Origin of the sequence: Nocardioides okcheonensis, assembly GCF_020991065.1 — a bacterium.
GTDB classification, from domain to species: domain Bacteria; phylum Actinomycetota; class Actinomycetes; order Propionibacteriales; family Nocardioidaceae; genus Nocardioides; species Nocardioides okcheonensis.
The window spans coordinates 1,811,846-1,869,516 of the sequence record NZ_CP087710.1 but is presented as its reverse complement, the minus strand read 5'-3'; the positions used below and the strand labels follow the sequence as shown (position 1 = coordinate 1,869,516).

Annotated in this window: 42 protein-coding genes, 1 pseudogene and 1 riboswitch (2 of these 44 running past the window's edge); of the genes and pseudogenes, 18 read left to right on the top strand and 25 right to left on the bottom strand. The window is 73.3% G+C overall.

What is annotated here, in order from left to right; genetic code table 11:
- Positions 1 to 775 carry the 5' portion of a flavin-containing monooxygenase gene (locus tag LN652_RS09015; RefSeq protein ID WP_230444330.1) on the bottom strand. 695 nt of this gene lie to the left of the window's left edge, so 775 of the gene's 1,470 nt are visible here — the first part of the coding sequence; the start codon lies at positions 773 to 775; its stop codon lies beyond the left edge, outside the window.
- 75 nt (positions 776 to 850) lie between these two features.
- On the bottom strand, positions 851 to 1,489 hold the full coding sequence (locus LN652_RS09010) for a TetR/AcrR family transcriptional regulator (RefSeq protein WP_230444329.1): 639 nt from the start codon (positions 1,487 to 1,489) through the stop codon (positions 851 to 853).
- A 63-nt stretch (positions 1,490 to 1,552) separates the two neighbouring features.
- Here LN652_RS09010 and glmU point away from each other — a divergent pair, with 63 nt between their 5' ends.
- A complete protein-coding gene (gene glmU / locus LN652_RS09005; protein WP_230444328.1) occupies positions 1,553 to 2,998 on the top strand; it encodes a bifunctional UDP-N-acetylglucosamine diphosphorylase/glucosamine-1-phosphate N-acetyltransferase GlmU in 1,446 nt (481 codons plus the stop codon).
- A gap of 121 nt (positions 2,999 to 3,119) precedes the next feature.
- Positions 3,120 to 4,091 carry a ribose-phosphate diphosphokinase gene (locus LN652_RS09000; RefSeq protein WP_230444327.1) on the top strand — a complete coding sequence of 324 codons (972 nt, stop codon included), beginning with the start codon at positions 3,120 to 3,122 and terminating at the stop codon, positions 4,089 to 4,091.
- A gap of 216 nt (positions 4,092 to 4,307) precedes the next feature.
- Here the strand turns inward: LN652_RS09000 and pepN are convergent, their stop codons facing one another.
- Positions 4,308 to 6,716 carry an aminopeptidase N gene (pepN, locus tag LN652_RS08995; RefSeq protein WP_230444326.1) on the bottom strand — a complete coding sequence of 803 codons (2,409 nt, stop codon included), beginning with the start codon at positions 6,714 to 6,716 and terminating at the stop codon, positions 4,308 to 4,310.
- A gap of 276 nt (positions 6,717 to 6,992) precedes the next feature.
- On the opposite strand from pepN, the gene LN652_RS08990 reads away from it, so the two are divergent.
- Together LN652_RS08990 and pth are read left to right on the top strand one after the other, a co-directional pair.
- Entirely contained in the window at positions 6,993 to 7,685 is a 693-nt protein-coding gene (locus tag LN652_RS08990) for a 50S ribosomal protein L25/general stress protein Ctc (RefSeq protein ID WP_230444325.1), read from the top strand.
- Between the two features lie 138 nt (positions 7,686 to 7,823).
- On the top strand, positions 7,824 to 8,426 hold the full coding sequence (gene pth / locus LN652_RS08985; protein ID WP_230444324.1) for an aminoacyl-tRNA hydrolase: 603 nt from the start codon (positions 7,824 to 7,826) through the stop codon (positions 8,424 to 8,426).
- Positions 8,427 to 8,483: 57 nt separating this feature from the next.
- On the opposite strand, the gene LN652_RS08980 is transcribed toward pth, so the two are convergent.
- From LN652_RS08980 to LN652_RS08970, 3 genes are all read right to left on the bottom strand, one after another.
- Positions 8,484 to 10,424, bottom strand: coding sequence for an RCC1 domain-containing protein (locus LN652_RS08980; RefSeq protein ID WP_230444323.1), 1,941 nt, complete (start codon positions 10,422 to 10,424; stop codon positions 8,484 to 8,486).
- A gap of 141 nt (positions 10,425 to 10,565) precedes the next feature.
- Positions 10,566 to 15,383 (bottom strand): PKD domain-containing protein, encoded by a 4,818-nt coding sequence (locus tag LN652_RS08975; protein WP_230444322.1) that lies wholly within the window; start codon positions 15,381 to 15,383, stop codon positions 10,566 to 10,568.
- Positions 15,384 to 15,500: 117 nt separating this feature from the next.
- Complete coding sequence (locus LN652_RS08970) at positions 15,501 to 16,532, bottom strand: sulfite exporter TauE/SafE family protein (RefSeq protein WP_230444321.1); 1,032 nt, start codon at positions 16,530 to 16,532, stop codon at positions 15,501 to 15,503.
- Between the two features lie 368 nt (positions 16,533 to 16,900).
- Between LN652_RS08970 and LN652_RS08965 the strand changes: the two genes are divergently transcribed.
- The 3 genes from LN652_RS08965 (at position 16,901) to LN652_RS08955 (ending at position 24,925) form a co-directional block, all read left to right on the top strand.
- Positions 16,901 to 22,330, top strand: coding sequence for a PKD domain-containing protein (locus LN652_RS08965; RefSeq protein ID WP_230444320.1), 5,430 nt, complete (start codon positions 16,901 to 16,903; stop codon positions 22,328 to 22,330).
- A gap of 359 nt (positions 22,331 to 22,689) precedes the next feature.
- On the top strand, positions 22,690 to 23,637 hold the full coding sequence (locus tag LN652_RS08960) for a hypothetical protein (protein WP_230444319.1): 948 nt from the start codon (positions 22,690 to 22,692) through the stop codon (positions 23,635 to 23,637).
- 358 nt (positions 23,638 to 23,995) lie between these two features.
- A complete protein-coding gene (locus LN652_RS08955) occupies positions 23,996 to 24,925 on the top strand; it encodes a hypothetical protein (protein WP_230444318.1) in 930 nt (309 codons plus the stop codon).
- 62 nt (positions 24,926 to 24,987) lie between these two features.
- Here LN652_RS08955 and LN652_RS08950 read toward each other — a convergent pair whose 3' ends face one another.
- The 9 genes from LN652_RS08950 to LN652_RS08910 form a co-directional block, all read right to left on the bottom strand.
- On the bottom strand, positions 24,988 to 26,124 hold the full coding sequence (locus LN652_RS08950; RefSeq protein ID WP_230444317.1) for a hypothetical protein: 1,137 nt from the start codon (positions 26,122 to 26,124) through the stop codon (positions 24,988 to 24,990).
- Positions 26,125 to 26,310: 186 nt separating this feature from the next.
- On the bottom strand, positions 26,311 to 29,376 hold the full coding sequence (locus LN652_RS08945; protein WP_230444316.1) for a lamin tail domain-containing protein: 3,066 nt from the start codon (positions 29,374 to 29,376) through the stop codon (positions 26,311 to 26,313).
- A 124-nt stretch (positions 29,377 to 29,500) separates the two neighbouring features.
- Positions 29,501 to 31,057 carry an oligosaccharide flippase family protein gene (locus tag LN652_RS08940; protein ID WP_230444315.1) on the bottom strand — a complete coding sequence of 519 codons (1,557 nt, stop codon included), beginning with the start codon at positions 31,055 to 31,057 and terminating at the stop codon, positions 29,501 to 29,503.
- 11 nt (positions 31,058 to 31,068) lie between these two features.
- Positions 31,069 to 32,658 carry a Wzz/FepE/Etk N-terminal domain-containing protein gene (locus LN652_RS08935; protein WP_230444314.1) on the bottom strand — a complete coding sequence of 530 codons (1,590 nt, stop codon included), beginning with the start codon at positions 32,656 to 32,658 and terminating at the stop codon, positions 31,069 to 31,071.
- Complete coding sequence (locus tag LN652_RS08930) at positions 32,645 to 33,454, bottom strand: GumC domain-containing protein (protein WP_230444313.1); 810 nt, start codon at positions 33,452 to 33,454, stop codon at positions 32,645 to 32,647. The genes LN652_RS08935 and LN652_RS08930 overlap by 14 nt, the downstream gene beginning before the upstream one ends.
- Positions 33,442 to 34,311: a sulfotransferase family protein gene (locus LN652_RS08925; RefSeq protein ID WP_230444312.1), complete on the bottom strand. Its 870-nt coding sequence runs from the start codon at positions 34,309 to 34,311 to the stop codon at positions 33,442 to 33,444. The genes LN652_RS08930 and LN652_RS08925 overlap by 13 nt, the downstream gene beginning before the upstream one ends.
- Positions 34,308 to 35,558, bottom strand: a complete 1,251-nt coding sequence (locus LN652_RS08920) for a protein kinase family protein (RefSeq protein ID WP_230444311.1) — start codon at positions 35,556 to 35,558, stop codon at positions 34,308 to 34,310. The genes LN652_RS08925 and LN652_RS08920 overlap by 4 nt, the downstream gene beginning before the upstream one ends.
- Positions 35,555 to 36,922 carry a hypothetical protein gene (locus LN652_RS08915; protein ID WP_230444310.1) on the bottom strand — a complete coding sequence of 456 codons (1,368 nt, stop codon included), beginning with the start codon at positions 36,920 to 36,922 and terminating at the stop codon, positions 35,555 to 35,557. Before LN652_RS08915 ends, LN652_RS08920 begins: the two co-directional genes overlap by 4 nt.
- Entirely contained in the window at positions 36,919 to 37,875 is a 957-nt protein-coding gene (locus LN652_RS08910; RefSeq protein WP_230444309.1) for a sulfotransferase family protein, read from the bottom strand. The genes LN652_RS08915 and LN652_RS08910 overlap by 4 nt, the downstream gene beginning before the upstream one ends.
- A 171-nt stretch (positions 37,876 to 38,046) precedes the next feature.
- Here LN652_RS08910 and LN652_RS08905 point away from each other — a divergent pair, with 171 nt between their 5' ends.
- Positions 38,047 to 38,832, top strand: a complete 786-nt coding sequence (locus LN652_RS08905; RefSeq protein WP_230444308.1) for a LamG-like jellyroll fold domain-containing protein — start codon at positions 38,047 to 38,049, stop codon at positions 38,830 to 38,832.
- Between the two features lie 13 nt (positions 38,833 to 38,845).
- Here LN652_RS08905 and LN652_RS08900 read toward each other — a convergent pair whose 3' ends face one another.
- On the bottom strand, positions 38,846 to 39,844 hold the full coding sequence (locus LN652_RS08900; protein WP_230444307.1) for a hypothetical protein: 999 nt from the start codon (positions 39,842 to 39,844) through the stop codon (positions 38,846 to 38,848).
- A gap of 130 nt (positions 39,845 to 39,974) precedes the next feature.
- On the opposite strand from LN652_RS08900, the gene LN652_RS08895 reads away from it, so the two are divergent.
- From LN652_RS08895 to LN652_RS08875, 5 genes are read left to right on the top strand one after another with little or no spacing between them, the layout of a single operon-like run.
- Positions 39,975 to 40,463, top strand: coding sequence for a glycosyltransferase family protein (locus tag LN652_RS08895; protein ID WP_230444306.1), 489 nt, complete (start codon positions 39,975 to 39,977; stop codon positions 40,461 to 40,463).
- A complete protein-coding gene (locus LN652_RS08890) occupies positions 40,460 to 41,026 on the top strand; it encodes a glycosyltransferase (protein ID WP_230444305.1) in 567 nt (188 codons plus the stop codon). Before LN652_RS08895 ends, LN652_RS08890 begins: the two co-directional genes overlap by 4 nt.
- Before the next feature lie 14 nt (positions 41,027 to 41,040).
- Positions 41,041 to 42,069 (top strand): sulfotransferase, encoded by a 1,029-nt coding sequence (locus LN652_RS08885; RefSeq protein WP_230444304.1) that lies wholly within the window; start codon positions 41,041 to 41,043, stop codon positions 42,067 to 42,069.
- Entirely contained in the window at positions 42,066 to 42,986 is a 921-nt protein-coding gene (locus LN652_RS08880; RefSeq protein WP_230444303.1) for a glycosyltransferase family 2 protein, read from the top strand. The genes LN652_RS08885 and LN652_RS08880 overlap by 4 nt, the downstream gene beginning before the upstream one ends.
- A gap of 31 nt (positions 42,987 to 43,017) precedes the next feature.
- Complete coding sequence (locus tag LN652_RS08875; RefSeq protein WP_230444302.1) at positions 43,018 to 43,851, top strand: sulfotransferase family protein; 834 nt, start codon at positions 43,018 to 43,020, stop codon at positions 43,849 to 43,851.
- 627 nt (positions 43,852 to 44,478) lie between these two features.
- On the opposite strand, the gene LN652_RS08870 is transcribed toward LN652_RS08875, so the two are convergent.
- From LN652_RS08870 to LN652_RS08860, 3 genes are all read right to left on the bottom strand, one after another.
- Positions 44,479 to 45,018 (bottom strand): GrpB family protein, encoded by a 540-nt coding sequence (locus LN652_RS08870; protein WP_230444301.1) that lies wholly within the window; start codon positions 45,016 to 45,018, stop codon positions 44,479 to 44,481.
- 96 nt (positions 45,019 to 45,114) lie between these two features.
- On the bottom strand, positions 45,115 to 45,468 hold the full coding sequence (locus LN652_RS08865) for a hypothetical protein (RefSeq protein WP_230444300.1): 354 nt from the start codon (positions 45,466 to 45,468) through the stop codon (positions 45,115 to 45,117).
- A gap of 298 nt (positions 45,469 to 45,766) precedes the next feature.
- Positions 45,767 to 47,275, bottom strand: a complete 1,509-nt coding sequence (locus LN652_RS08860; protein WP_230444299.1) for a sugar transferase — start codon at positions 47,273 to 47,275, stop codon at positions 45,767 to 45,769.
- Positions 47,276 to 47,688: 413 nt separating this feature from the next.
- Here LN652_RS08860 and LN652_RS22135 point away from each other — a divergent pair.
- Positions 47,689 to 48,369, top strand: a pseudogene (locus tag LN652_RS22135) (alpha/beta fold hydrolase); the annotation flags it as partial.
- A 143-nt stretch (positions 48,370 to 48,512) separates the two neighbouring features.
- Here LN652_RS22135 and asnB read toward each other — a convergent pair.
- Genes asnB through LN652_RS08845 form a run of 3 tightly spaced genes read right to left on the bottom strand, consistent with a single transcriptional unit; the run spans position 48,513 to position 52,415 of the window.
- On the bottom strand, positions 48,513 to 50,318 hold the full coding sequence (gene asnB / locus LN652_RS08855; RefSeq protein WP_230444298.1) for an asparagine synthase (glutamine-hydrolyzing): 1,806 nt from the start codon (positions 50,316 to 50,318) through the stop codon (positions 48,513 to 48,515).
- Positions 50,315 to 50,998: a response regulator transcription factor gene (locus LN652_RS08850; RefSeq protein ID WP_230444297.1), complete on the bottom strand. Its 684-nt coding sequence runs from the start codon at positions 50,996 to 50,998 to the stop codon at positions 50,315 to 50,317. The genes asnB and LN652_RS08850 overlap by 4 nt, the downstream gene beginning before the upstream one ends.
- Positions 50,976 to 52,415, bottom strand: a complete 1,440-nt coding sequence (locus LN652_RS08845; RefSeq protein ID WP_230444296.1) for a sensor histidine kinase — start codon at positions 52,413 to 52,415, stop codon at positions 50,976 to 50,978. Before LN652_RS08845 ends, LN652_RS08850 begins: the two co-directional genes overlap by 23 nt.
- 495 nt (positions 52,416 to 52,910) lie before the next feature.
- Between LN652_RS08845 and LN652_RS08840 the strand changes: the two genes are divergently transcribed.
- Entirely contained in the window at positions 52,911 to 53,708 is a 798-nt protein-coding gene (locus tag LN652_RS08840; protein ID WP_230444295.1) for a helix-turn-helix transcriptional regulator, read from the top strand.
- Complete coding sequence (locus LN652_RS08835; protein ID WP_230444294.1) at positions 53,705 to 54,475, top strand: 3'(2'),5'-bisphosphate nucleotidase CysQ; 771 nt, start codon at positions 53,705 to 53,707, stop codon at positions 54,473 to 54,475. The genes LN652_RS08840 and LN652_RS08835 overlap by 4 nt, the downstream gene beginning before the upstream one ends.
- A gap of 31 nt (positions 54,476 to 54,506) precedes the next feature.
- On the opposite strand, the gene LN652_RS08830 is transcribed toward LN652_RS08835, so the two are convergent.
- Complete coding sequence (locus LN652_RS08830; RefSeq protein WP_230444293.1) at positions 54,507 to 54,821, bottom strand: DMT family transporter; 315 nt, start codon at positions 54,819 to 54,821, stop codon at positions 54,507 to 54,509.
- 12 nt (positions 54,822 to 54,833) lie between these two features.
- Positions 54,834 to 54,899, bottom strand: a riboswitch (guanidine-III (ykkC-III) riboswitch).
- 82 nt (positions 54,900 to 54,981) lie between these two features.
- Between LN652_RS08830 and LN652_RS08825 the strand changes: the two genes are divergently transcribed.
- On the top strand, positions 54,982 to 55,389 hold the full coding sequence (locus tag LN652_RS08825; protein WP_230444292.1) for a VOC family protein: 408 nt from the start codon (positions 54,982 to 54,984) through the stop codon (positions 55,387 to 55,389).
- Positions 55,390 to 55,396: 7 nt separating this feature from the next.
- On the opposite strand, the gene LN652_RS08820 is transcribed toward LN652_RS08825, so the two are convergent.
- Both LN652_RS08820 and LN652_RS08815 read right to left on the bottom strand, forming a co-directional pair.
- On the bottom strand, positions 55,397 to 56,092 hold the full coding sequence (locus tag LN652_RS08820) for a hypothetical protein (RefSeq protein ID WP_230444291.1): 696 nt from the start codon (positions 56,090 to 56,092) through the stop codon (positions 55,397 to 55,399).
- A 96-nt stretch (positions 56,093 to 56,188) separates the two neighbouring features.
- A complete protein-coding gene (locus LN652_RS08815; protein WP_230444290.1) occupies positions 56,189 to 56,893 on the bottom strand; it encodes a hypothetical protein in 705 nt (234 codons plus the stop codon).
- Between the two features lie 204 nt (positions 56,894 to 57,097).
- Here LN652_RS08815 and mfd point away from each other — a divergent pair, with 204 nt between their 5' ends.
- Positions 57,098 to 57,671, top strand: partial view of a transcription-repair coupling factor gene (gene mfd, locus LN652_RS08810; RefSeq protein ID WP_230444289.1) — the 5' end (the start) only. Its footprint extends 3,011 nt past the window's final position; 574 of the gene's 3,585 nt are visible here — the first part of the coding sequence; it begins with the start codon at positions 57,098 to 57,100; its stop codon lies beyond the right edge, outside the window.

The window sequence follows — 57,671 nt, the reverse complement described above, 5'->3', positions numbered from 1 at the left end:
TGTGCCGCAGCGCGGCGCGCTGTGCGACCCGTCGCAGCAGCCAGCGGCTGTGCTTGAAGCCGATCACGCGGGTCTCGAGGCGCCAGTAGATGGCGGTCCGCAGCGCCCGCTGCAGGGGGCGCAGCCTCAGCAGCCGGCGCTGCCACGGCGTGAACACGTGGTCGTGGCGGGGGAGCACCCAGTGGGGCGTGCGCTGGAAGACGTGGAGCGCACCCACCTGTGGCTGGATCGCCGGGACGACCTGCGCGGCGCTCGCCCCCGACCCGACCACGGCGACCCGTGCGCCCGCGAGGTCGACGCCGTGGTCCCAGCCGTTGGTGTGGAAGGCGGCGCCCGCGAAGTCGGCGAGACCTGGGAAGTCGGGGACGACCGGGCTGCTGAGCGGCCCGGTCGCGTTGACGAGGAAGCGGGCGCGGTGCTCGGCGCCGTCGCGGGTCCGCACGCACCACTGCTCGCCGTCCCACTCCGCTGCCACGACCTCGGCTCCGAGGACGGTGCGCTCGCGGAGCCGGTGGGTGTCGATGACGTGCTCGGTGTAGGCGCTCAGCTCGGCCTGGTCGGCGTACATCTGGGTCCAGGGCCACGGCTCGGAGGCGATCGAGTAGAGCGGGGACGGGACGTCGACGGCCGCACCGGGGTAGGAGTTCTGGCACCAGGTGCCGCCCATGAAGTCGCGCCGCTCGAGGATCGTCACGTCGAGGCCGCGGCGCAGCAGGGTCATCGCGGCCAGCTGGCCGCCGAAGCCGCTGCCGATCACGAGCACGGTGGTCGCCATGCCGTCTCCCCTCAGGAACGTGGTGTCGTCACCCTAAGTGGAGACGCTCGATTCCGCATTGGGGGGTGACCCACGTCACGTCGGCCGGGCCGGGTCGACCAGGGCGGTGGCGGCGCCGGCGAGGAAGCGCGCGAGCGTCGCCGCGACCTCCTCGCGGGCCGGGGTGCAGCCCGCGCTGGTCCACGTCACCACCGTGTGGCTGACCGCCCCGACGGCCGTGCTGGCCAGGAGGTCGCGGGTCACCGCGGGCAGCGCGGCGACCCCGTCGCGCCCGGAGGCGACGTCGACCATGAGGTGCCCGAAGGCCTGCATCCGGGCGAGGTAGGCCGCCTCGACCCGCGGGCTCACGCCGAGCACCTCGAACCACACCACGCGGGTCAGGCGTGGGTCGCCCTCGACGACCCCGAGGAACGCGCCCAGCCCGCGGCGCGCGAGGTCGGCGACCTCGTCGGAGGCCTCCTCGAGGGCGGCGGTCGCGGCCCGCTCGAGCCGGTCGGTGCACGTGGCGTAGACCGCGAGCAGCAGGTCCTCGGTGGAGTCGAAGTGCTCGTAGAAGTAGCGGTCGCTCACCCGCGCCGCCCGGCACAGCTGCCGCACGGTGGTCGCGCGGTAGCCGGCCGTCCCGAAGAGCTCCAGCCCGGCGTCGAGCAGCTGCCGGCGACGGCGGGCCAGCCGGTCGTCGGCCGACTCCCCGGCGTACGTGCGACCACTCACGCCCGTCATCAGACCACAGCCGAGGTCGGCCGGCGGGGCGAGCAGGTGGCAGACTCGCCCGCCATGGACAACCTCACCGTCATCGTCCTCGCCGCGGGCGGCGGCACCCGGATGAAGTCGAAGACCATGAAGGTGCTGCACCCGGTCGCGGGCCGCTCGATGATCGGCCACGTGCTGCGCGCGGTGCAGGCCGTCGAGCCCACGAGCATCGTCGCGGTCGTCGGCCACCAGCGCGAGCAGGTCGGCCCCCACATCACCTCGCTGGTGCCCGACGCGGTGCTCGCCGTCCAGGAGACCCAGGAGGGCACCGGCCACGCGGTGCGGATCGCGATGGAGGCCGCCGGCGCCACCACCGGCACCGTGATCGTCGCGGCCGGCGACACCCCGATGCTGGAGGGAGACTCGCTGCGCGCCTTCGCCGAGGAGCACGAGGCCGCCCAGCGCGCGGTCAGCATCCTCACCGGCAAGGTGGCCAACCCGTTCGGCTACGGCCGCATCCTGCGCAACCACGAGGGCGACGTCGAGGGCATCGTGGAGGAGAAGGAGGCGACCCCCGAGCAGCGCGAGATCGACGAGATCAACTCCGGCATCCTCGCCTTCGACGCCGCCTTCCTCGTGTCCGCGCTGCCGCGGATCACCAACGACAACGCCAAGGGCGAGTACTACCTCACCGACGCCGTCGGCCTGGCCCGCGAGGACGGGCTGACCGTCGGCGCGCACCTCGTGGACGACGTCGCGCAGACCGAGGGTGCCAACGACCGCGCCCAGCTGGCCGAGCTCGGTCGTGAGATGAACCGCCGGATCGTGACCCGCTGGATGAGGGACGGCGTCACGGTCATGGACCCCGCCACCACCTGGATCGAGGCCGACGTGGTGCTCGAGCCCGACGTCACGATCCTCCCCGGCACGCAACTGCTCGGTGCCACCGTCGTCCGCGAGGACGCCGTCGTCGGGCCCGACACCACGCTCAAGGACTGCGAGGTCGGCGTCGGCGCCCGCGTCGTCCGCACCCACGGCGAGCTCGCCGTCCTCGGCGACGGCGCGACGGTCGGCCCGTTCGCCTACCTGCGCCCCGGCACGCGGCTCGGCGCCGGCGGCAAGATCGGCACCTTCGTCGAGACCAAGAACTCCGACATCGGCGACGGCGCGAAGGTGCCGCACCTGTCCTACGTCGGCGACGCGGAGATCGGTGAGGGCACCAACATCGGCGCCGGGACGATCTTCGCCAACTACGACGGGGTGGCCAAGCACCGCACCGTGATCGGCCGGCAGGCCCGCACCGGGTCCAACAACACGTTCGTCGCGCCGGTGCAGGTCGGCGACGGCGCGGGCACCGCGGGAGGCACCGTCGTACGCCGGAACGTGCCCGCCGGGGCGCTCGCGGTGAGCAGCGGGCCCCAGCGCAACCTCGAGGGCTGGACGGAGTCGAAGCGGGCCGGGACGGCGCAGGCCGAGGCGGCGGCAGCGGCGCGGGCGGCCGGTGGACGTGAGGCGGCCCACGGGGAGTGAACCCCGCGTGACCCCGGGGTTGGGCGGACCACCCTTCGTGGTGAACAATCCAGTGCAGCACCTCCGAACGAGCCACCCCCGAGGCTGACCACACAGCGAGGAGTCGCGTCGCGTGACCGGAATGAAGCGGACCACCGAAAAGAACCTGATGGTCTTCAGTGGTCGGGCGCACCCCGATCTCTCCCGGGAGGTCGCCGACCTCCTCGAGACCGGCCTGGTGCCGCAGAGCGCCTACGAGTTCGCCAACGGTGAGCTCTACGTCCGCTACGAGGAGTCGGTCCGGGGGTGCGACGCCTTCGTGATCCAGAGCCACACCGCTCCGATCAACGAGTGGATCATGGAGCACCTGATCATGGTCGACGCGCTCAAGCGCGCCTCGGCGAAGCGGATCACCGTGGTCATGCCGTTCTACGGCTACGGCCGCCAGGACAAGAAGCACCGCGGGCGCGAGCCGATCTCCGCGCGGCTGATGGCCGACCTGTTCAAGACCGCCGGCGCCGACCGGCTGATCACCGTCGACCTGCACGCCGACCAGATCCAGGGCTTCTTCAACGGCCCCGTCGACCACCTGATGGCGCTGCCGATCCTCACCGACTACGTCAAGGCCAAGTACGGCGACCAGGAGCTCGCCGTCGTCTCGCCCGACGCCGGCCGGATCAAGGTCGCCGAGCGCTGGTCGGCCCGCCTCGGCGGCGCGCCCCTGGCGTTCATCCACAAGAGCCGCCGCACCGACGTCGCCAACGAGGTCGTCGCCAACCGGGTCGTCGGCGACGTGAAGGGCAAGATCTGCGTCCTCACCGACGACATGGTCGACACCGGCGGGACGATCGTGAAGGCCGCGGAGGCCTGCATGGCCGACGGCGCGGCCGGCGTGGTCATCGCCGCGACCCACCCGATCCTCTCCGACCCGGCGGTCGACCGGCTGAAGAACTCCTCCGCGATGGAGGTCGTGGTCACCAACACCCTCCCGGTGCCGGCCGACAAGCAGTTCGACAAGCTCACCACCCTCTCGATCGCCCCGCTGATCGCCCGCGCGATCCGCGAGGTCTTCGAGGACGGCTCGGTGACCTCGATGTTCGAGGGTCACGCGTAGGCACCCTGCGAGGTACGAGCAGCGGTGCCGCGACGCGGGAGATCGAGCAAGCCCCGCGGGTGAGCTAGCGAACCCGCGACGGGCGCGTCGAGATTCGCGGGCGCCGTTTGCCTCTTTCAGCGATCCCCGGTCAGCCGGGGATCGCTGAACTTGTCGGCCCGTGCAACGCCTGACAAGTTCAGCGAGAGCCGGTCAGCCGGGGATCACTGACGGTCGTCAGAGGGTCCGGTCGAGGTCGTCGAGGTGGTCGTTCCACGACCGCGCGAGGACCGTGGGGACCTCGCCGGTGGCGAGCGCGGCGGCGACCTCGTCGCGCAGCTCACGGCGTACGTCGGCGGGCAGCGGCAGGCGCGGGAACGCGTCGCCGATGCTGTCGGCCATCGCCTGGCCCGACCGCTGGGCGAGCGCGAGGCCGTCGGAGACGTAGCGCGAGAGGTACGGGCGCAGCAGGTCGGCCTGCTCCCATCCCCAGAAGCCGGCCCCGGTGGCGTCGAGCTCGTGGGTGCTGAGCTCGCCGCCCATCAGCCGCTCCCAGACCTCGGCCTTGGACTCCGCGGTCGGCACGGCCGCGCGGGCCGACAGCGAGGCGTGGTGGCCGGAGACCGACGGGTCGCGCCGGACCTCGGGGTCGATGTGGGAGGGGTCGCCGAGCTCGGCGAGCCGGTGCACGGCCGCCCAGCGCACGCTCGGGTCGACGTCGTCCTGCGCGAGCCAGTCGACGAGGAACCCGCGGTCGGCGCTGAGCCGGGCCAGCACGCGGGCCGCACCCGGCGCGAGGAGCGGGTCGCCGCCGTCGACGGCGCCCTTCGCGATGTCGGCCACCACGGCGAGGTGGGCGGCGACGTCCGCCGGCTCGTCGTAGCGGCGCACGACGAGCTGGAGCGCGCGCAGCGCCCCCTCGAGCACCAGCGGGTGCCGCTCGACGCGCAGGTGGCGGTCGGCCAGCGCGACGAGGTCGGCGACCGGCACGACCTGCGACTCGGTGAGGTCGGTGGCGGTCCACCACAGCATCGCGCGGGTCAGGTGAGACTCGACGGCCGACAGGCCCGCGGTGATCGCCTCCCACGACTGCGCGTCCGGGCGGACCACGGCGAACGTCTCGTCGCCGGAGTTGGGCACGACGACGCGGCCGGTGAACTCCTCGAGGCGGACCGGCTCGTCGCCGACCAGCACGTCGCGCGAGCCCACCAGGCGCATGGCGTCGTCGTAGGCCGACACCGTGATCCGGTGCGAGCGCGAGCCCTCGCGGACGAGCACGGGCACGCCGTCCTCGCGGGTCACGGCGAGGGTGTCGAAGCCGGTCGTGCGCAGCCACGCCTGCGCCCAGCCGCGCACGTCCTTGTCGGTCGCCGAGTCGAGCGAGTCGAGGAAGTCGGCGAGGGTGGCGTTGCCGAACGCGTGGGTGGTGAGGTGCCGGTTGACGCCGGCGAGGAAGTCGCCCTGGCCGAGCCAGTGGCCGAGCTGCGCGAGCGCGGCGTTGCCCTTGGCGTAGGTGATCATGTCGAAGTTCGCGAAGGCGGTGTCGACGTCGACGATGTTGTCGGTGTCCTCCGCGATCGGGTGCGACGAGCGCCGCCGGTCGGCGCGGTAGCCGGTGGGCTTGCGGGTGATCGCGGCGGAGGTCCAGGCGTCGGTGTAGCCGGCGGCGACGCCCGCGACGTCGTAGCCCATGAAGTCGGCGAACGACTCGTTGAGCCACGAGTCCTCCCACCACTTCATCGTCACCAGGTCGCCGAACCACATGTGGGCCATCTCGTGGGCGATCGTCGAGGCCACCCACTCCTTCTCCAGCTCGGTGGGCGCGCCCTGGGTGAGGTAGGAGTCGCGGAACACCACGCAGCCGGGGAACTCCATCGCGCCCCAGTTGAGCCCGGGCGCGAAGACCTGCTGGTAGTCGGCGTAGGGGTACTCCGGCTCGAAGATCGTCGTGTAGTGCTGGAAGCAGGCGCTGGTGATCCGCCTGAGCTCCTCGGCGTCGCGGCGCAGCTCGCGCTCCTGCGAGGCGCGGGCGTGCCAGCCGAACGGCAGCGTGCCGCCCGGTGCGGGGGCGTACGGCTCGTCCCAGGAGAAGGACACCCACGGGCCGCCGACGAGGGTGAAGAGGTACGACGAGAACGGCGGCGTGGTCGCGAACGACCAGGTGTCGCCCTCGCGTCCCTCGAGCGCGCCGTTGGCCAGCACCGTCCAGTGCGACGGGGCCGTGACCCGGACCGTGAAGGTCGACTTGAGGTCGGGCTGGTCGAAGCAGGGGATCACCTTCTGGGCGATGTCCATCGACGTGTGCGCGCACACGTAGCGCTCGCCGTCGGCCGGGTCGACCGTCACCGTCATCCCGTCGCCGTCGGTGACGTAGGGCATCCGGGCGGTCACGACGACCGTGTTGTCCTCGGCGAGGTCGGTGAGCGCGATCCGGTTGTCCGCGTACGCCGCCGGCGCGCCGTCGAGCGTCACGTCGCTCGCGCCGGTGAGCTCGAGGAACGTCGAGGCTCCGGGCTCGGTGCACCGGAAGGCGATCCGCGCCTCGACCGTGAAGTGCTCGGTCGAGGTGAGGTCGAGGTGCAGGTCGGTGCGGACGTCGGTCACGAGGAGGGCGCGCTCACGCGCCTCGGGGAGCAGGAGGGGCACCCGGCCACCCTAGGTGCACCGCCCCGGCGGCCGCCTCCCGGATTCGACCGGGCACCGGTGAGGGGTCTAGAGTTCACTAGTTGCCTCGGCGAGGGAGCCGGTCGGACGACCAGGACTCCGTGATCGACAGGGCCGGACCAGCTCCGCTGCGCCGCGCTCACGATCCGGAGCGCGGCGTTCGTCGTCTCCGGACCCGCCGAGCCGGCCGCACCGGCCCCACCACGTACGGGGCACCACGACCCCGAAGACCCACCCCGCCACAGCCCAGGAGGACCCATGTCTGCCCCCGAGAAGATCGCCGCCGAGGCCCGCACCGAGTTCGGCAAGGGTGCCGCCCGCCGCATCCGCCGCGAGGACAAGATCCCCGCGGTCGTCTACGGCCACGGCAACGAGCCGACCCACGTCATCCTGCCCGGCCACCAGACCATGATGGCCCTCAAGCACGGCGGCGCGAACGCCCTCCTCGCCCTGCAGATCGACGGCTCCGAGCAGCTCGCGCTCACCAAGGACGTGCAGGTCGACCCGATCCGCCGCGTCATCGAGCACATCGACTTCGTGTCGGTCAAGCGTGGCGAGAAGGTCACCGTCGACGTCCCCGTGCACGTCATCGGCGAGGCCGGCCCGGACACCCTGGTCGTCACCGAGAACGCCGTCCTCTCCGTCGAGGCCGAGGCCACCCACATCCCCGAGGCCTTCGAGGTCTCCGTCGAGGGCGCCGAGGTCGGCACCCAGGTCCTGGCCAAGGACATCGAGCTGCCCTCGGGCGTCACGCTGCTCGCGGACGAGGACCTGCTGGTCGTCAACGTGACCGAGCAGATCTCCGCCGAGGAGCTCGAGGCCGAGCTCGCCGAGGCCGAGGCCGAGGCCGGCATCGAGCACGACCCCTCCGACGAGGAGATCGCGGAGGCCCAGGAGGAGGCCAAGGCCGAGGACGCCGCCCAGGACGCCGAGGGCTCCGACTCCGAGTGACCCCGTCACGCTGACCGGGCGATTCCTCGCGCTGGGAAGCATCGACCGGGCAGTTCCTCGCGCTGCAACGCGAGGAACTGCCCGGTCAGCGCATTTCAGCGCGAGGAAGTGCCCGCTCGACGATGGAAGGATGACGACGTGACCCAGCAGCAGGACCCCGAGCAGAGCGGCGCGTGGCTGGTGGTCGGCCTCGGCAACCCGGGCCCGTCCTACGCCGGGCACCGCCACAACATCGGCTACCTGGTCAACGACGAGCTGGCCTCGCGGATGGGCAGCCCGTTCCGCTCCCACAAGTCCGGGCGCGCCGACGTCGTCGAGGGGCGGCTGTCCATCAGCGGTCCGCGCGTGGTGCTCGCCCGGCCGCGGGCGTACATGAACGACGTCGGCGGCCCGATCAAGGCGCTCGCGACCTTCTACAAGGTCGCTCCCGACCACGTCGTCGCCATCCACGACGAGCTGGACATCGCCTTCGGCACGCTGCGGATCAAGCTCGGAGGCGGCGACAACGGCCACAACGGCCTGCGGTCGATGCGCTCGTCGTTCGGGACCGGTGACTTCTACCGGGTGCGCGCCGGCATCGGTCGCCCGCCCGGCCGCCAGGACGTCGCCGACTTCGTCCTGTCGAACTACTCGACCGTGGAGCGCAAGGAGCTGCCGTTCCAGGTCTCCGACGCCGCCGACGCGATCGAGACGCTGATCAGCGAGGGCCTCGAGAAGACCCAGCAGCGCTTCAACTCCTGACGTCCAGCGCGAGGAAGGGGGGAGGTCGGCGGGTTCCAGCGCGAGGAAGGGGCCCGGTCAGGCGGGGGGAAGCACGATCGTCCACGCGAGCGCGCGGCCCGACGCGAGCGCGGAGGTGGCCGACAGCGCCGGCACAGTCCCGGCCGGTACGTCTCCCTGGTCGCCGGCGACGGACGTCAGCAGGCCGGTGCCGCTTCCCGTCGTGGACACCCGCGGCGTCAACGCCGCCGGCAGCGTCCACCCGTGCGCCGTGCCGGTCTTGTCCGCGTAGTGGCGCAGCACCCGCGACCCCGCCAGCGCCACGGGCGCGGCCGGAGCGCTGTGGGTCGCGGTGAACGCGGGCTCGGCCCGTCCGACCGCGGTGGGCGCACCCGCCCCGGCGTAGGCCAGGAGCGCCAGGCTCGTCTTCGAGGTGGCGTCGAGGGTCAGGGTGAGGGTGGTCCCCGGGAGCGTGGTGCCGGCGGTGCGGGTCAGCACCCAGGACCGCAGGTCGGTGCCGTCGGACACGGTCGAGACGAGGGTCCAGCCCGCCGGGGTCGTCAGCGTGGCGGCCCGGTTGGTGGTCACCACCAGCACCAGCCGGTCGGTGGCCTGGACGGTCGGCGGCACGACCACCTGCGGGCGCGCGCTGCTGGAGTCGGAGGAGGCGGACGCCCGCCACGCGGGGCCGACGGGCGGGGGCGGCTCCTCGCTCACCGTGACGGTCCGGACCAGCGAGGCCGTCGCGCCCTCGTCGTCGGTGACCGTCAGCGTCACGTCGTGGCTGCCGGCTGCGGCGTAGGTGTGGGAGACGGACGTGCCGGAAGCGGTGGCACCGTCGCCGAAGGACCACGCCAGCGAGGCCAGCGCGCCGCCGTCGGGGTCGCTCGACCCGCTCGCGTCGAAGCTGCAGGACAGGCCCTGGCAGGACGACGTGAACGACGCGACCGGGTCGCTCGGCGGCGGGGGACCGGTCGGGGAGACCAGCACCACGGCGTACTCCTGGCCGCCTCCGCCCGCGAGCGTGGCGCCGGAGACTCCGGGCACCAGGACGGGGGTGGAGCGGTTGGTGGTGGTGCCGTCGCCGACCTGGCCGACGTCGTTGGCGCCCCACGCCATCACGTGTCCGTCGGCGAGCACGGCGACGCCGGTGTCGCGGCCCGAGCCGATCGACACGACGGACGCCAGGGCCCGGACGGCGACCGGCCGCGAACGGTTCGTGGTGGTGCCGTCGCCGAGGTTGGCGCGGTAGTTGCGGCCCCACGCCAGCACCGTGCCGTCGGCGCGCAGCGCGTAGGAGTGGTGCGCGCCGGCGATCACCTGGGTGATGCCCGACGCCACCTGGACGGGGGAGGTGCGGTCGGTCAGCGTGCCGTCGCCGACCTGGCCGTAGTCGTTGGAGCCCCACGCCCAGACCGTGCCGTCGCCGCGCAGGGCGAGGCCGTGGTCGCGTCCGCCGGCAATGCCGACGACCCCGGTGAGCGACCCGACCCGGACCGGGGTGGTGCGGCGCACCAGGGTGCCGTCGCCCAGCTGGCCCTCGTCGTTGCGGCCCCAGGCGACGACGGTGCCGTCCACGCGCAGGGCGTAGCTCATGTTGCGACCTGCCGCGATCGCGACCGCGTCGGCGAGCCCGCTCACCGTGACCGGGCTGCGGCGCAGCGTGGTGGTGCCGTCGCCGAGCTGGCCGTCGGCGTTGAGGCCCCACGTGCGGACGGTGCCGGTGGCGAGGAGCGCCAGCGAGTGGTTGTGGCCGGTCTCGACGGCGCTCGCGCCGGTGAGACCGGGCACCCGCGTCGGGGAGGGCAGGTTCGCCGTGCCGCCGGTGCCGAGCTGCCCCTGCTGGTTGCTGCCCCAGGTCCACACGGTCCCGTCGGAGCGCAGGGCGGCGACGTGCTCGCGGCCGCCGTGGACGTCGACGACGTCGTCGAGCCCGACGACCGGACCCGGGGTCGGACGTGCGGCGGTCGTGCCGTCCCCGAGCTGCCCGAAGCCGTTGCCGCCCCAGGTCCAGGGCACCCCCGCCGGCGCGAGGGCCGCCGGGGCAGGAGCGGCCGGAGCCGCGGGAGCGGCGGCGAGCAGCCCGAGCGCCAGGAGGGCCGCGGCCGCCCGGCACCGGTGCGGCGGTGCACGGCGGTCGCGACCCTCCTGGTGGTCATCTCAGCGGTCCAGCCGGAGCAGGATCGTCCAGGCCGTCGCGCTCCCGGACGCGCTGTCGGCCGTCGCGGTCAGCGGTCCGTAGGGCCCCTCGGCCAGCGGGCCGCCGGAGTCGGCCAGCACGCTGCACACGCGGCCGGCGTTGCTCCCGCAGATCGCCTGCCGCGCGGTGACGCCGCCCGGCAGGGTGAAGCCGGTGGTGGCCGACGACTTGTCGGCCCAGTAGGAGACCGCCCAGTCACCGGCGCCGGCCTGCACCGTCGGGGCCGTGTGGCCGGCCCGGACGACCGTCTCCGCGCTCGGCACCACCTGCGGGGCCAGCAGGTCGCCGCTGTAGGAGGCCACGGTGAGGGTGTACTTCGCGGCCGCGTCCATCGCGAACCGCACCGTCCGGCCCCCGTCGCCGGCCGCGGCCGCGCGGGTCCACACGAAGGTCTTCATGGTCCCCGAGGTCGCGGTGTCGGCCAGCGTCCAGCCGGTCACGCCGCTGCTCGGGTCGCCCGGGACGCGGGTGGCGTCGTTGAGCGACAGCACCAGGACCATCCGGTCGCCCGCCGACGTGCCGGCCGGGACCACCACGTTGGGCGTGGAGACGTTGCCCTGGTTGGCGTTGCTGCCGACCAGCGCGATCGGCCGGATCGCCACCGGCGAGACGGTGCGCGTCGTCGACCCGGTGCCGGCGTCGTTGTCGGTGACCGTCAGCCCGGGCGTGTAGGACCCGGCGTCGGTGTAGGTGTGGGTCGTCGTGGCGGACGTCGTCGTGTCGGACGTACCGTCGCCGAAGTCCCAGGCGTACGACGCCACGGTGCCGTCGCTGTCGCCCGAGCCGCTGGCGTCGAAGGTGCACACCAGGTAGCGGCAGGTCGTGGTGAACGCCGCCGTCGGCGGTGCGTTGGTCCGGGTCACCTGGACCGGCACGACGACCGACCCGCTCGCTCCCTCGTCGTCGGTGACGGTGAGGGTCACCTGGCGCGTCCCGGAGGTCACGAAGTCGTGGCTCGGGGTGCGGCCGGTGGCGGTGGCCCCGTCACCGAAGTCCCACGCCCAGGACACGACGGACCCGTCGGCGTCGGTCGAGCCGGAGGCGTCGAAGTCGCAGGCGGTGCTGGTGCACGAGGAGGTGAAGGCCGCCGCCGGCGCCTGGTTGGGCTCGACCGTGCGCAGCACGACCGACCACGTGGTCGCGGTGGCGTTGGCCGTGTCGGCCGTCGCGACCAGGCCGCCGTACTGCCCGGTCGGGACCGCGCCGCCGGAGTCGGCGAACGAGCTGCAGACGTGGCCGCTGCCGGTGCTGCAGACCGCGTGCCGCCCGGTCACCGAGCCCGGCAGCGTGAAGCCGGTGGTGGTGGCGGACTTGTCGGCCCAGTAGGACACGACCCAGGCCCCGGCGGGGGCGTCGACCAGCGGTGTCGCGTGGCCGGCCCGGTTGACCGTCTCGGCCAGGTCGGCCACCACCAGCGCGCCGCTGCGGACGCCGGAGTAGTCGGCGACGGTCAGGGTGTACTTCGCCGCGGCGTCGAGCGGGACGGTCACCCTCCTGCTCGCGTCACCCGCGACGGCCACCTTGCTGTAGAAGCGGGTCTGCATGCTGCCCGACGTGGTGGTGCCGAGGACGGTCCACCCGGTGATGCCGGTGGGCTCGCCGAGGACCCGGCTGCTGGAGTTGACGGTCAGCGCCATCACCAGCCGGTCGCCCGCCGAGACGGTCGACGGCGTCGTGACGTTGGGCGTGGAGACGTTGCCCTGGTTGGTGGCGCCGCCGACGTAGGACACGGTGCTGGCCGAGGGCGCCCCGACCACGACCCTCACGGTCGACGCGTCGTCGGTCGCGCCGTCGTCGTCGGTGACGACGAGGGTGGCGGTGTAGGTGCCGGGGGAGCCGTAGGTGTGGCTCGTCGTGGCGCCCGACCCGTCGGTCCCGTCGCCGAAGTCCCAGTCGAAGCCGGTGATCGTGCCGTCGCTGTCGCTGGAGGCCGTGGCGTCGAGGTCACAGGCGAGGAAGGCGCACGTCATGGTGAAGTCGGCGGTCGGGGCCGCGTTGGGCTTGACCACCACCACCTGCTGCGTGGTGCTGCTCGACAGCCCGCCGTCGTCGGTCACGGTGAGGGTGACGTCGTAGGTCCCGGACTCGGCGAAGTCCTTCTGCGGGGCCGGGCCGCCGGCCTCGTCACCGTCGCTGAAGGTCCACTCGTAGGCCGACACCGTGCCGTCGCCGTCGCTCGACCCGGAGGCGTCGAAGCTGCACGAGATGCCGGTGCAGCTCGAGGTGAAGGCCGCGGTGGGTGCGGTGTTGGGCAGCACGGAGGCGAGGAACACCGCGCGGCCGCGCCAGTCGACGGTGGTGTCGGCGACCGACGAGGTGCCGGTCGGCGCGCCGCCGGTGAAGCCGATCTTGAGCAGCTGGCCGTTGGTGGCGTTGACGACGTAGAGGGTGCTGCCGTCGAGGAACATCCCGCGGGTCGACGCCCAGGCGATGTTGCCGCCGGTCACGGTGTTCTCGATGCCGCCGATGATGCCGGCGTCGGGGTTGAACGCTCGCCAGAAGAGCGAGGCCTGACCGCTGCGCGTGTAGTAGATCCGGCCCTCGGAGTAGAACATGCCGGTCACGGTGCTGAGCTGGGAGTACCAGGTGGGCAGCACGCCGGCGTAGGTCTGCCCGACCGGGCCGCTGCCGGTCTCGACCGTGCTCCACAGCGGGTCGAGGTAGGGGTTGACCGCGGTGGGGGCACCGAACGAGGTGCCGTCGAAGGAGCGCCGGTAGAGCATCCCGTCGGTCTGCCCGTAGAACAGCGTGCGGCCGACCATCACGGCGTTGCGCACGGTGGTCCAGTCGAACGTGCCGGTGCTGACGTTGGCCTGCGAGGTGACCGAGGTGCCGTCGAAGGCGACCACCTTGGCGAGGTTCGCGTTGGAGGGTGCCGAGGTGTCGACGATCTCGATCGCGTTGATCTCGGGGTTGCCGAAGAGGGTGTGGGTGAAGTCGATGTTGACCGTGCCGTCGCTGGTGATGTCGAACGACTTCATCGTGCCGCGGTTGACGCCCGGGTCGACGTTGGGGTCGTAGCTCGACAGCTTGGTGACGCCGTCGATGAGGACGTTGAAGCGCCGGGTGAGGATCGAGCGGCTGGCGAAGTAGAGCCGGACCTGGGTGCTCGCGCCGGCCGGGACCGGGAAGGTCCACTGCATCTCGTTGCCGCCGGCGGGGTCGTTGCGCTCCTGCGTCCAGATGCCGAGCGGGGTGGAGGCGGGCACGTTGACCAGGCTGGTCGAGGCCAGCGCGCTCCAGGTGGCGGTGGTGCTGCCGGTGTTGTGGAACGTGCTGGTGGTGCCGTTGTCGGCCGCCCAGTCCGGTCCGTTGTCGGTCGACGCGATGGCGGCGCCGCCGGCGTTGACGCGGTAGAGGACGTTGGAGCCCGCGACCGGTGCGCCGACGTAGACGTTGCCGGGCAGGGAGCCGGAGGCGGTCGAGGCCGTGTCGTAGCCCTCGGAGTAGGGGAAGAAGGCGATCCGCGGGCGCTGGTAGCGGCGGTTGCCGATCCAGTCGGTGTCGCTCACCACCCAGACGCCGGCGTCGGTCTCGTAGATCTCGTAGGCCGCCTCGCCACGGGGGTTGCGCCCGGGGTTCCACTTCAGCGGGATGCCGGTCTGCGGGTCGAGCGCCGACAGCCCGGGTCGCGGCACGGCGCCCTGAGCGGCGCGGTCGGACCCGTTGGGGTTGTTCATCCAGCGGTTGTGGCCGCCGACGTAGACCGCGGAGCGGGTGACCTCGACGCCCCACAGGGTGTCGCCGCCGGAGTTGGTGACCCAGGTCGGCTGCAGCGCGGTGCCGACCGCGTAGGTCTCGAAGCGCGCCGCGGTGTCGCACAGGGTGCCGGAGACCGGGCCACCCGTGGTCGCGACCACGAAGAAGGACCCGTCGGGCGACATCTCGACGTCGCGCATGTAGCTGTCGAAGGCCCGCGGGGAGCAGATCGGGGTGTAGCGGGTGGTGTACCAGTCGGGCGACACGGTCGCCGTCGGGCCGGTGAGGTCGAGCATCACGATCTGGTCGCGGGCGAGACCACCGACGGTGCGGAAGTTGCCGACCACGACCACCCGGTCACCGGCCGCGCTGATCGCGGACTCCCGGATGCCGACGGGCGCCTGGGCCCCGGTGCCGGAGTTGTTGTGGTTGCCGGCGACGGTCAGGTCGAGGAAGGGGTCGAGGGCGCCGGTGGTGGCGTTGAGCGTCCCGAGCTGGCCGTGGGCCACCCCGCCGACCCTGGTGAAGAAGCCGCCGATGAGGAGCCGGTTGTTCGGCAGCAGCTCCATCGTCTCGATGCCGCCGTTGGTGGACGGGGCCTTGAAGGAGGTCACCGCCTGGCCGGTGTTCACGTTGAGGAGCTGGATGTGGTTGGGGCCCTTGCCGTTGATCTTGGTGAAGTCGCCGGCGACGTAGACGGTGTCGGGCGTGGGGCCGGGCATCAGCTGCTGGACCTGGCCGTCGACCGTGGGGTTGAAGGTCTGGCTGACCAGCCCGGTGGTGGCGTCGAAGGCGAAGAGGTTCTGTCGCGCGTACGGCGTGCCGTTCATCGGGTCCGCGACCTGGGTGAACAGGCCGCCCGCGATCATCGTGTTGCCGACCTGGACGATCTTGGAGACCTCGCCGTCGAGCACCCACGGCGTCTTCTTGCTGGGGACGTCGCCGGGCATCCGGTTGGCCGCCGGCGGCGCGGCCGCGGCGGAGCCGGCGGTCAGCGCGGTGGTGAGCACGGCCAGCGGCAGCGCGAGCGCGACGACGGAGACGAGGGCGGAGACGAGGGCGGTCAGCCGACGGAACACGGGGTCCTCCTGGAGGTGCGGGAAGGGGCCGAGAGCCACACGGCAGGTCCGTCGCCGGACCACCCCGGGCACCATTCGAACGGCTCGAGCGCCCGGACGGCGGGGTCGTGCAGGGGTCTAGCCACCTTTGGGTAAGTGGCTGGACGAGGGGGTCGGACGGGCCCGCCAGCCGCCCGGACGGTAGGCCGGGTCCTCGACCTGCTCGGGGGCGAGCGGCCCGAAGACCGGCAGCCCCGCGGTGTGGCGCACGATGCCCCACACGAGCGGCACGGCGGCGACCATCACCAGCCCCACGACCGCGACGAGCACCGGGTGCACGTCGTCGTCGCCGGCGCCCAGCGGCGCCCAGCCCGCCTTGTCGAGCAGCGCCACCCCCGACATCGTCAGCACGACCACGATGCCGCGGCGCACGATCGACTGCGGCACGCGGGGCGCCGCGAGGCTGCCCAGGATCGTGCCCGGCACCGAGCCGAGCACGAGCGGGATGGTCAGCGCGAGGTCGAGACCGTGCAGGGCGATGTTGGAGATCGCGGCCGCGAGGACCAGCGGCACGGCCTGGACGAGGTCGGTGCCGACCAGCCGGACGGCGGACAGGCCGGGGTAGAGCATGAGCAGCGCGATCATGATCACCGAGCCGGAGCCGACGCTGGTGATGCCGACCAGCAGGCCGCCGAGCGCGCCGACCAGGAGCGTGGGCACCGGTCGGATGGTCGGTCGCTCCTCGGTGGTGACGCCGCGCCGCATCCGGGCCAGGTTGACCCACAGCCGCAGCGCGTAGGTCAGGGCGGCGAAGAGCAGGGCGAAGCCGATGCACATCTTGAGCACGTGGTCGAGGTCGCCCGGCGGGGACAGCCAGCTGATCAGGTGCGGCCCGAGCAGCGCCATCGGGACCGAGCCCACCACCAGCCAGCCGGCCAGGCGCAGGTCGGGGGAGCCCTCCCGCTTGTGGACGATCGCACCGCCGGACTTGTAGACCGCTGCGGCGGTGAGGTCGGCGGTGACCACGGTGGCGGCGTCACCGACGCCGAGGAAGATCAGGGCCGGCGTCATCAGCGCGCCGCCGCCCATGCCGGTCAGCCCGACCACCACCCCGACGACGAACCCTGCCGCCACGACGGCGAGGAAGGTCGTCAGCACGACGTCCTGCACGGGGACCACCTCCTGTCCGCGCTGGCGCGGTCGGCACCGTCCGGACGCGGTGCTGCGGTGCCATCCGATCCGGACGCGGCGGGAGCCGGGGGCGTGCGGGAGCGATGTCCCACACATGGGGGAGGCGAGCCACGGTCGCGTCAGGTCGTCCTCGTTACCTGATCTGGGTGATAAGCCGCGGAGGGTCGGTCCACGGCCACCGTCCCTGCCTACGTTGCCGATCGACACCTGTCCGCGTCGACACTGCGTTGCCGTGTGCGGGCCCCGGAACGACACGGCTCTTCGAGGAGTGCGGCATGACGGCTAGGCGGCAGAATCACGTGGGGCGCACACGACGCAGTGTCGCGCTGTCGTCGGTGGGGGCGCTGGTGGCTGCCCTCCTGGGAGTGGTAGCCGCGGCGACGCCCTCCGCGGCGGCGGACACCATCACCTTCCGCGCCGCGACCCAGGCGGCCTGGAACCAGACGACCGCGCGGGTGACGATCCCCGCGACGGTGCAGGCGACCGACGGGATGCTGCTGTTCGTCACCACGAACACCGACGTCACCCTCACCCCGCCGGCCGGCTGGACGCTCGAGGGCACGCGCCTGTCGAACGTCGACACCGAGACCACGCTCTACAGCAAGGTCGCCGAGACCGGTGACGCCGGGCGCAACGCCGCGGTCACCCTGTCGCAGACCGCGAAGAGCTCGATGACGCTGCTCGCCTACGACGGCACCGCCGCCGACCCGGTCGCGGCCTTCGCGTCCGCGGCCGAGGTCAACCCCGCGAAGTCCGCGCACGCCACCCCCGGCGCTGCCGTGGCGACCGCGGGCTCCTACGTGGTGTCCTACTGGGCCGACAAGTTCGGCCAGGAGACCAACGGCTGGACGCTGCCCGCCGGGCAGACCCAGCGCTCGATCGTGTCGGGCGTCGGCGCCGGGCGGATCTCCGCCGTCGCCTCCGACCAGAACGCCCCCGTGGGCGTGGGCGCCAGCCCGGCCCGCACCGCCACCAGCGCCGTGTCGAGCTCGAAGGCGACGATGTGGACGGTGGTCCTCCAGGCCGACCAGTCGGCCGACCCCAACGTCGCGCCCGTGGCGTCCTTCACGACCGCGTGCCCGACCGCGACCTGCACGGTCGACGCGTCGGCCTCGACCGACACCGCGCCGGGCACGATCGCGTCGTACGCGTGGAACTTCGGTGACGGCACCACCGGCACCGGCGTCTCGACGACGCACACCTACGCCACCAGCGGCAGCAAGACGATCACCCTCACCGTGACCGACAACCAGGGCCTGAGCGCCACGACGACCCGCACCGTCAACGTCACCGTCGGTGGCGGCACCGGGGGAGCGGGCGACCAGCCCCGCCCGGGTCACACCCGTCTGGTGCCGAGCACGCCGCGCGCCAACACCCCGCGGATCAGCACCGGCGAGATCTGGGACATCGAGGTCGTGCCGCAGCTGAACCGGGTGTTCATCGCCGGCAACTTCACCTCGATCCAGAACAACGCGACCGGCAACACCACGACCTACCAGCAGGCGGGCCTGGCCAGCTACAACTACCAGACCGGCCTCGTGGACGCGCAGTTCCGCCCGACCTTCAACGGCGGCGTCGCGGCGGTCGAGGCCAGCCCGGACGGCACCAAGCTGTTCGTCGGCGGCTCGTTCAACACGGTCAACGGCGTGGCCAAGCAGAAGGTGGCCAGCCTCAACCTCACGACCGGCGCGCCGCTGAGCACCTTCGGCTTCACCAACTCCACCAACAACCAGGTGCAGTCGCTGGCCGCCACGAACTCCACGCTCTACGTCGGTGGACGGTTCTCCCGCATCAACGGCGTGCTGAAGACCGGTCTCGCCTCGGTCAACGCCGCATCGGGCGCCGTCGACACCGGCTTCTCCAACGACCTCGCGGGCGGCATCGGCGTCAACGGCCAGCTCGGCGTCCCGCAGCTCAAGCTGACCCACGACAACAGCAAGCTGATCGTCGTCCACACCGGTCGCCAGATCGCCGGCCAGGACCGTCTCGGCGTCGGCATCATCGACACCGCGTCCAAGCAGCTGCTGCCCTTCCGCACCCGGCTCTGGGACGAGAACCTCGCCCGGGTCGGCGGCGTGACCCGCATCTGCTGCGCCGACGTGGCGCCCGACGACTCCTACTTCATCGTCTCCTCCGGCTCGGGCGGCGACGCCCCGCCGATCAGCGACACGGTGGTCGCCTACCCGCTCACCGCCACCTCGCTGCAGAACGACGACGTCGACGAGCTGTGGCTCTCGCGCCACTTCGACTCGATCTACTCGCTGGCGATCACCGAGAACGCGGTCTACGTCGGCGGCCACTACCAGTTCATCGAGTCCCCGACCTCCTGCACGGCCGAGCCCTGCTACCCGGGCCTGACCAACGTCGGCTACGGCACCGGACAGGGCCTCGCCGGCTACGGCCTCGGCGACGCCGTGGTGCGCCGTGACCACATCGCGGCGCTCAGCCCGACCGACGGGCGCGCGCTGGAGTGGAACCCCACCGGGGGCTCGAACTCCTTCGAGGGCAACAAGGCGATGGAGGCGACCTCCCGCGGCCTGTTCATCGGCGGCGACGGCCAGTTCCAGGGCGGCGTCCGCACCGGCCGGGTCGCGTTCTACGACTTCAACAGCGAGACCTTCCCGGCCGCGCTCCCCGACACCACGATCACCGCCCCGATCGAGGGTCGCGTGGTGGCCAACAACGTGCCGACGACCATCACCGGCACGGCACGCGTCAGCACCGGCACCGTCGGCCGCGTCCAGGTCTCGATCCGCGACCGCGACTCCGGCCAGTACCTCCAGGACGACGGCACCGCCTTCACCACCTTCGGGGCCGGCGCCAACACCCTGAACGCCACGCTGTCCGGCACCGGCACCACCCGCAGCTGGTCGATCCCGGCGACCATCACGGTCAACCGCAACATGATCGTGTCGGCCACGGCCTTCACCGCCGCCACCGGCGGCACCGGCGACTCGACCCCGGCCACCAAGAAGTTCGAGTCGTTCAGCACCGACGACCAGACGCCGACCACCAGCATCACCGGTCCCAGCGGCGTTCAGACCTCCACCACCTTCACCGTCACCGGCACCGCCAACGACGACAAGGGCGTCAACTCGCTGACCTACTGGTTCCGCGACGAGGCGGGCCGCTACCTCCAGAACGACGGCACGGTCGACGACATCTACAACACCTTCCGCGGCCAGCCCGACGTCGTCGGCGCGACCAACGCCACCTGGACCTACGAGGTGACGCTGCCGCACGAGGGCATCTGGCGCGGCAGCGCCACCGCGGTGGACACGACCGGTCAGGCCGACCTCCGCAGCGCCACCCGCGACTGGAACGTCGACTCCACGGCCGTCGCGCCGACCGTGACCATCAGCGCGCCCGTCGACATGACGCCGCCGTTCGCGGTCCCGGCGGTCAGCGTCCAGCCCGGCAGCCGGGTGACGTTCGCCGGCACGGCGACCGACGACGCGGGCCTGAAGAACGTCGAGATCTCGCTGCGCAACACCTCCACCGGCGAGAACCTCGGCAGCGACTGCACCTGGGGCATCGTCAGCGCCGGCAACTGCCGGATCTCCCCGGTGGACATCAGCGGGTCCAACTACAACTGGAGCTGGACCACGCCGTTCAACCTGTCGGCCGGCACGTACACGTTCACCGTGCGGGCCACCGACGACGAGGACCTCACCACGTCGACCACCAACCGGGGGTCGCTCACCCTCAACGCGCAGTACCAGGGCGACCTGCCCCCCGACACCATCATGTCCTTCACGCCGCCCACCGACGGGTCGCTGACGGTCAACCTCCAGGGCTCGGCCACCGACGACCTCGGGGTCGCCAGCGTCCGCGTCACCCTGCAGGACCGTGACACCGGTCGCTACCTGCAGGCCAACGGCACCATGTCCTCCACGCTCGCCTTCCGGCAGGCCACCCTCGGCACCCCGGGCGCCACGAGCACCACCTGGTCGCTGCCGCCGATCACGCTGCCGACCGGAGGCAACTGGCGCTTCACCGCGACGTCCTACGACGCCGCCAACAGCCAGCAGGACCCGACCCCCGCGACCGGCAACTGGCAGGTCTACCCCGGTGACGGGCTGCCCACGCTGTCGGAGACGCTGGGCCAGCCGGTCAGCGGCACGACCTTCGACGCCGGCAAGATCGTCGTCACCGGCCGGGCCGAGGACGCGCCCGACCAGTTCGCCGGCATCTCCGCCGTGCAGGTCGGCATCGTCAACGCCTCCGGCCAGTACATGAGCTCGACCGGAACGTTCACCAGCACCACGCCGAGCTTCCGGACCGCGTTCCTCAACAGCCCGGGAAGCGCCGGGTCGAACTACTCCTACACGACGCCGGTCATCCCGCCCGGCACCTACAGCGTCGTCGTGCAGTCGGTCGACGTGCACAACCAGGTGATGAACCCGCCGCGGACGGCGACCGGCATCGTGGTGACGCAGCCGGCCAACAACCCGCCGGTGCCCAGCTTCACCTACACCTGCAACCAGAACGTCTGCACCTTCGACGGTCGTGGCTCGACCGACGAGAACGCCGCGTCGCTGACCTACTCCTGGAGCTTCGGCACCCAGGGCACGGCGACCGGTCCGCTCCCCACCAAGACCTTCACCGCGCCGGGCACCTTCCCGGTCACCCTGACGGTCCGGGACGAGTGGCAGGTCTCGGCGACCACGGTGGCGCAGAACGTGACCATCGCGGAGCCGGCCGGCAACAGCGCCCCCGTCCCCACGTTCGTCCAGAGCTGCCTCGGCACCACCTGCTCGGTCAGCAGCCAGGGCACGGCCGACCCCAACACCGGTGACACGATCGCCTACTCGTGGAACTGGGGTGACGGGACGCCGGTGAGCACCGGTGCCTCGCCGGCGGCACACGCCTACGCAGCGCCCGGCAACTACACGATCACGCTCACCACCACCGACGGCTGGGGCAAGGCGGCCTCGACGACGCGCAGCGTGAGCCTGAACGAGCCGGCCAACAACACCGCGCCGGTGCCGCAGTTCACCTCGAGCTGCCTGTCCTTCACGACCTGCAGCTTCAACAGTGCCGGCACGGTGGACAACCAGGGCGACACGATCAGGTACGCGTGGACCTTCGGCGACGGTGCCACCAGCACCGCGGCGAACCCCTCGCGCACCTACGACGTGGCCGGCACCTACACGGCGACGCTCACCGCCACCGACGTCTGGGGCAAGAGCGCGTCGGTGAGCAGGGTCGTGACGATCCAGGAGCCGGCGACCAACAACGCGCCGACCGCGGTGATCGCCTCGGGCACGTGCACCGCCTTCACGACCTGCGCGATGAGTGCCACGGGCAGCAGCGACCCCGACACGGCGGCCGGTGACGGCGTCCGCAACTACGTCTGGTCGTGGGGCGACGGCACACCCGACACCACGGGCACGTCGGCCAGCCAGTCGCACGTGTTCCCGATCGCCGGGACCTACACGGTGACCCTCCGGGTCGTCGACAAGTGGGGCCGCTCCAGCACGGCGGTGACCCGGAGCGTGACCACGCTGTCCGAGCCGGCCGGCAACAACCCGCCCACGGTGACCTTCACGACCAGCTGCACCGCGCTGGTCTGCGCCACCAACAGCACGGGCACGGTGGACTCCGACGGTGGCATCCGGTCGTACTCCTACAACTGGGGTGACGGCACGGCGGTCAGCACGACGGCCAACGCGTCGCACACCTACGCGGTCGCCGGCACGTACACGATCGCGCTCACCGTGACCGACAACTGGGGGCGCACGACCACCGCGAACCGCACCGTGACGGTGCCCTGACCGGGGGCGTCGAACCCGCTCGTGACGGGACCGTGGGCCTCCGGGCCCGCGGTCCCGTCACGCGTGTCGGACAGTCGTTGGCACGCCCGTTGACACTCGTCGTCACCCACTTCGGGACACCGCCGGTGACCGGCCGCGGCGGCCGCCGAGGAGGGTCCCGACGACTTGACGGCCTCGCGAGGGGTGCGGTGGACTGCCGGAGGTTTGGCGTGCATCGCCCACCGGCACGGGGGTCTCGGTCGGTGGGGGCGTCAAGCCGGCATCCCGCCCCGCGGATGTCGCCCTCGTCCCCCAGCGACGTGGCCCCCGGTGCCCCTCGTGCACCGCCCTGCCCCGGCCACGCCGACCCGGAAGGTCCCATGGAACACGTCTCCCGTCGTCACGTCCTCCAGCTCGTCGGAGCCACCGGTGCCGGAGTCGCCGGCGCCTCCACGCTCGGCACGCTGCCGGCCGCCGCCCGCCAGGGCGGCCGCGGCCGACGCACCGGCATCCGCAGCATCCAGCAGCTCCGCGTGCCCCTGGTCGGCATGAGCGCGCCCGTCGAGGACTGGGCCGAGCGCCACGCGCTGGTCGGTCCGGGCGTCGGCGCCCGCCGCATCTTCGCCGACCTCGCCGACGGCCCCACCTCCCAGCTCCGGCTGGTGCGCGAGGCGCACGCCGCCGGCCAGCTGCCCGTCATCTCCTACAAGGCCGGCGGCGACGTCGCCGACGTCCTCGCCGGGCGCTACGACGCCGTGGCCGCGGAGGCGGCGGCCCGGCTGGCGTCCTTCGGCAAGCACACGGCCGTGACCTTCTGGCACGAGCCGCACGGCAACATGACGCCCGCCGAGTACGTCGCGGCGAGCAAGCGCCTGGTGCCGATCCTCAAGCGCGGTGGCGCCAAGCTGAAGGTCGGCCCGCTGCTCAACGGCTGGCTGCTCGACCGCCAGGCCGACCTGTTCGCCCAGTACGCCCCTGACGAGCTGCTGAGGAAGTGGGACTGGTTCGGCCTCGACACCTACGAGTCGGGCACGATGGAGAGCCCGGGCTCGGTCAAGCCGGCCTCGCGGATCCCGGCCGCGCGGCAGTTCCTCGCCTCGCGCGGCTTCGACCTGCCGATCGGCATCGGTGAGTACAACGGCTACTCCGCCGCCACCATCACCGAGGCCGGCAACGCCCTGCTGGACACCGACAACGTCTGGTTCGGCTGCCTCTGGAACACCACTGGCGGCAAGGGCGTGGAGCTCAGCGGCGACCGCCTGACGGCGTTCCGCGGCACCCTGCAGAAGGCGCGGACCCGCCGCGCCCGGCGTCGCAAGCGCCTCTGACACCCGGCACCGGACGCCTCTGTCACGCTCGGTGACACCGTCCGTCACACTGCGCGTCACCCGGTCGGTGACACCGGGCGTGCCCCTTCGAGGGTCACGTCTGGTGACGCGCGGGCACGGCTCCCCGGGCGTCCCACGGACCGGTCCCGGCGACTTGACCCCTCGTCCGAGGTGGGGTGGACTGCCGGTGGTTTGGCGCACGTCATCCACCGGCCCGGGGGAGCTCCGTCGGTGGTAGCGCTCCAACGGCATCCCGACCCGAGGATGTCGCCCTCGTCCCCCCTCGTCCCCCCAACGGCGTGGCCTTCGGTGCCCCTCGCGCACCGCCCTGCCTGCCCACGCCGACCCGGAAGGTCTCATGGAACACCTCTCTCGTCGTCATGTCCTCCAGCTCCTCGGAGCCACCGGTGCCGGCGTCGTCGGCTCCTCCGCACTGGCCCCGCTCGCCAGCGCCGTCCCCGACCCGGGGACGGATGCCGCGGCGGTCCCGCCGCCGTCGGGGCCCCTGATCGGGATGAGCTCGCCCGACCGCCAGTGGGCGACCCGCATCGCGCAGGTGGGTCCGGGCATCGGCGCCCGCCGCATCTTCGCCGACCTCGCCGACGGCCCCACCTCCCAGCTTCGGCTGGTGCGCGACGCGCACGCCGCCGGCCAGCTCCCGGTCATCTCCTACAAGGCCGGCGGGTCCATCGCCGACACGCTCGCCGGGAGGTACGACACCGTCGCCGCGCAGGCGGCCGCGCAGCTCGCGGCGCTCGGCAAGCCCACGGCCGTGACCTTCTGGCACGAGCCGCACGGCAACATGACGCCGGCGCAGTTCGTCGCCGCCAACCGGCGGATGGTCCCGATCTTCCAGCGCGGCGGAGCCTCGCTCCGGGTCGGCCCGCTGCTCAACGGCTTCCTGCTCGACCGCCAGGTGGCGACGTTCGCCCAGTACGCCCCCGACGACCTGCTGGCACTGTGGGACTTCTTCGGGATCGACACCTACGAGGCCGGCACCATGACCAGTCCCGGCACGGCGAAGCCCGCGCCGCGCATCGGCGCCGCGCGGACGTTCCTCACCCAGCGCGGGTTCGCCACGATGCCCCTCGGCATCGGTGAGTACAACGGGTACAGCGCCCGGACGATCACCGACGCCGGCAACGCCCTGCTCACCACGTCCGGCGTCTGGTTCGGGTGCCTGTGGAACAGCACGGGCGGCAAGGGCGTGGCCCTGAGCGGCGACCGCCTCACGGCCTTCCGGGGCACCGTCGCCGCGGCGGCCGCCCGCAACGGGCTGATCGGCTGACGGGCTGATCGGCTGACGGGGTCCTGACGGCTCCCGGGCGTGGCCCGGGGGCCGTGGACCCGTCAGGCCCGGGCGGCGACCAGCGTCTGCTGGAAGGCCGCCAGCCGCTCGCCCTCGAGGACGTGGCCCTTGCTCTCGGTCGAGTTCCACAGGCACCCGAACCACACGTGGGGGGTCTCGAGGATCGCCGTGCCCGCCGCGGCGATGGTCGCGGCGGAGTAGCCGTTGTACTCGCCGACGCCGATCGGCATGGTCGGGTGCCCCCGTGTGGCGAGGTAGGCCGACAGCGCCGGCAGGCGCTGGGCGGGCTTCGCGGGCCCGGGCGAGGCCATCGTGCCGGACTCGTAGGTGTCGATGCCGAACCAGTCCCACAGCGAGAACAGGTCGTCGGGACAGAAGCTCGTGAAGACGTCGACCTGGTTGTCCAGCAGCCAGCCGTTGAGGATCGGTCCGACGCGGAGCTCGCCCTGCCGGAACGCGGGGAGGATCCGACGGCTCGCGGCGGCGTACTGCTCCCCGGTCAGGTCCCCGTAGGGCTCGTGCCAGAAGGACACCGCCGTGGGGAGCCCGTAGGACGCCAGCCGCGCAGCCGCCTGCTGCGCGACGGCGTCGAACCGCCCGGCCGCCGCGCCCGCGGCGTCGCCGCCGACCTTGTAGGAGACGACCGGCAGCATCCCCGCGGCGTGCGCCTCCTCGACGAGCCGGAGCTGGGTGTCGGCGCCGTCGGCGAGGTCGGCGAAGATCCGGCGCGCGCCGAGACCGGCGCCGACCTGGGCGACGCGCAGGTCCCACTCCGGTGCGGGCGCGCTCATCCCGATCAGGGGGCCGGTGCCGCCGACGGTCACCTCGGGCCCGACGACCTCGTAGGCGACCGTGCGGCGGAAGACCCTGCCGTCCTTGCGGCGGACCACGGCCGTGACCACCCCGCTGCCCGGCTCGGTCGGTCGCGCCGTCCAGACCTGGGAGCGACGGTGGCGCGCGGTGCGCGTCCACACCAGGCCGCTGTCGTCCCTGACCCGGATCCTGCGCGGCTGGTGGAGCCGCTCGACGACCGTGAGGGTCAGCAGCTCACCCGGGCGCACGGTGCTCGGGGCCAGCTCTGCGCGGACCTTCCGGCGCCGGCGCGCCGCACGGGCGGGCGTGAGGACGCCACCGCCCGCGCCGAGGGCGCCCGCGGCGACGGCGGAGAGCTGGAACACGGATCGACGGGAGAGGTGCCGCACTGTCTCGAGCCTTTCGAGGGGTGGTCGAGGCGTCCGTCGGCCCCCGCCCGCACACTCGCACCCGGGGTGGGCGCGGCGTGCGACGGACGGCAGCACCGTACGGGAGGGGTCCGTCGGGCTGTCAACCGTCGGGGCGCCGGTCGTGGACACCCCGCGGGGCTGTCAGCGGGCCACCACCGCGGCCGACCGTGCGGAGGACGCACCCGTGCCGACGGCGTTGACGGCCACGACCTCGAACCGGTACGTGCCGGCCGCGAGGGCGAAGTCGTACTGCTTGACGTTGGGGCCGAGCAGGCGCGACGTCTGGCTGCTGAGGACGGTGGCGTCGGCCGCGGCCGAGCTCATCCGCAGCGCGACGACGCGGTAGCCGGTGATCGCCGACCCGCCGTTGCTGGTCGGTGCCGTCCACCGCGCGATGGCGCTGAGCGTCCCGCCGGCGGCGCCCTGGGCGGGGGTGCCGATCACCGGGGCCCCGGGGACCGTCGCGGCGTTGCTCGGCGTGACCGCGTTCGACAGCGCGGAGTACGACCCGGTGCCGGCGCTGTTGGTCGCGGCGACCTGGAGCCGGTAGGCGGTGCCGTTGGTGAGCCCGGTGACCGTGAGGCTGGTCGCCGCGGCGCCGGCCGGGCGCAGCGCGCCGACCTGCGTCCCGGCGCCGTTGACGACCCGGACCTGGTAGCCGGTGACCGGCGACCCGCCGTCGTCCGTCGGCGCGGTCCACGCCACCGTCGCGGTGGCGTTGCCCGCCGTCGCCGTGCCGACCGTGGGGGCCGCCGGGGCGGTGACGACCGGGCCGCTGCTGCGCGGGGTGCCGGGCGTGCCGGAGCCGGTGGACAGCGCCCAGCTCGCGCCGGCGTCGTTGTCGGCGGCGGGGTCGAGCAGCTCGAGCGACTCGCCCGCTGCCGGGACCGGCCAGCCGGCGCCGCCGTAGGACACGGTGTCGGCCAGGCTGCCGTCGGGCCGGGTCAGGGTGAGCGTCCCGGTGGCGGGCAGCGCACCGGCGAACCGGTCGCCGACGAACACCCCGGGGCCGTAGGCGGTCCGGAAGGCGGGGTCGTTGGCGACCAGGGTCATCGCCGAGCGGGCCGGGACGACGGTGCCGGGCTGCACGGTCGCGGTGGCCGAGCCGCCGAGGGTCCAGCCGCTGAGGTCGACGGCCTGGGTCCCGGGGTTGTAGACCTCGACGAACTCGGCGCCGTCGCCCGTCGCGGGAGAGTGCTGGATCTCGTCGATCACGATCGAGGGAGCGGCCGCCTGGGCGGCCGGGACACGGGTGTCGGTGGCGAACGCGGTCCGGCGGGCGGTGAGGTCGTTGAACAGCCGCCGGCGGAAGGTCGCGTAGTCCACCGGGTTGCCGGGGTAGGGCCAGGCGGCGTAGTCGAGCGCCGCGACCGGCTGGGTCGGACCGTAGGTCGCGTCGTAGAGCGCCTCCATCCGTCCCGGTGCGAGCAGGTCGTCGACCAGCGTCCGCAGCCGGCGGAAGTACATCGTGCGCCAGGTCGGGTCGGCGAGGACCGCCCGCATCAGGGCGCTGGTGTTGTCGCCCGGCTCGGCCGGGGTGACGAACGGGCTGTTCACGTTGCAGCAGCCGTTGCCGAGGGTGTGGTCGAGGTCCCACGGCAGGATCCGCCAGCGCCCGGTGACCGAGTCCTGCACGAGGTAGAAGTTCTTCGACGAGGAGTCGTGGTGCTCGACGATCGCGGTGACCGCGGCGTAGTTGATCATCTGCGGCAGGTCGGCGCTGGCCAGCAGCGCGTTGCGCTGGGCGGCACCGGTGGCCCGCACGCCGCTGACGAAGGCGCTGATCGGCGCGAAGTCGGTCTCGTCGGGGGCCTTCTTGGAGAACTGCACGGTGATCGGGCGGGTCGAGAACGCGCTCGTCTCGGCCTCGAAGAACTGGTCGTCGTCGTAGCCCTCGCGCTCGCGCCAGGTGCCGTCGTAGGTCTCCTGCAGGTTGTAGAGGCCCTGGAACGCGCCGTTGCGCTGGGTGCGGACGGGGAACATCGTGTGGTCCTCGAACCCGGCGCGCTCGTAGGCGTCCCACGACAGCACCGCGCGGCCGTGCGAGCGGTCGCTCCAGTCGGCCTGCATGTCGATCTCGTCGACCGGCTCGACGAACAGCCCCGGCAGGTCGAAGTCGTAGCCCGACGGCGTCTTGAACTTCCAGCTCACCTTCGGGTCGTTCTGCGAGGCGTGGCCCTTGATCTCCATCGAGACGTTGTCGTAGACCACGCCGCCGTAGGCGATCGCGCCGAAGCGCAGGATGTCGGTCGTCGGGTTGGCGACCATCTGGTTGTAGTCGGCGGGCGCGATGAACCACTCCCACTGCGGCAGCGGGCTGCTGACGCCGCTCGGCACGACCACCCCGCGGTAGACGACCGTGTCGTCGACCCGGGGCGACCGGGTGGTGGCGACGGCGTTGGTGGCCTCGACGCGGTAGCGCAGGAGGTGCCCGGCCGCGGCGCCGGGGATGGTGGCGGTGAAGGTGTCGCCGCCGGCGGCGGTCATCGCGACCGACTGCTCGGCGGCGAAGTCGGTGCGGTAGCGCAGGGTGGCCGACGTCTGGCCGGTGATGGTCGCGGTGACCGTCACCGCCTCGCCCGGAGCGGGGGCGGTGGTGCTGGGCGTGACCCCGGTGATGCGCGGCCCGAGCCCGGCGCGGCGCACCGAGTTCGGCGCGCCCGGGGTGCGCCCGGCCGCGTTGGTCGCCGACGCCCAGTTGAGGGCGTCGTTGTTGTCGAGGGTGGCGTCGACGAGCTCGAGGGAGGGGCCGGTCCCGTCGGCGGTGACCGGCCACGGGTCGCCCTCGCCGTAGGCGACGGTGTCGATGGTGGCGCCGGTGGCGTCCCTCAGCGCGACGGTCTCGCCGGAGTTGGAGAGGTTGCCGCCGTAGACCGCGGCGGGTGCGGAGCCGTAGGACGCCTGGAACTGGACGGCGTCCTTGGCGACCACGAGGAAGCCGCCGGGGGCGATGCTCGTCCCGGCCGGCAGGGTGAGCGTGATGCCCGAGAACGTCCAGCCCGACAGGTCGACCGCGGTGCTGCCGGTGTTGAGCAGCTCGAGGTAGTCGTCGCCGTCGAGGTCGGAGACCGCGTGGTACATCATCTCGTTGATGACCACGTCGGTCGCGGCTGCCGTCGCCGGCACGCTGGTCGCGACCGCGAGGCCCGCGGCGGCCGTGGCGGTCGCGGTCAGCATCGCCGCGAACCGGTTGGTGTGTGTGGTCATGTCACGCCCCGTCCGTCGCAGGACCGCGGTCGCGGGTCGCGACCCGGTCCTGCTCGCAACGTAGGTCGCGCGCCGACCCGCCCTCCAGCCCCGGATTGGTGAAACCCGTGCTGAGCCCGTCGGGTCAGGTGCCGGCGGGCATGCGGGGCGAGGGCACGGCGGGTCGGCGCAGCGCGGAGCGGAACGCGGCGAGCCCGAGGGTCTCGCGCCACGACCACACGAGCGCGAGGTAGGCGGCGAGCGCGACGGCGGTGAGCGACGCGTCGGCGACCAGGCCGGGGTCGCGCACCGCCATGACGGCGCCGACCGCCCCGAAGCAGCCGACCGCGGCCGCGCCGACCTGCACCGCGGGCCGGGTGACCGGCCACATCGCGAGCTGGCGGCGGACCTGGAGCAGCGGCAGCAGGTTGCGCACGACGATGGCGACGGACCACGCGATCGCGGCGCCGCGGATGCCGTCGAGCGGGATCAGCACGACGTTCAGGCCGACGTTGACCGCGAGCGCCACGGTGCTGTTGCGCAGGCTCAGCCAGCTGCGTCCCGCCATCAGCAGCACCGCGTCGACCGGCCCGCAGGCCGTCGCCAGCAGCATGGTCAGCGAGAGGATCACCACGACCTCGGAGGCGACCGAGTAGCCCTCGCCGAAGACCTCCATCAGCATCGGGGCGAACGCCGCAAGCACGAGGTAGAGGGGCCAGCTCGCGATCATGCTCCACCGGGTGGCGGCCTGGAAGACGGCGTTGGCGGCGCGGTCGTCGCCGCGGGCGAACAGCGTGCTCATCTGCGGCGACAGCGCCTGCTGGACCGACTGGACGAAGAGCTGCCCGAGCACGATGAACCGGCTGGCCGCGGTGTAGAGCGCGGCCTGCGCGGGCCCGGCGAGCGCGGCCACCATGACGATGTCCGAGCGCTTCAGCGCGGTCTGGGTGACGCGGGCGATGCCGCGCGCCGCCGTGTAGGACCAGAACTCCCGGGCGATCTCCGACCAGGCGGTCGTCGCGACCTGGCCGTGCGCGCGACGGCGGACCAGGCGGGCCAGCCACAGGGACGAGGCGAGGAGCCCGGGGACGTAGGCGAACGCCCAGGCCAGCGCGAGCATCGTCGGGCCGCCGCCGGAGAGCCAGGCGAGCAGCACCAGCACCGACTGCAGCCCCAGCCGGCCGACGTTCTCCACCACCACCGTCGGCCGCATCGACCCCGCGCCCCGCGTGGCCGCCACCACGAGGTCGTGCAGCGCGGCCACCGGGAGCACGAGTGCCAGCACCCGCAGCATCCCGGTCATCGTGTCGGCCTGCTCGTCACCGACCAGGTAGGGCGCGAGCGCGGGCGCCAGCGCGTAGGTCGCGGCGCCCACGCAGAGCGAGAAGCCCAGGACGGGGGCGATCGCGACGGTGAGCGTGCGGCGTACGTCGCCCGCCCGCCCCGAGGCCAGCTGGGTGGGCAGCCAGCGCACCAGACCGGTGTCGGTGCCGAGCAGCGCGACCGACTCGAGGATGAGGAAGGCGGCGGTCGCGGCGAACAGCGTGCCGGCGACCTCGCGGGAGAAGCCGTTGGTGACGATGACGACCAGCGCGACGCCGAAGATCCCGCTGAAGCCGGCCCCGATCACGCTGATCGTCCCGCGGCGCGCGAGGCGCTCGAGCTGGGGGGCGTGGCCGCCCGGCGGGTCGGTGGTGCTCATGGCGGGGACGGTCACCGGCGCGACCGCGCCGTCGCGTCGTCGGCGGACGACGCGGAGGCGTCGCGGCCGGCGCTCGAGTGGGTGGGCTGGTCCTCGCGGGCCGGGCGCGCCGGGTGGCGGAGGTCGCCGCGCCCGACCACGAGCGCCATCCGCGGCGAGCCCGTCGCGGCCGCGTCGCGGACCAGGGCGTCGACCTGCCGCCGGCGGCTGCGCCCGGCCGAGACGACGACCAGGCCGAGGTCGGCGGCGCCGAGGTAGGCCTCGTCGTCGCCGGGACCGGCGTCGTCGCCGGTGGGCACGTGGATGACGACCACGTTGCCCTCCTCGACGAGCGGGGCGAGCACCGCGCGGAGCCGCTCGGCGCTGAGCAGCTCACGGCTCTCGGAGGAGAGCCCGCCGCCGTCGAGCACGCTCAGCAGCGGCTCGACGGTCGGGCGGAGCACGTCGCGCACGTCGAGCCGCTGGTGGAGGAGCAGCTGGGCGAGGCCGTGCTGCTCGACCGCCAGCTCGCCGGCGGCCGGGCCCTGGGCCGGCCGGACCAGCACCACCCGGTGACCGGCACGGGTGAACGAGCCGGCCAGCGCCTCGGCGGCGCTCGCGTCCGAGGTGTCGGTCCCGGTGCCGACGACGCTGATCACGTCGGGTCGCGGGTCCAGCGCGAGCACCGTGGTCCGGACCCGCCGCACCGCGGCGTCGAGCTGCTCGCGACGCTGCGCGGCGGCGCGCCTCTGCCACACGTGGTGGCGCGGCACCGCGGCCACCACGGTGAGGCCCGCGTCGCGTACCTCGGCCGCGGAGCGGACCACGCCGCGCAGGCGCTCGAGCAGGAGGGCGAGGAGGCACCCGATCCCGAGCCCGGCGACGCCACCGGCGACCGGCCACACGAGGGTGGCGAGGAGCGGCGGCCCGGACGGCTCGTTGGCGGGCGACACCACCGTCCCGGAGGGGGCGGTGAGGTTCTCCAGCGCGGTGCGCTGGGCGCGGAGGTTGACCAGCTCGTTGCGCAGGGCGTCGGCGAGCTCGTTGTTGAAGGCGCGCTGGGCCGGGGTGCCCCTCTGGGCGGCGGTGGTGGCCGACCGGAGGTCCTCGACGGTGCGGACCGTCTGCGACTCCAGGCGCCCCACGCGGTCGTCCTGCACCTGCTTGAAGCGGGCGTCGCGGTTGGCGAGGTAGGCCTCGCCGACCGCGTCGGCGACCTGCCGGGCGAGCTCGGGGTCGTCGGCCGAGTAGGAGATCTCCAAGACCTGCGTGCTGGGCGGGACGCTCACCTGGAGCCGGCGGGAGACCCCGCGCACCGTCAGGCCGGTGCTGCGCTCGACGACGGCGCCGAGGACGTCGGCGGACCGCACCATCTGGGCCTCGGTCTCCAGGCTGGTCTCCTGGTCCTGGCGGACCGACGACGGCGTGGAGGAGAACGGGTTGCCGACCGACGGGTTCACCAGGATCCGGGTGGTGCTGGTGTAGGTCGTCGGCGTCGTGGAGGCGTAGAGCCAGCCGCCGACGGCGCCGAGCACCAGGAGCACCGCGACCAGCGCGGCGTGGTGGCGCAGCGCCCGGGCGAAGGGGACGCGGGGCGTGGGACGGGTGTCAGGCTGCTGCATGGGCGTGCTCCTCGTGGCGCAGCGGGAGGCGGAGGCCTCGCGATCGGTCTCGTGCAATGCCGGCCAGGCAGCCGGCGAGCAGCCCGAGGGCGGCTCCGGACGTGGCGGGGACCTCGGTGTTGGCGTAGTCGGCCGTGCCCCGGTCGGGCGCCGGGACGACCACCTGGGCCGGCACCGCGCGGGCGGCCCGGAGCTCGTCGAGGCGGGTCTGCAGCTCGACCAGCGAGGTGAACAGGTCGTCGGACGAGGCGACCACGACGCGCCGGGCCTGCTCGCGCGCGAGCAGGCTCTCCTGGGCGATCACCAGGAACCGGAGCTGGCGGATCTGGTCGAGGGTCAGCGAGCCGAGGGCGTCGCGCCGCACCTGCACCAGCGCGGTCGCGGCAGCGTCCGCGGCGCGTGCGACGCGCTCCGGGTCGGTGCCGGTGACGGTCACGTGGAGGACGTGGGTCCCGGCCGAGGCGGTCACCGACAGGTGCTGCTCGCTGCGCGCCGCGCTGACGCCGAGCTCCTCGCCGACCGCCGAGAGCACGGCGGGGCTGCGCAGCAGCTGGGCGTCGGTGTCGATGCTGACCTCGGGCGGCGCGAGCTCGTCGACCGTGGGCATCACGTAGACCGGGACCGGCGTCAGGGACACCGACGCGGTCGCCGAGTACGAGCCCGGGCGGGTCAGGCCCACGCCGAGCCCGCCCAGCAGGCCCAGCCCCACGAGGGCGAGGAGCAGCGTCGCGTGCCGCCGCGCGAACGCGGTGTAGTCGGAGACGCGCGGCAGGCCGGCAGGGGTCACGTGGTCCATGCAGGCCGCCGCCCCAGGAAGTCGCCGAGCGCGTCGTCGTGGGGCGCGAAGTGCTCGCGCAGGCGGGCGCGGGTCGTCGCGGCCATCGGCGCGCTGGGTCGCCCGTTCCACCGGTCGAAGCGGTCGGGCATCACCACCGGCAGCCCGAGGAAGTCGAGGATGCCGGCGAAGGTCTGCTCCGGGTGCTCGAAGAACGACTCGCTCTCGACCGCGTGCACCTGCTCGCGGGGGAAGTGCTCGCCGATCCGCGCGAGCTGCTCGGCGTAGTGGCCGCGGCGCACGTAGGCGTGGTGGCGGTGGCTGGAGCTCTGGTAGAGCGGGTCGGCGAGCATCCGCTCCGCCTGCCCCTCGAGCCGCTCGTCCTCGAGGTCGAGCGCGCGCTCGAACTCCTCGGTCTCGAAGCCGCGGGCGTGCTCGTGCTTGTAGGCCGACCAGGCGCGCTCGACCGGGTCGCGGAGCATCGCCAGCACCCGCACGTCGGGCAGGTGCTCGGCCATCCGTGCCGGGGCGCAGGGGTGGAACATGTAGTAGCCGCTGGCCTCGAAGGTGATCGGGTCGCCCTCGACGCCGCGGGAGCGCGCCTTGAGCGACGCGCGCAGCGGGAAGTGGCCCTGGTACCAGTCGAAGCCGCGCTGGTAGTTGACGTCGAAGTAGTTGACGCCCTTGTGGTAGTTCGCGGAGTGGATGAGCGGGTGCGCCATCAGGGCCCGGAACAGCGACGTCGTCCCGGCCCGCTGCGCGCCGACCAGGATGAAGGTCGGGAGCTGGCGGTGCGACGCGGTCGCGGAGCCGACTCCGACGGACAGGACGCGGCCTGCGGTCTTGACGGGGTGGGGCATCGAGCTGCGGATGGTCATGGTGCTCCGTTCGGTACGGGTCGGGGCTCGCGCAGCTGGTCCTCGAGGAGCGAGGTGATCCAGTCCGTGCGGAGCCGGAGGGCGGGCGTGGCGCCGTGCTCGAGGGCCTCGAGGTAGCGGGTGGCCATGTCGGCGAGGTAGAGCAGGAGGGTGAGGTGGCGTCGCTCGGACGGCACGTCGAGCGCGGCGAGCAGCCCGTCGACGGAGGCCAGGAAGGAACGCTGCTGCTGGGCGGCGGCCCGCTGGCCGGGGCGTACGGACTGGGCGGCGAAGTGCAGCTCGTCGAAGCCGACCGGCACCCGGGGCTCGTGGCGCTCCCAGTCCCAGACGTGCAGCACGCCGTCGGTGACGCCCATGTTCCAGTGGCCCCAGTCGCCGTGCCAGCCACCCAGCGCGACGACGTCGCCGCCGTGCCGCTCGGCGAGCACCTCGACGGCGTCGAGCACGCGCTCGGCCGCGGCGCCACCGGTGCCGCCGCCGACCCCGAGCACCCGCTCGAGCAGGCGGGTGAGGTGCTCGCTGTCGGCGAGCGTCGTCAGGGTCCGGCCGTCGAGGTCCGCGACCTCGCGGGCCGCGGCGAGCCGCTGGTGCTCCGACGCCCGGCCGCCCGACGGGAGGGCCGACATCACCAGCACCTCGAGCCCGGACCAGCGGCCGTGGTGCAGGACCTCGGGGACCCGGAAGGTGCGCGGGCGGTGCGCGGCCACCGACGCCAGCGCCTGCGCCTCGCGGCGCACCAGGTCGGCGGTGAGGTCGTTGTGGCCGACCTTGGCGTAGCCGAGCACCGAGCCGTCGGAGGCGAACACCTGCAGGACCGGCTTCTGGTTGACCCGGCGCGTCCCGAGCAGGACGCCGACGCGGACGTCGGTGCCGAGGCTGGCGCCGAGGTGCCGCTCGATCGAGTCGGCGTCGGGGCCGCCGCCGCTCACGGTCAGCCGTGGCCACCCGAGCAGCGGGAAGGCCGGCGAGCGCAGCGAGCGCTCGAGCACCCGCCGGGCGGGCCCGACCAGACCGGCGCGCGACCCGCCCAGGCGACGGACCATCACCGAGGAGCCGGGCAGGTCGGCGGGCACCAGCAGGCGCGGCCGGCCGCCGCTCGGGAAGAGGTAGACGTCGCGGGTGCCGGGGCCGGCCGGACCGCGGCGCCGGGACCGCGTCATCCGGGGCGCCTCCCAGGGCTCGGGCCACAGCAGGCGAGTGACCTCCGCGGCGTAGGACGCGGACGCGGTCGGTGCGGGCGCGCTCACGACGCCACCTCCGGGGTCTCGTCGGGCAGGTCGGCGCGGGCCATCAGCCCGACCGCGACCATCGTGGTGAACATCGCCGAGCCGAGCGAGTCGTAGACGAAGAAGCAGAGCACCGAGATCAGCAGCACCGAGCAGCCGGCGACGTCGAGCGGCGCCGGACCCCGGGCGCGCCGGAGGAACTGGTGGGCGTAGAAGGCGAGGCACAGCAGCGTGCCGACGAACCCGGTGGTCAGCACGAGCCGCCACATGAAGCCTTGGGTCCCGAGCGGCGGCGCGGCGCACTGGTGGCACTGGGCGGTCTCGCCGCCGGCGAGCGAGCTGAAGCTGCCCTGCATGGTGCGCGTCGTGCCGTAGCCGACGACCGGCGACCCCTGGGCGGTGACGGACACGACGGTCTCGGCGGTGCCCGCGCGTCGGTCGTTGCTGTGCGGCGTCTCGACCCGCAGCATCAGCGTGTCGTAGAGCGGGGACGAGACGAACACGATGCCGCCGACCAGGACCGCCGCGACGAGCGCCTGCAGGGCGCGGTAGCGGCCGTTGACGGCGAGCCGGAACGCGGCGTAGGCCGCGGCCATGCCGAGGGAGATCCACAGGCCCCGGTTGAGGGAGAACGTGATCGGGAAGACCGCCGCCACCAGCACCAGCGGGGCCAGGCGGCGCCGCCACCCGGCGTCGCGCCCGGTCCAGGCGAGCACGAAGAAGGGGAGGTAGAGGGCGATGTTGTTGCCCCAGGCGTTGGAGTAGGGGAACGGCGCGGTCGGGCGCGGCTGGACGTAGCCGAGGAAGTCGCTCGAGGACGACAGCGACGGGTGCACGAGGGTCCGCACGAAGTTCTTCGAGGTCAGGCTGCGCGGCAGCACCAGCTCCATCGGCGAGCGGAACTCCAGGGTCGGCGCGAGCATCGCGAGCACCCCGAAGCCGGTGGTCACCACGAACATCCACGCCAGCAGCCGCACGACCCGCTGGGTCGGGAGCTCGCGGGCGGTGTTGACGACGTAGAGCATCACGACGGTGATCGCGACGTACCAGCCCGCCCAGACCGCGAAGCCCGCGACCCGGCCGATCCCGCCGCCGGGCACCGTGTCGGGTGCCTGGGCGTGGGTGACGAAGACGCCGATGAACATCCAGACGAGGAACAGCAGCCACAGGGCGAAGCCCCGCGGCACGACGAGGTCGCCCTTGCGGCGCAGGATGACGGCCATCGCGAGCGCCATCGCGAAGAAGATCAGCTGGGCCAGGCCGAGCGCCCACCACAGCGGGAACCCGAGGTAGAGGACCGCCAGCGGCCAGCCGGGCTTGAGCAGGCGGCGCTCGCGGGTGCCGGCGAGGGCGTGCGGCGCCGGCACCAGCGCGGCGACGCTCACCGGGTCGCCTCCGTGCGCGCCCGGGTCGGCGTGCGGCCGACGTAGCCGTGGGTGAGCAGCTGCGGCAGCGTGATCGCGGTGACGACCCGCTGCGAGACCGGCGGCAGCGCGGTGTGCCAGGCGTCGTCCAGGCGCAGGTCGATGCGGCCGTGGACGAAGCGGGTGCGGCTGCCTGCGACGCCGTGGCTCGGACCGAGCTCGACGCTCGAGTCGCCGACGTGGTCCAGGGCGCCGGCGGCCGCCGGCAGGCCGACTGCGCGCAGCGCCCGCTCGACGGTCGTGCGGGGGTTGGCGACGAGGTCCTCGTAGCGCACGCGGGTGGCGTGGGTGGCGGCGGAGCCGAGCACGGTCGACTCGGCCTGCAGCGCGGCCCAGAGCACCGCGAGGCGGTGCGGGGAGTAGGTCCCCATCGCCTCGCCGTCGCGCGACTGGGGCTTGCGGATGTCGGACTTGCTCCACGAGCTCGCGACGCCGCGCGGGTCGCGGACCAGGTTGAGCACGCGCAGGTCGAGGCCGTCGATGCGGCGCAGCGCGAACAGCTGGGCGGTCGACTTGCTGGCGTCGACGACGACCTCGGCGCCCGACACCTCGGCGATCGCGCGGTAGAGACGCTCGTGCCGGTCGAGGTACGTGTCGAGCTCGCGACGGGCGTCGGCCGGCATCGCGCCGGTCATCATCCGCGGGACGTAGCGCTGGCGCACCACGCGGGGCTGCAGCCGGGCGACCTCGTCGGTCACGGCGTCCCAGCCGCCGAAGGCGACCTCGCCGACCTCGACCCAGAAGGGGCACTGCGAGAACGGCACGCCGCACCCGCAGCGCTGGTCCTGGCGCGAGACGCGCGAGAAGAGGGCGTTCAGCTCGCCGGCGTTGACCCAGCCCGGCTGCGCGCCCAGGACCCGCTCCAGCAGCGTGCTGCCGGACCTGCCCACACCCACGATGTAGAGGATCTTCATCCTCAGCCCCTTTGCCTTGCGCCCCACGCGGCCCCTCGCTCGGAGGGGCCGGTGGCACGACGCTAGGCGGCTCGCCGCGGTCGACCGGCCGGAGTCGCCGGGCATCCCCAATTCGGGGTAGCCGCCCGGCGCGGGTGGTCCGGCCGGACGCCCCGGTGGTGGCCTTGGGGGGTGAGGACCTCCACGACGATCCCCGCGCTGGCGGTGCTGGCGCTGCTCGCGGCCGGGTGCGGCGCCACCGGCACGGAGCCCCCGGAGCGCGCGTCGGTCCCGCCGGCGGCCGCGCCGGCCATCGACACCCGCGGCGCCGAGCTGTGGCTGTCGTTCGACGAGCAGCAGCCCGGCTTCGACGGCTCCCCGGAGTACGGCGACGCCCAGGGCGGGCTGATCTCCGGCAAGGTCGTGACCGCCAACGGCGGCGAGGTCGGCGTGGTCGCGGGTGCGGCGGGCCGCGGGGACGCGCTGGAGTTCCCGGACGTCTGCGACGACAGCACCGGCTGTCCACGCGCGATGGTCGAGGTGCCGGCCGACCCCGCCCTCGACCCGGGCGACCGGGCGTTCTCCTACGGCGCCAGCGTGCGGCTCCCGGTCGAGCGGACCGCGATCGGCTCCAACATCGTGCAGAGCGGCCGCTACGGCTCCGAGGGGGGCCAGTGGAAGCTCCAGGTCGACGGCGAGGAGGGGCTGCCCAGCTGCATCCTGCGCTCCGGCGACGACATCGTGAAGATCCGGTCGGAGACCTCCGTGGCCGACGACGCCTGGCACCGGGTGGTCTGCCGGCGCGACGCCGACGGGGTCAGCATCGAGGTCGACGGCGACGTGCGTCGCAAGGGCGTCGCGCTCGGCGCCGTCCACACCGGCATGCCGGTGCGGATCGGCAGCCCCGGCGTCGGTGACGACGACGACCAGTTCCACGGCTCGGTCGACGACGTCGTCATCGACGTCGACGCCGGCTGAGCCCACCCCGGCGTCAGGCGGGCCGCGCGACCCAGTCCGAGGTGAGCTCGGAGGCGAACGCCGACTGCATCGACGGGCTCATCTCCCACGTGCCCTCCGGCGAGTTCAGCCCGGAGTTGAAGTAGGACATCGACACGATGCCGTGCTCGCGGGCGTAGGCCGCGGCGTCGCGGATCCACTGCGCGGCCAGCCCGGGGTTCTGCGGGTCGTCGCGGCAGCCGTACTCGCCGATCACGAGCGGCCGGCCCTCGAACCAGCCGAGCACCTCGTCCATCTTGCTGCCGAAGCTGCGCCACTCCTTGCGGTTCGCCGGCGACCACGGGTTGTAGACGTCGAGACCGGCCACCGGGGCCTCCGGCACCAGCCAGCGGCCGGGGTCGACGTCGTGGCGCGACGGGTCGAAGGTCCAGTGCTGCAGGACGGGCGCCACCACGACCGACGGCGCGAGGTCGGCCGCCATCGACACCGCCCGGCGCTGCATGCCGGTCCAGTCGTCGGGCATCATCCCGGGCTGGCCGGCGTCGTTCTCCGGCTCGTGGTGCAGGGTGAACAGCACCGTCCCGCCGAGCTCGCCCAGGGGTGCCAGCATGCTCGCCAGCCAGGCGTCGCGCCGTCCGGCGGCGACGTCGGCCCAGGTGCCGTCGGCCTTGCTCGACACGTGGGGGAGCCGTCCGTTGGCGAGGTCGTCGCGGCAGCGGGCGACCAGCTGCCGGGCCTCGTTGCGGTCGGGCGCGAAGTAGGAGCGGTTCAGCGCCAGCGGCGACCCGAGCTCACGCTCCCACCCGGCCAGCGAGCGGTGGAAGGGGACCGACGCGCCGTAGTAGAGGTCGCCGGCCGCGGGCTGGCCCGGGAAGGCCGCCGGGGTCGGGGAGGGCGTCGGGCGCGAGGTGCGGCTGGGACGCGGCGTGACGCTCGCCGGGGCGCTGGTGGGCGAGCCGCTGCACGACGACGCCAGGACGGCCACCGCCGCGCCGGCACCGAGGCCGAGCAGCCGTCGTCGTCCGATCTCCATGCCCCGACCCTAGGTTCGTCGGCCGCGCCTCGGAAGGCGTCCCAGCGTGGGCGCGGCTGCATACCCCCAATATGGAGGATCCCGACGTCGCCGCCGACCCGGCCGGGCGCCGGTGCACCAGCCTGTGACCATGGACGAAGCGGTCATCGAACCCGGGGAGCGGCGGAGCGGTCCGGTGCTGCTCGTGAGCACCCAGGGCGGGCACCTGACGCACCTGCTGGCCCTGCGCCCGTGGTGGGAGGGACGCGACCGGCTCTGGGTCTGTCCGGCCACCCCCGACGTGCTGGACCGGCTCGGGGGCGAGCGGCTGCGGCCGTCGTACCACCCGACCACCCGCAACGTGCCGAACCTGCTGCGCAACGCCTTCCTCGCGGTCCGCGTCCTGCTCCGCGAGCGCCCGGCGATCGTGGTCAGCGCCGGAGCCGGCGTCGCGGTGCCGTTCTTCGTGCTCGCCTGGCTGATGCGCATCCCGACGGTCTTCATCGAGGTCTACGACCGGGTCGACACCCCGACCATGACGGGCCGCCTGTGCGGGCCGTTCACCACCCGGCGCCTGGTCCAGTGGCAGAGCCAGCTGGAGTTCTACCCGGACGCCCACCTCGTCGGACCGCTGCTGTGAGCGCGCTCGTCCTGGCCCTCGCCGGCACCGACCACCACCCGTTCGCGCGGCTGGTCGAGTGGATGGACGCCGCCGCGGCCCGGCGGCCCGACGTGCGGTTCGTCGTGCAGCACGGCGCCGGCCCGGCCCCCCGCGTGGCCGAGGGGCACGGCTTCCTCGCCCACGACCACCTCTCCCGCCTCGTGCAGGAGGCCGACGCCGTGGTCTGCCACGGCGGGCCCGGCACCATCATGGACGCCCGCGCCGCCGGCCACGTGCCGCTGTGCGTGCCGCGCGACCCGCGCCTCGGCGAGCACGTCGACGACCACCAGCAGCGCTTCGTCGCCGTCGTCGGCGAGGTCGGCCTGGTCCGTCCGGTCACCAGCCTCGAGGGCTTCCTCACCGACGTCGACGGCGTGCTGCTGCTCGGTCGCGGCGGTCTCGCCAGCGAGGCCGGCGACCGCGCCCGCCGGGCGGCGCTGACCCTCGCCGCTCGTGAGCTCGACGAGCTCACCACCGTCCGCCCGATGCGGATCCCGCGGCCCCGACGGAGCCGGACGGTCCTCCCGTCCGGCGACCGCTGAGAGGGCGTGGCGACGTGGGGGCACGGACGCCGGGCGTGAGCGTGGTCTACCTCGGCGGCTTCGGCCGGTCGGGCTCGACGCTGGTCGAGCGGGTGCTGGGTGCGGTGCCCGGATGGGTCAATGTCGGCGAGGTCGTCGACCTGGCCCGCTCGGTCGCCCCGCACGACGAGCTCTGCGGGTGCGGTGAGCGGTTCTCGGCCTGCCCGGTCTGGTCGCGCGTCGGCGAGGTCGCCTTCGGCGGCTGGACCGACGAGGTCCTCGAGCGGATCCGCGGCGCCCACCGCGCGGCCGCCCGCCAGCGGCACCTGCCCGGCCTGCTGCCCGACCTGCCGCGTCCGCGGCGTGGGTCCGCCCCGTCGCCGGCGCTGGCGTCGTTGCGCGCCGACTACGCCGCGATCTACCGCGCGGTCGCGGAGGTCACCGGGTCGAGCGTCGTCATCGACGCCTCGAAGGGCCCGGCGCTCGGCCAGGCCCTGGCCGGAGCCCCCGACATCGACCTGCGCGTGCTCAACGTGGTGCGCGACCCGCGCGCCGTGGCCTGGTCCTGGCAGCGGGAGGTGGCGCGCCCCCACGACGCGTCGGGGTCGGACCAGATGTGGCGCATCCCCGCCCACCGCGCGGCCGCCCAGTGGAGCGGCCTCCAGCTGGAGATGGCCTCGATCGCGCGGTGGGGCGGCGTACCGTCCGCACGGCTGCGCTACGAGGACTTCGTCGCCGACCCGGTCGGCTCGCTGGTGGCCGCGACGACCGACCTCGGGCTCCCGCTCGCGCCCGAGCAGCTGCCCGCCGTCGACGACGGCGCGATCCTGCTCGAGCCCAGCCACGGCCTGTCCGGCAACCCGTCGCGCTTCCGGTCCGGCGTCGTCCGGCTGCGCCGCGACGAGGCGTGGGCCAGCGAGATGCCGGCCGGCGCCCGCGCGGTGGTGACCGGCCTGACCCTGCCGCTGCTCGTCGACTACGGCTACGCCCCCGCACCCCGAACCGCCCCGACCGCCGCCGGTGCGGCCACCGGGACCGCCCCCGACAGGAGGACCGTGACGTGACCGCCGAGCACGCATCACCGCTGGCCGACCCGGCCGCCCCGCTGGTCAGTGTCGTCGTCCCGACGCACGGACGACCCGAGCTGCTGCGCGAGACGCTGGCGACCATCATCGGCCAGGACTACGCGGGCCCGATGGAGGTCCTCGTCGTCCACGACGGCGAGCCCGAGGACCTCGGCCTCGCCGGCCTCTCGCGACCGGGCCGCCAGGTCCGCACCACCGTCAACGCCCGCACCCGCGGCCTGTGCGGGGCCCGGAACACCGGCGTCGCGGAGACCCACGGCAGCCTGGTCGCCAGCTGCGACGACGACGACCTGTGGGCGCCCAGCAAGGTCCGCAAGCAGGTCGAGCGGCTGCTCGCCGACCCGTCGCTGCTCGTCGTCGGCACCGGCATCCGGCTGCTCATGGGCGGCCAGCGCGGCGACGTCGAGTGGCCCGCCACCGAGGCGGTCGTCTCCCACGACCGGCTGCTGCAGAACCGGGTGAAGGAGCTGCACAGCTCCAACCTGATGATGCGCCGCGAGGCGTTCGACAGCGTCGGCCCCTACGACGAGGACCTCCCGCACGGCTACGGCGAGGACTACGACTGGCTGCTGCGCGCGAGCCGCGTGGGCGGCGTGGGCGTCGTGCAGGAGACGCTGGCCGACATCCGTAAGGACATCCCGTCGTGGTTCCGCGACCGCTGGGTCAACACGGCGACGGCGCTGGAGTACCTCCTCGCCAAGCACCCCGACTTCGGCGACCACCGCCGCGGCCACGCCCGGATCCTCGGCCAGATCGCCTACGCCCGCGCCAACGCGGGCGAGCGGCGCGCGCGCCGCCGCATCGCCGGCCGCGCCCTGCGCGCCGCCACCCCGCCGTGCCCCACGCCTGGCTCGCGCTCGCCGCCGCCGGGCCGGGCGACCACCACCGCATGCTGACCATGGCACGCCGCTTCGGAAGGGGGCTCTCGTGAGCCGTCTGCCCAACTTCCTCTACGTCGGTCCCGACAAGGCCGGGTCGTCGTGGCTGCACGAGACCCTCATCAAGCACCCCGACGTCTACCTCACTCCGTCGAAGGACCTCTACTTCTTCGACCGCTACTACGACCGCGGGATGGGCTGGTACGCCGCGCAGTTCAAGGACGCGCGGGACGAGAAGGTCGTCGGCGAGGTCTGCCAGGACTACCTCTTCCACCCCGAGGCCGCCAAGCGGATCCACCACGAGCTCGGCGACGTGTCGGTCATGGTGTCGCTGCGCGACCCGGTCGACCGCGCCTGGTCGTCCTACCTCTACATGCGCAAGCACGGCATCGGCCCCGACACCTTCGCGGAGGCGCTGCGCAGCTGCCCGGAGCTGCTCGACCACGGTCGCTACGCCACGGGTCTCGACCGCTTCCTCGACCTCTTCCCGCGCGAGCGTGTCCACGTGGCGCTGTTCGACGACCTCGAGGCCGACCCGCAGCGCTTCCTCGACGACGTGACCGCCATGCTCGGCGTCGCCCGCCAGCCGCTCGACGACAAGGAGCGCGAGGCCCGCCTGCCGGCCGCGAAGGCCCGCTCGGTCCACCTCGCCTCGGCCGTCCGCAAGGGCGCGGACTGGGTGCGCGAGCACGACGGCGCCCGGCTGGTCGGCGCGGTCAAGCGCTCGCCGCTGGTGCACCGCGTGCTCTACCGGCCGATCGACCGTGCAGCCGTGCGACCCGACCACAGCGACGTGCTCACCGTGCGTCGCGAGCTCGACTCGGAGGTGACGGCGCTGGAGAGCACCTTCGGCCTCCACCTGCGCGAGTCCTGGGGCTGGTAGCCCCTCCCTCCCGTGTCGCGGTGGTGGGACGTGCCCCCTTCCCGCCACCGCGGCCGTCCAGCCCGTCCCGCCCGTCCCGCCCGTCCAGCCCGTCCAGCCCGTCCCGCCCTCGAGCGGGGCGGGCTCCCTCGTGTCCGGGGCGCAGGGGCAGCGGGTCGGTGACGCGCCTCCTCGATCCGTCTGTCTGAGGACGTGGTGCGGCCGAGGCGGGCCTCGTCAGCTGCAGGGCGTCCTCACGCTGTGTGCCCCTGGTGGTGACGCAGTTGCCGGATCTGTCGGTGAGCGGTCGTTGGCAGAGTGGGCGACCGCTGTGCTGTCCCAGGGCGGATGGAGCCCCCTTCCGCGCATGTGCGGCGGACGTGGCCATGCATCGGGCACCTTCGAGGGCGAGAACCGCCGCACGTGCGGCGCCGGTGCGGCAGCGTCGCACACGTGTCCGAGATCTTGCCCTCGAGCTGCTCGGCGAAGGGCGACAACTCACACACGTGTGCCCGAACGGGCAGCACGCGACCTTCACGTACGCATCTGCTGCGATCCGGACGCCCGCTCATGCCGATGAGCGCGCACCATCTTTACCGCAAAGGCTTGGTGCTCAACGAGTCCAGGGACCTGCGCCAACGGCCCCCACTAGGGGTGGTCTCGAAGCACCGCCTGAATGAAGGACGCCTTTGCTGCGGTGTAGGACGCGCGGTCGCCTAAGTGCCGGGCAGCCAGGCTGCGTTTCAGGTCCAGGTATCGCGCGGCCAGCGCTGGGTCAGCGCGGAGAGCGTCCCGAAACCGAAGTCGTGTGCGCCACTCGTCGGAGTCGTGCTGCACGAGGTTGAGGTGATGCGTACGGCGCGACTCCGGTCCTTTCGGGAGGAAGACATAAGTGTCGTACACGCGGTCAGACATGTAGTGGTAGCCGAGTCCCGTCAACACGGGGACCACCACGCGTACCTCTGCGAGGTCTCGGATTCCAGCCTGCATGTCAATGAGGGGTTTGGCCTCCAGCCCAGGTATCGCTGTGCTCCCTACGTGCTCTACGTCCACTACCCACGGCGACAGGTGTGCCAGAAGGACTGACCGCTCCGCCGCAAACAGCGCTGGCCACGACTCGCTGTACGCGTGCAGCGCAAGCGCACCGCGCCGGAGCCCCAGTTCGTTGGGTGTGTCCGCGTCAGTCACATAATCAGTCTCGCTCACAGCGGGAAGACGTGTCCGCGCAACGTCCGGATCTGCCGCGATGAGCTCGACTGGATCTGCCGATGAGCGGGTGGGCTCCTAACCTGCCGCCGTGACGATCAGATCGCCCGGCGGGGGCAGTTCATCTGGATCCGAGTCGCCTTGACCGACCCATTCAATGCCGCCGAGAACGTCTCCCACTTGCGGAAGGTTCACGGTGAAGAGGAACAGGCCGTCGTAGGTGCGAGAGTCCCTGACACCCGCGTTGACAACCGGCCACATGCCGTTGGTCTGACCGTGGAAAAAGTCGATCGAGGGGCACCCGCACCCACAACCGCCGTAGACCTGCGCTGTCGCCGATTGGCTGCGGAGTCGCTCGACTCCATCGAACTCGACCGCCAGCAGCGCGTCGAGGACCCCGCGTTCACGGGCGGTCAACTGCCTGGGGCTCATGGGCCGATCATTGCTCACCCCGGCATCCCGCGCTGCCGATGCAACGACCGGAGCTGCCGCGATGAGTGCGGTCCGTACGAGCGCGCTCACGCCGCGAGGTCGCCCAGGAGTCACGGTGCGCGGTGCCGGGACAGGTGGCGCAACGTCGTGGCGATGCAGGCGACCTGCAGCCACCATGTCGCCGGGGTGGTCGTGTTCTCGAATGACGTCGCCGGCCGGCGGGAGCACCCCTGGCGGCCGTGGGCGACCTCGACGTGTAAGGCGCGTCGGACCGTGCGGAAGACCGGCAGCTCGTCGCTCAGTAGGCCCCGCGGTGGCCGAGCACCGCGCGGACGGTGCGGACCAGGATCCGCGCGTCGAGCCCGAGCGACCAGTTGTCGACGTACTTCAGGTCGAGGCGGACCGACTCGGCCCAGGTGAGGTCGGAGCGGCCGGAGACCTGCCACAGGCCGGTGACGCCGGGCTTGACCACGAGGCGTCGCTTCGGGTCGATGTCGTACTGCGCGACCTCCGAGGGCAGCGCGGGGCGCGGGCCCACCAGCGACATGTCGCCGCGCACGACGTTCCACAGCTGGGGGAGCTCGTCGAGGGAGTAGCGGCGCAGCTTGGCCCCGAGACGCGTGATGCGCGGGTCGTCGGCGATCTTGAACAGCACGCCGTCCTTCTCGTTGGCCGCCACCAGGCCCTGGCGCACCACCTCGGCGTCGACGCCCATCGAGCGCAGCTTGAGCATGGTGAACGGGACGCCGTTGCGCCCGATGCGCTCCTGGCGGAACAGCGCGGGACCGGGCGTCTCGAGGCGGATCGCCAGGCACAGCACGGCGAGCAGCGGCAGTGCCATCACGAACGCGGCGAGCGCCAGGGCGCGCTCGACGACGTCCTTGAGGAGACGTCGCGGGCCGCCGAGGACGGGACGGGTCACGTGGAGCACGTCGATGCCACCGGTGCTGACCACGCGGGTGCGCTGGGGCTCGACGTCGAGCAGGCCGGTGCCGAGGTAGAGCTCCGCGCCCACGCCGGCGAGCGACCAGTGCAGTCGTCGCACCTCGCTCGGGGTCAGGCGCGCGCCGGGGAGCACGACGACCGCGTCGGCGCCGTGGCGGTGGGCGACCTGCGAGGAGAAGTCGAAGCCGACGTAGGTCGGCAGGTCGAGCGGCACCTTCGAGCGCCGGGTGACGCAGGCCGCCACGACCTCGTGCCGGTCGGTGGCCTGCAGCTCGAGCATCGCCTCGCGCACGTCACGCGGTCGTCCGGCCAGGACGAGGCGCGGTCGGCGGGCGCCGACCAGCAGCGACGGCACCGCGCTGGCCACGCTGAACACGGCCACCAGCTCGGCGAGGGCGACCAGATCGTCGGCGACGAGCCAGGGCGAGACCGCGAGGGCGAGCACCGCACCGCGCAGGCCGGTGGCGAGCACCACCCACACTCCGGCGAGCCGGTCCTGGCCGAGCGGCGAGCGGCGGTAGTGGCCGGCGGACAGGAGCAGCAGCGGCCAGGCCACCGCCGACATCAGCGCGACGGGCGCCGACAGCATCCCGGTCGCGGCCGCACCGACGGCGAGCACCGACGCCAGGACGGTGTCCAGCCAGATGGCCCACCCGGGTGCCCGACGCGACCGAGGGCTCGGCAGCGTGGACAGCTCGTCGTCGAGGGCAGCCAGCTCGGCCGCCTCCCACGCCCGGCCCGCGGTCGGGTCGGAGGCCGCCGGCGCGGGCGCCCCCACCTCGCTCGAGACCCGCGGGAGCGGGATGGGTGTGGCGAGCAGGCCTTCGTCCGGCGCGTCCACCCGGACCCGGGCTTGCGTCATGTCCACCACCCCTTCCAGCACCCCTGCGACGACCTCGTCGTCCGTGCTGCGAGCCTAGGAACCAGACCCCCTCCACGGCATGCCGCATATGAGCGAAAGCCCTGCAGGACAGGGGGTTCCGGCGATCGGCACGGCCCCGGGGACATACCCAGTCGTGGGGATGGGCCGGGCCGCCGGCGGACCCTACGCTCGACACGTGCACCCCACGGGTTCGCCGTGCTCGTCTTGTCCTCCTCCGGCCGTCTCGGTCGGGCGGACGCGAGGTCCCCACGTCTCGTCACAGCGACGACGGTGAACCACAGCGGCGGCCGAGGTTCCCCCTCCTCGGCCGCCGCGCAGGGTCGTACCCAGCGAGGGGCGGCCCATCGAGGGGTACCTCGCGCGGCCGCAACCGCTCCTGAGAAGGTCCCTGCATGACCCGACCTCGCTGGTGGCCCTCGCGACGGCTCGAGCTCGACGCCGTGACGGTCGACCTCGTCGACACCGGGGACGACCTCCCGCCGGTGCTGATGCTGCACGGGCTCGGCGGTCACGCCGGGGAGTGGGCGCTGGTCGCCTCGTTGCTGCGGGGACGTCGTCGGCTGGTCGCGTTCGACCAGCGCGGCCACGGCGCGAGCACACGCCGTCCGCGTGACGTCACACGGGAGGCCCACGTGTGCGACGTCGTCGACGTCATGGACGAGCTGGGACTGGAGCGCGTGACGCTCGTCGGGCAGTCGATGGGAGCCCACACTGCCATGCTCACCGCCGCTGCCCACCCCAGTCGCGTGTCCCGGCTGGTGCTCGTCGAAGGGGGCCCGTCCGCGGCCGGGTCGCAGGCGACGGACGACGTGATCGACTGGTTCAGGTCCTGGCCCACGCCCTTCGCCCGCGAGGAGGACGCGCGGGCGTACTTCGAGGACCAGTACGGTCCCGGTGCCGCGGCCGACGCGTGGACCGCCGGGCTCGAGCCCACGCCTGACGGGCTCAGGCCTGGCTTCGACGTCGAGGTGCTGCGCGGGGCCATCCAGGCCGTTCACGGCGAGGCACGATGGGCCGAGTGGGAGGCAGTGGCGTGCCCCACCGTGCTCGTCACGGGAGAGCACCGGCTCCCTGACCGACGACGAGGCCCGTCGGATGCGCGAGCGCAACCCTCACGCTCGGTGGACGAAGGTGCCCGGCGCCGGACACGACGTCCACCTCGACGCCCCGGAGGCCGTGGCCCTCGCGACGTGACGCGTGGCGTGCACGCGCTCCGTCAGGGGCGGCCGCTCGGCGCGGTGTCGACGACGGTGGCGCGCGGGCGCGGGACCACGGGGGCGGCGCCGAAGAACGCGTGGTGCCACATCTCGAGGCTGAGCAGCGTCCAGAGCTGCAGGTCCTCCTGGGCGCCCCGGGCGGGTGACTCCACCAGCGCCCGCACCGCGGCCGGGTCGAGCGTGTGGGCGACCCAGGACCCGGGGGAGCCGAGCCACTCCCGGGCGGTGTCGTGCAGGCCGTTGCGGAACCAGGTGTCGAGCGGCACGCGCGGCGCGTCGGTACGCGGCCGGTCGATGACCTCCTCCGGCACGAGCGGGCGAGCCGCCTCCTCCAGCAGCCACCGGGTCGACCCGGACCGCACCCGGACCGAGGTCGGGAGCCGGAAGGCGAGCTCGACCAGCCGGTGGTCGAGCAGCGGCGGTCGCCAGGCGAGCGACCCCGAGGTCCACAGCCGGTCGCCCCGCTCGAGCAGGTGGTCGGGCAGGAGGTGGCGTACGTCGTCGCGCACCTGCCGGTCGTAGGGGTCGGCGCCCGGGGTGGGCACCGCCCGCCGCTCCGCCGGGGGAGCGCTGCCGAGCAGCCGTTGGCGCTCGACGGCCGCGAACGGCGCGCCGAGGTGGCGCTCGACGCTGGCCCGGACCTTGCCGGGCAGCAGCGACGCGTGGGCCGCGAGCCGGCTCAGCCGCCGGTGCGGCAGCCCGCCGAACAGCTCGTCGCCGCCCTCGCCCGACAGCACCACCCGCACCGACCGGCCGGCGTCCTGCGCCAGCCCGAACTGGGCGACGTCGCACGGGTCGGAGATCGGCGCCTCCCGGTGCCAGGTGAGGCGGTGCCAGAGGTCCTCGAAGTCGGCGGCCCGCAGCCGGACCTCGTGGTGCTCGGTGCCCATCAGCTCGGCGGTGCGGCGCGTCCAGGCGAGCCGGTCGGGCGGGTGCACGTCGAGGCCGACGGCGAACGAGGGGAGCGGTGCGTCGCGGCGCAGCTGCTGGACCTCCGCCGCGACGAGGGCGCTCCCGACACCCCCGCCGAGGTGCACGCCGACGGGCACGTCGGACACGAGCGCTGCCCGGACCGCCTCGCGGACCCCGTCGCCGACGGCCTCGATGGCGTCGCCCGCGGTCCAGATGCCCTCGGGGTCGCTCTCGGGCGGCGTCCACCAGCAGGTCTGCTCGAGGTGGCCGCGCGGCGTGATCGCGGCCCGGTGCCCGGGCAGGACCTTCTTCACGCCCTGGAAGAGGGTGTCGGGGGCCGGCACCGTGCGGCTGCCGAGGTACGCGTCGAGGCTGCGCAGGTCGACCTCCACGGCCGGACCGATCGCCAGCAGCGCCTTGACCTCCGACGCGAACGCGATCCCGCCCGGGACGTGGCGGTAGTAGAGCGGCAGCACGCCGAGCCGGTCGCGGACCAGGTGGGTCACCCCGGTGCGCAGGTCGTGGGCCGCGATCGCGAACTGGCCGTGCAGCCGCTCGACGAAGCTGATCCCCTCGAGCGCCAGCCCCGCCACCACGACCTCGGTGTCGCCCCGGGTGCGGAACGGGTGGTCGAGCTGGGTGCGCAGGCTGGCGTGGTTGGTGATGGCACCGTCGAGCGCGACCACCCACCGCCCGTCGGGTGAGTGCATCGGCTGGTGCGAGTGCTCCGTGTCGAGGACGGCGAGGCGGGCGTGGGCGAGGCCCACGTCCGGCCCCACCCACACCGACGACTCGTCGGGCCCGCGGTGCTGGAGCGTGCGCGACATGATGGACAGGGTCTCGGCGGCGGGGGCGGCTCCCGAGAAGGTGCGTACGCCGGCGAGCCCGCTCATGCGCCGAGCCGCCAGCCGACCTGGTTGGCCATCCCGACCGCGGCGAGCTGCGACGACACCTCGAGCTTGTTGAGGATCGACTTCACCTGCGTGCGGACCGTCGCCTCCGAGACGACGCTGACGTGGGAGATCTCGCGGACGGTGCGGCCCTCGATCAGTGCGCCCAGCACCTGCCGCTCGCGCGGCGTGAGCAGGTCGAGCCGACGGCGCAGGTCGTCGTGCGCCCGGCGCTCGCGCGCCCAGGCGTCGAGGAGCGTCTCGAGCTCGTCGCGGTTGATCACCGGCAACCCCTGGTGCAGCCGCCGGACCGTGGCGAGCGCCTGCTGGAGCGCGCCGCTCTTGGGCAGCACGCGCCGAGCGCCGAGCCGCATGCAGCCGCCCCACCTGCCGAGCTCCTCCGAGGCGGTCAGCACCACCACGTTGATGCCGGCCTTGGCCAGGGGGGCGACGAGGTTCATCCCGTCGCCGAACCGGCCCAGGTCGAGGTCGAGGAACACGGTGCGCGGGTTGGCCCGCAGGGCGAGCGAGCGGATCGTCGCCATCGACCCGCCCTCCTCGGGCAGCTCGAGCCGGCGCACGTCGTAGCCCTCGAGGGAGAGCGCGAGCTCGAGCGACTCCGCGAAGAGCACGTGGTCGTCGACGATGAGGACGCGGTGGTCAGAGCGTGACGTGCCGGCCATGGCTGCCTCCCACCGTCAGGTCGTTCTCGGAGGAGCGTCGCGCGGCCGGGAGCGAGATGACGAACGACGAGCCCGTCCCCTCCGTGGCCTCGTCGAGCTCCAGGGAGCCGCCGTCCTCGGTCATCAGCCGTTTGGCCAGGTGGAGCCCGATGCCCTCGCCCGGAGCCTCGCTCGCCCGACCGCCCCACTCGAAGATCCGGGTGCGCTGGTCCTCGGCGATGCCGCGACCGAAGTCGGTGACCCGGATGTCGACGGTCTGCTCGTCGCGGGTGACCACCTCGACCAGGCTGGTGTCGGAGCCGCCGTGGGTGACCGCGTTGTCGACGAGGATGTTGACGACCTCGGCGAGGGCGTCGTAGCGCCCGCGGACCACGCCGCCGTCGGAGTGCAGCTCGACGCGGCGGCCCTTGAGCCGCTGCAGGTCGAGGATGCGGTTGAGCGCGTCGTCGAGGTGGATGTCGGTCGCCGGCTGCTCCTTGCCCGCGAGCAGCCGCTCCATCCGGTCGAGCTCGGAGCGGACCGAGCGCCAGAGCCGCTCGCGCGCCTCGGGCGGGACGTCGGCGTTGTCGAGCAGCGCGGAGCCGCTCACCAGCCCCGCCATCGTGCTGCGCAGCTCGTGCATCCGCTCGCGCTGGTCACGGGTGGTCGAGACGAGCACCGAGTTCATCGCCTCGAAGCGGCGGTCGTCCTCGTCCGCGTGGCGCTGCAGGCAGGTCCAGGTGAACCCGAACCAGGCGGCGCCGATCCCGGCCCGCGACAGCGAGGCCAGCAGCTCCCACTCCGACCCCGACAGCCCGGACCACCGGACCGCGAGGCTCGAGGACACCACGGCGACGGTCGCCACGATCAGCCCGCGGGCCGTCGGCGGCAGACCGCGCTGGCGCAGCACGAGTCCGGCGGTCACCACGTGCGTGGCCGCCAGCACGCCGGCGAGGGCGAGCATCGCCGGTCGCGGTGTCTGCGACATCGGGAACTGCAGGACCAGGAAGCCGGCGGCGGTGATGCCCATGCCGACCCCGATGACGAAGCTGTCGTCGACCACGTGCTCGAACCGCCCCAGCCTGAGCAGCGGCGTGACCACGCAGACCATGCCGAGCAGCGCGGTGCCGAGCAGCAGCGTGAACGCCACCGGTTCGCGCGGCGGCGGCAGCTGGAGCGCCAGCAGCGTGACGGCCAACGCCTGCGCGGCGACGAGGGCACCCGTGCCCACGATCCACCCGGCCAGCGGTCCGCCGTGGCGGCGCCACGTGACGAGCGCCGCGCCGACGGCGCCAGCGACGAAGACGCCGCTCAGCAGTCCGTCGGCCAGCGGCGGCAACGCCGTCTGTGTCGGCAACGTGTTGAACGCGTGCCCGCCGCTCGATGCGACGCCGACCAGCACCAGGAGCCCGGCCGCGGCCGTGGTCGCCCCGACCACCCGCCAACCGTCCTCCGAACGATAGATCCCCTGCATTTCCTGCCCCCACCCACTGACACGTTCACTTGTATGTGCGACCTGCTGTCCGAGGGACGTCTGCGGTTCCCATGCCACGTTCCCGAGTCGTGGCCCGCTGTCCCCGGTGCAGATTGGATCCCCCACAAAGGGGATGTTCCAGCGATTGTGGGGCCGTACCGCGATTGTGGTAGCCCCGGTCTGGTCCGCACCCTCCAGAGGTCCAGCAGTCTTCGTCAAGGAGTCCCGCAGAACGGTCCTAGCGCGGGGGAAGTCCGCGTCACGAGTGCGTCAGACGGGCCCCACGAGGGGGTCGCGGAGGGGGTCGTCAGGCGGGTCCCGGAGGCGGGTCCGGGGCGCGGTCGCGCCGGTGCGCCGCGGTCGGGTCCCTCCCCAATTCGGTGCACGTGCGGCACGGGTGGTCGTCTGCGCGCCGACGAGGCGTCAGAGTGCGGTGACGCCGTTGCCGAGGGAGGTGCCATGTCGACGCGTGCAGCGCAGGAGCCCGTGCCCGACCCGGCGCACGGGACCGTCGCGTGGGTGGTCTCACCGCACGACCTGGTCGCCCAGGCCGTGGCCGAGGCGCTGCGCACCACCGGTGCGCCCGCGGAGTTCCACGCGTGGGAGCAGCTCCTCGTGCCCGCCGACGGCGACGCCGCGACTCCCTCCGGGAGCGGTCCCGCGGCCCACGTGATGGTGATCCTCGACGGGGTCGACCGGCCCCGTGCGGTCGAGGCGGTGGGCCGCTTCGTCGCCCGCGGCCAGGCCCGCGTCGCAGTGGTCACGTCCGCCCCCAACGCGCTCGTGTGGGGCGGCCTGCTCCAGGGCAGCTCCGTCGACGTGGTCACCGTGACGACCTCCGTGGAGCAGCTCGGCGACATGGTGCGACGCTTCGTCGCCGGCGATCCCTTGATGGATGCAGAACGTCGCAAGGCCTTGAGGGCCGACTGGTTGGACGCCCTTGACAAGAGGCACCACCTGCTGGCCCAGATGCGCGGCCTGTCACGCCAGCAGCTGCGGGTGCTCGAGCTGCTCGCCTCGGGGCGCCGGGTGCCCGAGGTCGCCGAGGTGATGGGCATCGCCGACGGCACAGTCCGCAGCCACGTCAAGACCTTGCGCAGCAAGCTCGGCGCCCGCACCCAGCTGGAGGCGGTGGCGATGCTGCGCCAGGTCCACGAGGTCGGCGACGTCGGCGAGACGGGCGACCTGGTCCCACGACCGCGGGCACGGACGGGCGCGTTCGGCGGTCTCGGTGCGCCGATAGGATCCGGTGCATGATCGATCCCTCCACGCTGGACGACCACGCCTTCGCCGTCTGGGCGGCCGAGCGAGCCGGCTCCGTCCTGCTCGACGTCCGCTCCCGCGCGGAGGCCGACGGCCTGGAGGGCAAGGCCCTCAAGGACGCCGGCGACGCCGCGGCGCAGGCCGAGCTCGACCGGGTCCTCACCGCGCACCGGCCCGACGACGCCGTGCTGTCGGAGGAGGCGGCGGACGACAAGTCCCGCCTCTCGGCGAGCCGGGTGTGGATCATCGACCCGCTCGACGGCACCCGTGAGTTCTCCGAGCCGCCGCGCGACGACTGGGCGGTCCACGTCGCGCTCTGGCAGGACGGCGACCTCGTCGCGGGCGCGGTCGCCCAGCCGGCGCTGGGGGAGACCTTCTCCACCGGTCGGCCCAGCGTGGTGCCGCCCCGCAGCTCGGAGCGTCCGCGGATCGCGGTGTCGCGCAGCCGCCCGCCGGCCTTCGTCGAGGCGCTCGCCGCCGAGCTCGACGCCGAGCTGGTGCCGATGGGCAGCGCCGGCGTGAAGGTGATGAGCGTGGTCCGCGACGTCGCCGACGCCTACGTCCACGCCGGCGGCCAGTACCAGTGGGACAACGCCGCGCCGGTGGTCGTCGCCCGCGCCGCCGGCCTGCACTGCAGCCGGGTCGATGGCTCCGAGCTGGTCTACAACGAGGACGACACCTCGCTGCCCGACCTCATCGTGTGCCGCCCCGAGCTCGCCGAGGCGATCGTCGACTTCGTGCGGCGCCACGGCACCGACTGACCCCGCGCGCCGGCGGAGCCGCCCGTCGGGCTCAGTGGACGAGCTTGAGCCCGACGATGCAGCCCACCAGGCCGGCGAGCAGCAGCGCCTTGGTCACCGACAGCGACTCCGCGCCGGTGACCACCGCGACCGCGATGGTGAGCACGGCGCCGATGCCGACCCAGACCGCGTACGACGTGCCGACCGGCAGGGTGCGCATCGCGTAGCCCAGCCCGGCCATGCTCAGCAGCAGCGCGACCGCGAAGGTCGCGGTCGGCGCGGGGCGGGTGAGTCCGTCCGACCGGCTGAGCGCAGTGGCCCACACGGCCTCCAGCACCCCGGACAGGACGAGCACGATCCACGACATGGCCATCTCCTCGACGGCCGTCTTGTCGCGTTCCCGGTACGGCTCCCTCGTCGGGTCGCCCGCTGGTCGGGGCGTGGTCCGACGGTGCCACGGAAGCCGGGCGGACGGCAACTCGCGCAAACCGGTTGCCCTCGCCCTCTGGCGTTGCCAGCGTGGGGCCATGACCTCCTTCGTCTCGCACACCACCGTCGACTGCCACAACGCCTACGAGCTCTCGGAGTGGTGGAAGCAGCTCCTCGGCTACGTGGACGTCGAGGGTGACCCCAACGAGCCCGGCCACGAGGAGTGCATGATCCTCGACCCCGAGACCCGGCACCACGTGCTGTTCATCGAGGTCCCCGACGCCGAGCTGCCGGCCAAGCGGATCCACTTCGACCTGCGCCCGCGCACCGGCACGCGCGACGAGGAGGTCGAGCGGGTGCAGGCGATGGGGGCCACCCAGGTCGACGACCAGCGCGGCGCGCACGGTCCGGGCACCGGCTGGGTGGTGTTCGCCGACCCCGAGGGCAACCAGTTCTGCGTGCTGCGCTCGCAGGCCGAGGTCGACGCGGGACCGCCCGCGGTCTGAGCGTCGCTCAGGACGCCCAGGTGCGCCACTTGAACCGCGTGCCGCGGTACTGCTCGTCGGCGCGGACGATGAACGACCAGAACCACTCGCCGCTGCGGCGGGGCAGGTCGATGGCGTAGCGACCGCGCTTGTCGGTGCGGATCTTGCGGAACGTCCGGAAGCCGCTCGTCTCGTCGCTCGACACCTTCACCACGATCACCCGGGCGCCGTAGGCCGGACGCACGCGGCCCTTCATCTCGAAGCCGCCCGACGGGTAGGTGATGGTGCGGGCGACGCCCACGGTGAACTCCGCCGACTCGCTGGGGCCGAAGCTGTCGTCCTGGGCGGACGCGGCGTCGTAGCCGCCGTAGACGACCTTGTAGGTGGTCGTCTTCCGCGGGCGGACCGACAGGAAGTCCAGGGACGCGGAGGTGTTGGTCGCGACGGCCCTCCACCGCGTCGAGGTGGCCTCGCGGGCGTAGAGCGTGGAGGTGCCGTCGTCGACGGTCGTCGTGCCGCCGGCACTGTCGACGTCGAGCCCGATGTCGACGGTCTGGCCGAAGGCGATGCTCGTGGTGTTCGGGGTCGCCACCGTCGTGGTGTCGACCGGGGCCGCGGCGAGGGCCGGCGCGGCGGGGACGACCGAGGGCGTCGCGAGCACCACCCCCGCGGCGAGCGCGCTCCCGAGGAGCCTGCGTGCGGTCCGGCGGCGGCGGTCGGTCATGCGGGCCATCGTAGGCGAACGGCGACGGCCGGGCCCCGGATCCCCGAGGGGACCGGGACCCGGCCGGCGGATCGGTCGATCAGGTGCTGGGTGGCGTCAGCGCATCGCGACGCGCGGGGCGACCGAGCGGTAGGCGATGGTGGAGCCCTCCTGCGCGCTGGCGGCGAACTTGCTGTTGCCCTTCACCACGAAGCGGAAGAAGGTCCGCTTGCGCGAGGCCGGCAGCGTGGTCTGGAAGGTGCTCTTCTTGTCGGTCTTCAGGGTGCGGAACTTCTTCCACTTCTTCCCGACCTTCTTCTGGACCAGGACCTTCTTCTTCTTGTAGTCCGGCTTGATCTTGCCCTTGACGAACGTGCCGCGCGGGTTCTTGATCGTCATCTTGCGCGCGACCGAGACGGTGAACGGCGCGGACTCGCTGCCGGTGTAGTTGTCGCTGTACGGCGTCTGGACCGGCTCGGTGTAGCCGCCGAAGACGACCTTGTAGGTCGTGTTCATCTTCGGCTTGATCGGGTAGAAGTCGCTGCCCGGGTAGGCACCGGTCGCGACGGCGACCCACTCGGTCGAGCCGGCCTCCATGGCGTAGAGGGTCGAGGTGCCCGAGCTCGGGCCGAAACCGTCCGAGCCGTCGACGTCGACGACGATGTTGATCTCGTCGCCGTAGACGATCGCGCTCTCGTTGGGCGAGGCGATGGTGGTCGTGGTCCAGGTGTCCGCGGCGTGGCTGGGCGCAGCCAGGGCGAGCGGAGTGACACCGAGCAGGCCGGCGGAAACGGTGCCGGCGATGAGACGCGTGATGCGCATGTCCCCGTTGTTCCTCTCAGGAGAAAGTACGTGTCCGTCCGGAGCTCGTGCGCCGGACGCTGTGGATGGTGCTACCCGAGGGACGTGCGGCACAAACCCCTTCTCACCCCTACGTCCGGTGTCGGACAGCCCCCGTAGACTTCCATCCCTCCCCCCGGCGTTCGCCCACAGGGGGTTTTTCGCGTGCTCCTGAAGGGATCCCCGGTGCCGACCACGCCCCTGACCGCCGTCGCCCAGCGCCTCGCCTCCGCACCCGCCCTCGGCGGTGCCCTCGCCGACACCTCGGTCGTGTCCGCGCTGGACCTCACCGGGCCCGCGGCGGTGCGTCCGTTCGTGGTGCGCGGCCTTGTCGAGCGGGGTCGCACCGTGCTCGCGGTGACGGCGACGTCGCGCGAGGCCGAGGACCTCGTCGAGGAGCTCGCCGACCTCGTCGACCCCGACACGGTCGCCTACTACCCGAGCTGGGAGACGCTGCCGCACGAGCGGCTCAGCCCGCGCAGCGACACCGTCGGCCGGCGGCTGGCGGTGCTGCGCCGGCTGCGCCACCCAGGCACCGACGCCGCCAACGGGCCGCTGCAGGTCGTGGTGGCGCCGATCCGCAGCCTGCTGCAGCCCCAGGTGCCGGGCCTGGCCGACATCGAGCCGGTCGAGCTCGCGCCGGGCGACGCCCGCGCGCTCGAGGACGTCGTGCGCGGCCTGGCCGACGCGGCGTACTCCCGCGTCGACATGGTGGAGCGGCGCGGCGAGTTCGCCGTCCGCGGCGGCATCGTCGACGTCT

Bases quoted from the DNA above. Each gene is read 5' to 3' on its own strand.
- glmU (WP_230444328.1), top strand. From the start codon at position 1,553: ATGGACAACCTCACCGTCATCGTCCTCGCCGCGGGCGGCGGCACCCGG.
- LN652_RS09000 (WP_230444327.1), top strand. From the start codon at position 3,120: ATGAAGCGGACCACCGAAAAGAACCTGATGGTCTTCAGTGGTCGGGCG.
- LN652_RS08990 (WP_230444325.1), top strand. From the start codon at position 6,993: ATGTCTGCCCCCGAGAAGATCGCCGCCGAGGCCCGCACCGAGTTCGGC.
- LN652_RS08960 (WP_230444319.1), top strand. From the start codon at position 22,690: ATGGAACACGTCTCCCGTCGTCACGTCCTCCAGCTCGTCGGAGCCACC.
- LN652_RS08955 (WP_230444318.1), top strand. From the start codon at position 23,996: ATGGAACACCTCTCTCGTCGTCATGTCCTCCAGCTCCTCGGAGCCACC.
- LN652_RS08945 (WP_230444316.1), bottom strand. From the start codon at position 29,376: ATGACCACACACACCAACCGGTTCGCGGCGATGCTGACCGCGACCGCC.
- LN652_RS08940 (WP_230444315.1), bottom strand. From the start codon at position 31,057: ATGAGCACCACCGACCCGCCGGGCGGCCACGCCCCCCAGCTCGAGCGC.
- LN652_RS08935 (WP_230444314.1), bottom strand. From the start codon at position 32,658: ATGCAGCAGCCTGACACCCGTCCCACGCCCCGCGTCCCCTTCGCCCGG.
- LN652_RS08930 (WP_230444313.1), bottom strand. From the start codon at position 33,454: ATGGACCACGTGACCCCTGCCGGCCTGCCGCGCGTCTCCGACTACACC.
- LN652_RS08925 (WP_230444312.1), bottom strand. From the start codon at position 34,311: ATGACCATCCGCAGCTCGATGCCCCACCCCGTCAAGACCGCAGGCCGC.
- LN652_RS08910 (WP_230444309.1), bottom strand. From the start codon at position 37,875: ATGAAGATCCTCTACATCGTGGGTGTGGGCAGGTCCGGCAGCACGCTG.
- LN652_RS08900 (WP_230444307.1), bottom strand. From the start codon at position 39,844: ATGGAGATCGGACGACGACGGCTGCTCGGCCTCGGTGCCGGCGCGGCG.
- LN652_RS08895 (WP_230444306.1), top strand. From the start codon at position 39,975: ATGGACGAAGCGGTCATCGAACCCGGGGAGCGGCGGAGCGGTCCGGTG.
- LN652_RS08865 (WP_230444300.1), bottom strand. From the start codon at position 45,468: ATGAGCCCCAGGCAGTTGACCGCCCGTGAACGCGGGGTCCTCGACGCG.
- LN652_RS08860 (WP_230444299.1), bottom strand. From the start codon at position 47,275: ATGACGCAAGCCCGGGTCCGGGTGGACGCGCCGGACGAAGGCCTGCTC.
- asnB (WP_230444298.1), bottom strand. From the start codon at position 50,318: ATGAGCGGGCTCGCCGGCGTACGCACCTTCTCGGGAGCCGCCCCCGCC.
- LN652_RS08850 (WP_230444297.1), bottom strand. From the start codon at position 50,998: ATGGCCGGCACGTCACGCTCTGACCACCGCGTCCTCATCGTCGACGAC.
- LN652_RS08840 (WP_230444295.1), top strand. From the start codon at position 52,911: ATGTCGACGCGTGCAGCGCAGGAGCCCGTGCCCGACCCGGCGCACGGG.
- LN652_RS08835 (WP_230444294.1), top strand. From the start codon at position 53,705: ATGATCGATCCCTCCACGCTGGACGACCACGCCTTCGCCGTCTGGGCG.
- LN652_RS08830 (WP_230444293.1), bottom strand. From the start codon at position 54,821: ATGTCGTGGATCGTGCTCGTCCTGTCCGGGGTGCTGGAGGCCGTGTGG.
- LN652_RS08825 (WP_230444292.1), top strand. From the start codon at position 54,982: ATGACCTCCTTCGTCTCGCACACCACCGTCGACTGCCACAACGCCTAC.
- LN652_RS08820 (WP_230444291.1), bottom strand. From the start codon at position 56,092: ATGACCGACCGCCGCCGCCGGACCGCACGCAGGCTCCTCGGGAGCGCG.
- LN652_RS08815 (WP_230444290.1), bottom strand. From the start codon at position 56,893: ATGCGCATCACGCGTCTCATCGCCGGCACCGTTTCCGCCGGCCTGCTC.